The sequence below is a fragment of the Tenebrionibacter intestinalis genome, assembly GCF_016632365.1.
Lineage (GTDB): Bacteria > Pseudomonadota > Gammaproteobacteria > Enterobacterales > Enterobacteriaceae > Tenebrionibacter > Tenebrionibacter intestinalis.
The window spans coordinates 56545-97260 of sequence record NZ_JAEPBH010000009.1; the positions used below are offsets into that span (position 1 = coordinate 56545).

General features: G+C 53.7%; 32 protein-coding genes and 5 pseudogenes (1 of these 37 only partly in view). 15 read left to right on the forward strand and 22 right to left on the reverse strand.

Features of this window, described 5'->3' with window-relative positions; translation table 11 throughout:
- The 3 genes in view from JJB97_RS05025 to fes are tightly spaced (at most 48 nt apart) and all read right to left on the reverse strand, a layout consistent with a single transcriptional unit that may run on beyond the window.
- Positions 1 to 3537: the 5' portion of an enterobactin synthase subunit F gene (locus JJB97_RS05025; RefSeq protein WP_317980894.1), read on the reverse strand. 396 nt of this gene lie to the left of the window's left edge; 3537 of the gene's 3933 nt are visible here — the first part of the coding sequence; its start codon is at positions 3535 to 3537; its stop codon lies beyond the left edge, outside the window.
- A gap of 8 nt (positions 3538 to 3545) precedes the next feature.
- The gene (locus JJB97_RS05030; RefSeq protein WP_238712921.1) at positions 3546 to 3761 is read right to left on the reverse strand and encodes an MbtH family protein; all 216 of its coding nucleotides are present in this window, start codon (positions 3759 to 3761) and stop codon (positions 3546 to 3548) included.
- 48 nt (positions 3762 to 3809) lie between these two features.
- Positions 3810 to 5030, reverse strand: coding sequence for an enterochelin esterase (fes, locus tag JJB97_RS05035; protein ID WP_263457870.1), 1221 nt, complete (start codon positions 5028 to 5030; stop codon positions 3810 to 3812).
- 276 nt (positions 5031 to 5306) lie between these two features.
- On the opposite strand from fes, the gene JJB97_RS05040 reads away from it, so the two are divergent.
- Both JJB97_RS05040 and JJB97_RS05045 read left to right on the forward strand, forming a co-directional pair.
- A complete protein-coding gene (locus tag JJB97_RS05040; RefSeq protein WP_238712922.1) occupies positions 5307 to 7568 on the forward strand; it encodes a TonB-dependent siderophore receptor in 2262 nt (753 codons plus the stop codon).
- Between the two features lie 585 nt (positions 7569 to 8153).
- Positions 8154 to 9287: a YbdK family carboxylate-amine ligase gene (locus tag JJB97_RS05045; RefSeq protein ID WP_238712924.1), complete on the forward strand. Its 1134-nt coding sequence runs from the start codon at positions 8154 to 8156 to the stop codon at positions 9285 to 9287.
- Between the two features lie 41 nt (positions 9288 to 9328).
- On the opposite strand, the gene JJB97_RS05050 is transcribed toward JJB97_RS05045, so the two are convergent.
- Positions 9329 to 9853 (reverse strand): helix-turn-helix transcriptional regulator, encoded by a 525-nt coding sequence (locus JJB97_RS05050; RefSeq protein WP_238712927.1) that lies wholly within the window; start codon positions 9851 to 9853, stop codon positions 9329 to 9331.
- A 1062-nt stretch (positions 9854 to 10915) separates the two neighbouring features.
- Here JJB97_RS05050 and fdnG point away from each other — a divergent pair.
- From fdnG to fdnI, 3 genes are read left to right on the forward strand one after another with little or no spacing between them, the layout of a single operon-like run.
- Positions 10916 to 13963, forward strand: coding sequence for a formate dehydrogenase-N subunit alpha (fdnG, locus tag JJB97_RS05055; RefSeq protein WP_238712929.1), 3048 nt, complete (start codon positions 10916 to 10918; stop codon positions 13961 to 13963).
- 12 nt (positions 13964 to 13975) lie between these two features.
- Complete coding sequence (fdxH, locus tag JJB97_RS05060) at positions 13976 to 14863, forward strand: formate dehydrogenase subunit beta (protein ID WP_238712931.1); 888 nt, start codon at positions 13976 to 13978, stop codon at positions 14861 to 14863.
- Positions 14856 to 15521: a formate dehydrogenase-N subunit gamma gene (gene fdnI / locus JJB97_RS05065; protein WP_238712933.1), complete on the forward strand. Its 666-nt coding sequence runs from the start codon at positions 14856 to 14858 to the stop codon at positions 15519 to 15521. The genes fdxH and fdnI overlap by 8 nt, the downstream gene beginning before the upstream one ends.
- Before the next feature lie 223 nt (positions 15522 to 15744).
- Here fdnI and JJB97_RS05070 read toward each other — a convergent pair whose 3' ends face one another.
- The 6 genes from JJB97_RS05070 to JJB97_RS05095 all read right to left on the reverse strand — a co-directional run bounded on the left by JJB97_RS05070 (position 15745) and on the right by JJB97_RS05095 (position 24457).
- Positions 15745 to 16101, reverse strand: coding sequence for a DUF1971 domain-containing protein (locus JJB97_RS05070; RefSeq protein WP_238712935.1), 357 nt, complete (start codon positions 16099 to 16101; stop codon positions 15745 to 15747).
- A 321-nt stretch (positions 16102 to 16422) separates the two neighbouring features.
- Entirely contained in the window at positions 16423 to 18624 is a 2202-nt protein-coding gene (locus JJB97_RS05075; protein WP_238712937.1) for a fimbria/pilus outer membrane usher protein, read from the reverse strand.
- Positions 18625 to 18715: 91 nt separating this feature from the next.
- Positions 18716 to 19144: a DUF1090 family protein gene (locus tag JJB97_RS05080; protein WP_238712939.1), complete on the reverse strand. Its 429-nt coding sequence runs from the start codon at positions 19142 to 19144 to the stop codon at positions 18716 to 18718.
- A gap of 499 nt (positions 19145 to 19643) precedes the next feature.
- On the reverse strand, positions 19644 to 20078 hold the full coding sequence (locus JJB97_RS05085; RefSeq protein WP_238712941.1) for a DUF1090 domain-containing protein: 435 nt from the start codon (positions 20076 to 20078) through the stop codon (positions 19644 to 19646).
- A 207-nt stretch (positions 20079 to 20285) separates the two neighbouring features.
- Entirely contained in the window at positions 20286 to 23834 is a 3549-nt protein-coding gene (locus tag JJB97_RS05090; protein WP_238712943.1) for an ATP-binding protein, read from the reverse strand.
- Entirely contained in the window at positions 23831 to 24457 is a 627-nt protein-coding gene (locus JJB97_RS05095) for a response regulator transcription factor (protein ID WP_238712945.1), read from the reverse strand. Before JJB97_RS05095 ends, JJB97_RS05090 begins: the two co-directional genes overlap by 4 nt.
- 941 nt (positions 24458 to 25398) lie before the next feature.
- Between JJB97_RS05095 and JJB97_RS05100 the strand changes: the two genes are divergently transcribed.
- On the forward strand, positions 25399 to 25548 hold the full coding sequence (locus JJB97_RS05100; protein ID WP_238712947.1) for a hypothetical protein: 150 nt from the start codon (positions 25399 to 25401) through the stop codon (positions 25546 to 25548).
- Positions 25549 to 26003: 455 nt separating this feature from the next.
- Here JJB97_RS05100 and lpxP read toward each other — a convergent pair whose 3' ends face one another.
- Positions 26004 to 26927 carry a kdo(2)-lipid IV(A) palmitoleoyltransferase gene (gene lpxP / locus JJB97_RS05105; RefSeq protein ID WP_238712949.1) on the reverse strand — a complete coding sequence of 308 codons (924 nt, stop codon included), beginning with the start codon at positions 26925 to 26927 and terminating at the stop codon, positions 26004 to 26006.
- Positions 26928 to 28245: 1318 nt separating this feature from the next.
- Here lpxP and JJB97_RS05110 point away from each other — a divergent pair.
- Entirely contained in the window at positions 28246 to 29130 is an 885-nt protein-coding gene (locus JJB97_RS05110) for an SDR family oxidoreductase (protein ID WP_238712951.1), read from the forward strand.
- A gap of 575 nt (positions 29131 to 29705) precedes the next feature.
- A complete protein-coding gene (locus tag JJB97_RS05115; RefSeq protein ID WP_238712953.1) occupies positions 29706 to 29933 on the forward strand; it encodes a biofilm-dependent modulation protein in 228 nt (75 codons plus the stop codon).
- Positions 29934 to 30535: 602 nt separating this feature from the next.
- Here JJB97_RS05115 and JJB97_RS05120 read toward each other — a convergent pair.
- Positions 30536 to 30967, reverse strand: coding sequence for an OsmC family protein (locus tag JJB97_RS05120; protein ID WP_238712955.1), 432 nt, complete (start codon positions 30965 to 30967; stop codon positions 30536 to 30538).
- Between the two features lie 740 nt (positions 30968 to 31707).
- Here JJB97_RS05120 and JJB97_RS18720 point away from each other — a divergent pair.
- The 4 genes and pseudogenes from JJB97_RS18720 to JJB97_RS05130 form a co-directional block, all read left to right on the forward strand.
- Positions 31708 to 31899 (forward strand): annotated as a pseudogene (locus JJB97_RS18720) (S-type pyocin domain-containing protein); the annotation flags it as partial.
- Positions 31900 to 31974: 75 nt separating this feature from the next.
- Positions 31975 to 32376, forward strand: a complete 402-nt coding sequence (locus JJB97_RS18725; protein WP_399198111.1) for a hypothetical protein — start codon at positions 31975 to 31977, stop codon at positions 32374 to 32376.
- Positions 32377 to 32498: 122 nt separating this feature from the next.
- Positions 32499 to 33317 (forward strand): S-type pyocin domain-containing protein, encoded by an 819-nt coding sequence (locus JJB97_RS18730; RefSeq protein WP_399198101.1) that lies wholly within the window; start codon positions 32499 to 32501, stop codon positions 33315 to 33317.
- On the forward strand, positions 33314 to 33625 hold the full coding sequence (locus JJB97_RS05130; protein WP_238712957.1) for a hypothetical protein: 312 nt from the start codon (positions 33314 to 33316) through the stop codon (positions 33623 to 33625). Before JJB97_RS18730 ends, JJB97_RS05130 begins: the two co-directional genes overlap by 4 nt.
- A 113-nt stretch (positions 33626 to 33738) precedes the next feature.
- Here the strand turns inward: JJB97_RS05130 and JJB97_RS05135 are convergent.
- Positions 33739 to 33864, reverse strand: a pseudogene (locus JJB97_RS05135) (IS3 family transposase); the annotation flags it as partial.
- On the opposite strand from JJB97_RS05135, the pseudogene JJB97_RS05140 reads away from it, so the two are divergent.
- A pseudogene (locus JJB97_RS05140) lies at positions 33861 to 34223 on the forward strand (IS3 family transposase); the annotation flags it as partial. The pseudogenes JJB97_RS05135 and JJB97_RS05140 overlap by 4 nt on opposite strands.
- Before the next feature lie 33 nt (positions 34224 to 34256).
- Positions 34257 to 34697: pseudogene (locus JJB97_RS05145) on the forward strand (site-specific integrase); the annotation flags it as partial.
- 133 nt (positions 34698 to 34830) lie between these two features.
- Here JJB97_RS05145 and JJB97_RS05150 read toward each other — a convergent pair.
- The 9 genes and pseudogenes from JJB97_RS05150 to JJB97_RS05190 form a co-directional block, all read right to left on the reverse strand.
- Positions 34831 to 35682, reverse strand: coding sequence for a DUF4942 domain-containing protein (locus JJB97_RS05150; protein WP_238712959.1), 852 nt, complete (start codon positions 35680 to 35682; stop codon positions 34831 to 34833).
- A gap of 132 nt (positions 35683 to 35814) precedes the next feature.
- Positions 35815 to 36174, reverse strand: a complete 360-nt coding sequence (locus JJB97_RS05155; protein ID WP_238712974.1) for a DUF5983 family protein — start codon at positions 36172 to 36174, stop codon at positions 35815 to 35817.
- A 2-nt stretch (positions 36175 to 36176) separates the two neighbouring features.
- On the reverse strand, positions 36177 to 36530 hold the full coding sequence (locus JJB97_RS05160; RefSeq protein ID WP_238712961.1) for a TA system toxin CbtA family protein: 354 nt from the start codon (positions 36528 to 36530) through the stop codon (positions 36177 to 36179).
- 63 nt (positions 36531 to 36593) lie between these two features.
- Positions 36594 to 36960: pseudogene (locus tag JJB97_RS05165) on the reverse strand (type IV toxin-antitoxin system YeeU family antitoxin).
- Between the two features lie 47 nt (positions 36961 to 37007).
- Positions 37008 to 37229: a DUF987 domain-containing protein gene (locus JJB97_RS05170; RefSeq protein WP_238712963.1), complete on the reverse strand. Its 222-nt coding sequence runs from the start codon at positions 37227 to 37229 to the stop codon at positions 37008 to 37010.
- Positions 37213 to 37722 carry a RadC family protein gene (gene radC / locus JJB97_RS05175; RefSeq protein WP_238712965.1) on the reverse strand — a complete coding sequence of 170 codons (510 nt, stop codon included), beginning with the start codon at positions 37720 to 37722 and terminating at the stop codon, positions 37213 to 37215. Before radC ends, JJB97_RS05170 begins: the two co-directional genes overlap by 17 nt.
- An 11-nt stretch (positions 37723 to 37733) precedes the next feature.
- On the reverse strand, positions 37734 to 38198 hold the full coding sequence (locus JJB97_RS05180; RefSeq protein ID WP_238712966.1) for an antirestriction protein: 465 nt from the start codon (positions 38196 to 38198) through the stop codon (positions 37734 to 37736).
- A 101-nt stretch (positions 38199 to 38299) separates the two neighbouring features.
- Complete coding sequence (locus tag JJB97_RS05185; protein ID WP_238712967.1) at positions 38300 to 38527, reverse strand: DUF905 family protein; 228 nt, start codon at positions 38525 to 38527, stop codon at positions 38300 to 38302.
- Between the two features lie 110 nt (positions 38528 to 38637).
- Complete coding sequence (locus tag JJB97_RS05190; RefSeq protein WP_238712968.1) at positions 38638 to 39396, reverse strand: hypothetical protein; 759 nt, start codon at positions 39394 to 39396, stop codon at positions 38638 to 38640.
- An 828-nt stretch (positions 39397 to 40224) separates the two neighbouring features.
- Between JJB97_RS05190 and JJB97_RS05195 the strand changes: the two genes are divergently transcribed.
- Positions 40225 to 40716: YagK/YfjJ domain-containing protein (locus JJB97_RS05195; RefSeq protein ID WP_238712969.1), on the forward strand; the 492-nt coding region annotated here is incomplete at its 3' end.

The window sequence follows — 40716 nt, forward strand, 5'->3', positions numbered from 1 at the left end:
CAATCCAAGAAAAGCGACCTCCTCCCCTGCTTCGCACAGACGGGCGGCCACGGCCTGCGCAAGCGTACCGCCCAGCGAATACCCCATCAGATAATAAGGCCCGTGCGGCTGTCGTTCGCGCAACGTCGCCAGATGGCTGTCCGCCACCTGCGCCAGGTTTTTTGCCTGCTGCATTGGCCCTTCCGGTCGCGGCGACTGCAGACCCATCACCGACCAGCGCGGATCGAGCCAGCGCGTCAGCACGCTAAACTGCCAGGCGAATCCCGATGCCGGATGAAAACACCACAGCGTCGGCCCTTCACTCCGGCGCAGCGGCAGCACAGCTTCAAACCCGGCGCGGTTCACGCTCGTCTCATCCTGCTGCTCCAGCGCGGCCGCCAGGCCGGCAACCGTAGACGCCACCATGACTTGCCCAACAGTGACGGGACGCCGGAGCCGGTTACGCAGCTCTGCCGCCAGGCGCATCGCCAACAGCGAATGGCCGCCGAGCGCAAAGAAATCATCCTGCGCGGAGCGAATCTCACAGCCAAGCAGGCCCGTAAAGGCGTTCGCAATAACCGTTTCCAGTCCCGGCAACGGCGCGCGGCCTGCCGGGCGCGCCGCCGGCTGCGGGCGCGGCAACCGCTTGCGATCCAGCTTGCCGTTGGCGCTCAGCGGGAAGCTATCCATCTGCACCAGCGCCACCGGCACCATATGCGCCGGTAGCTGCGCCAGCAGCCTTTCACGCAGCGCTGTCGCATCCAACTCCGCCCCGGAGGCCGACACCAGATAGCCGACCAGTTGACGCGCATCGCCGCCGCCCGCCGCGCCGTCATTAAGCACGCAGGCCGCCGCCACCGACTGCGCAACGTCCGGTAATCCCTGCATTGCGCGCTCAATCTCGCCCAGCTCAATACGCTGGCCGCGAATCTTTAACTGATCGTCGCTGCGCCCAAGGTATTCCACCGCGCCATTGTCCAGCCAGCGCGCCACATCGCCTGTGCGGTACATGCGCGCGCCAGGGACAACCGGATCGGCAATAAAGCGGCTGGCGGTCAAATCGGGCCGCGACAGATACCCCTGCGCCAACTGCACGCCGGTAAGATAAAGATCCCCCGCCACCCCTGGCGGCACCGGCTGCATAGCGCCGTCAAGGATACGCAACCCTGTGTTCCATACCGGCCAGCCGACAGGCACGCTACTGCCCTCAACGGCAGCCAGGTGTTGACCAAAAGCCGGATACCAACTCACGTCCACCGCCGCTTCCGTAGGACCGTAGAGGTTATGCAACGGCGTACCGACAATCCGCTTCCACTGACGGCATAAATCGGCAGGCAACGCCTCGCCGCTACAAAATACGCGCCGCAGGCTCACACAACCGGCGGCGCTTCGCCCATCGGCAAGCGCCGCCACAAACGCGGCCAGCATCGACGGCACAAAATGCGTGGTGGTCACTTTCCAGCGACTGAAAAGCTGCAAAAGCGCCTGTGGGTCGCGGTGCGCCTGCGGCGGCGCCATAACCAGCCGTGCGCCCGCCATCAGCGGCCAGAAAAATTCCCATACCGAGACGTCAAAACTGCACGGCGTTTTCTGCAATACCACATCGTCTGCGCTCAGCGGGTAATGATTTTGCATCCACAGCAGGCGGTTGACGATAGCCTCCTGCCCTACCATGACGCCTTTTGGTCTGCCGGTGGAGCCGGAGGTAAAAATCACATAGGCCGTGTGCGCCGGGCGCGACAGGTCTTCAGCCTCGTGCGACACGCGGCCCGCCAGCGGGGCCGTCAGGCACAGCGCCGCCATATTCGTCACGCCGGTAAAACGGGCAAGCTGTTCATCAGTTGTGATAATCAGCCTCGGCGCGGCATCTTCAAGCATCATACGCAGCCTGTCATCCGGGTAACCGGTATCAAGCGGCAGCCAGGCCGCGCCCGTCTCTACTATCGCCTGTAGCGCCAGCGACAGGAATACCGAGCGCGGCAGCGCGACGGCCACAATGTCGCCCGGCTTCACGCCGCGCGATTTTAGCTGCTGCGCCAGCAGCAGTACCTGTTGACGCATATCACGATAGCTGAACTGCCAGCTATCATCCGCCAGCGCGGGCGCATCCGGCGTCAGTTTCGCCTGTTGAGCGATAATGCCGCTCAGCGTCTGCGCGGCCAGCGGCTTGCGCGTTGCATTCACCCGGTTAATGAGCGCAACTTCATCATCATGAAGTAAATCCGCCTGCTGGCACGTCAGCGTCGGATCGTCGGCAAACTGTTTTAACAGGCGCGGCAGGCGGCTGATATGTTTCGCCAGCGCGTCAGCCTCATAGCGTTCACTGTTGGCAAGCACGTCCATCGCCAGCTCGCCTTGTTCGCCGGGATAGAGCGCAATCTCCAGATCGCGCACCGGGCCAGAAGCAAGCTGATGCGTAATGCCATTAACGCCGTTGAAGTCGAGGCGGTAGTCGAACATTTTGATATTGATAACCGGACCGAACAGCGGCTCGCCATCGGCCACATGGCCAAGATCGCGCTGTACCTGCTCGGCATCATAGCGCTGGTGGCGGCGCAGCGTTTTCATCTGTCGCGCCTGTTGCGCCGCCAGTTCAACGAGCGTCGCCTGCGCCGGTATACGCACCGCCCAGGGCAATACGTTGAGTACCGGGCCTGCGGCGCACAGCGCCGTTGAGCCGAGGCGGCGCATAAAAATAAAGCCTGCTGCGTATTGCGTGCGGTTAGCAAGGCGGCCCAGCCACAGCGAAGTCAGCGCCAGCGCCATATCTGCCGCGCTCAGGCGCTGCGGTTGCCCATGCGCCGTCAGCCGCTGAAAATCACCGCTATCGAAGGTCAACGACTGGCGAATTAACCGCGTGGTCGCGCCCTGCCCGCTCAGCGGCTTATCGGACACAGACGCTGGCGGCGGCAGCTCACGCGCCTGCTGATGCCAGAATTCGGCGTCACGCAGCCAGACAGGCGTCGCCTGATAATGGGTGTACTCCTTTACCACGTCGCTAAAGGGCGTAAAAGGCGATGCTGGCGGCTGTTCACCGCGGCACAACGCAGTGTAGAGACTGGCGATATGGCGCGTAATCGCGGTAAAGCTGAAACCGTCCACAGCAATATGATGATAACGCTGGTACCAGTACCAGCGGCGCTCGCCAATGCGCAGCAACGCATGGTGATACAGCGGCTTACCGCTACTTATTCGTAAATCCTGCTCAAGATCCTGGCGCATATGCGCCAGCGCGGCGCTAACAGGACTGGCGGCGTCGCGCAGGTCAAGCATATCCGGCGAACTGAACGTTAATGACGCATCCACCCACTGCACCGGTACGCCATCATCGCGTTCGGTAAAGCGCATGCGTAACGTATCAACGTCGTTCATTCCGGCCACAATCGCCTGACTCAACCGGGCAATATCCACCTCGCCGTTGAGTTCAACGTAGTGCGCCACGCTCCACGCATTGGCCTGCGCCGACAGCCGATCCGCCATCCATATGCCCGGCTGCGCCGCGACCAGCGGCAACGCTGTTCCGGGAGCTACGGGGATAACCACTTCTGATTCACTCACAACGCACCTCACTGCAAACGATCGGAAACAAAATGAGCGGGCTGAATGGTCTGCCAGTGCGCCTCAAGCCACCGGCGGCATGCTTCCTGATCCTGCGGGCCGGTTACCGTCCGCCAGCCAGGCGGCAGCGCACAGTGCGCGGGCCAAAGGCTGTACTGCATTACATCGTTAACCAGTATAAAAAACCGCCCCTGCGGATCGTCGAAGGGATTGCTGTAATCCATGCTTTACTCCTGTCGAATAACGCGTCGCCAGAGACGGCGCCCAAAAGTTTATGGCGCGGGAACATCAGCCCAGAGCGCTATCAGCCCATCAAGCAGTCCACCGCGCCAGCACAGCGCGTCATGTCCGCCTTCTACCTGACGCCACAAAAGCCTGTGCCGCCCGTGCCGGAGTAGAGGCACCAGCCGCTGGTGCGCGCGGAAAATAAGCGGTTCACGAATGCCCGCCTCCATAAATATGTTCACGGGCTGCTTTCCGACAAGACCCGCCAGCATAAGCTCCTCAAGCCGCCCCGGCGCGTTGCCGTCAGCGCGATTCGGCCACCAACAGGAAGCCGACTGGCTTAGCGCGCAGCCAAAGCGCTCAGGCCAGGTCAGCGCGGCATACAGCGCCGCCAAACCGCCAAAACTCTGCCCGGCCACGACAGTCGTTGATGGGTGCTCGCGCCAGACGACATGCTCGCGTAACAGGGGCAGCAGCTCATCATGTACCGCAAGCCAGAATTCATCGTTGCAAGGCAGCTCCACGGCACGATGTTCGCGGTCAATCGCATCAATCAGTACGTAAACCGCAGGCGGCAGCGCGCCTGCGTTGGTCTGCGCCTGTAAGGCAGGCCATACCGGCATACTTTCAGCCCAGAACTGGCCATCGAGAAGGAGCGCCAGCGGTCGCTGTTGCGGGTCTTGTTCGCCGGTGGAAAATATCCATATTCGGCGGCGGTTTTGCAGACGCTGACTCTGCCAGGTGATGCACAGCGGCGCGGCCGCCGCGGGGTGTCTGGCTTCCCAACCCGGCTGAACCGGGGCATCCGGCAGGTGTAACGCGCAGCCCGGATGGTCGCGCCCGCCGCGCCAACTGTGCGGGTTGAACGGATCGGCCACCGCATGCGGCAGCAAACGGCTCCAGCTCTCGCGCAACGCCTGCATATCCGGCGCGGCGCAACTTGCCTGCGGCGCAAAATCGTTTTCACTGGATGAGGGGATAAAACAGTAACTGCCGCGCCAGGTTGAAGGCAATTGCGTACTCCACTGCCAGACATCGGTACCGGGCACGCGCTCCAGGCTCACCGGCTGCGAACACAGGTGATGATCGGTAACCCCGGTAATATATATCCAGACGCGACGCACGCTGGAAGTGCGGGCGCAACCGCCCGGATCGCGCCAGTAAAACGTCACAGCACAACGGTCTGGCGAAAGGCGTGTCACTGCCGGCACGCCCTGCTGCTGTACAACTTGCCACCAGCCTTGCATCCCTGGCTGCAATTCACTCAATTTCACCGAGTTAACCCCATGTAAAGTAAGTAAAATTAGTTACACATCAAAATTTAAAGATAATATTATTGATAATTATTTTCATTTGCAATAGCGTATTTACCGCTGGCTCGCAGCCATTTCGCGACGGACTGAATAATAAAAACGCTGACGCCATCCAGGGCGCATCGGCAGAAGTTCGCGTTTCTAAATATTTTTGACATCATGCCGCTCCTTTCGGTGGGATTTCATGAAGAAAGGCGCGGCGAAGAAAAACCAGGCAGGACACCATCCAAAATGAACAAAAAGATTCCGTATTCGCTCGCCATGCTTATTAACATCGGGATATATGGCGGTTCGCTGCCGGCTATGGCGGCTGAACAGCCCGCAAATGCGGGCGAACAGAGCAACGCAGGAGACGAAGCGGCTACCCCCCACCATGAAGACACAATGGTCGTGTCCGCCGCCGTGCAAAATCTTCAGGCGCCGGGCGTTTCCACCATCACCGCCGATGAGATCCGCAAACGCCCGCCCGCTCGCGACGTCTCTGAAATAATCCGCACCATGCCTGGCGTCAACCTTACCGGCAACGCCACCAGCGGCCAGCGCGGCAATAACCGCCAGATTGATATTCGCGGTATGGGACCGGAAAATACCCTGATTCTGATTGACGGCAAGCCCGTAACCAGCCGCAACGCCATTCGCCTGGGCTGGCGCGGCGAGCGCGATACGCGCGGCGACACCAGTTGGGTGCCGCCGGAAATGATAGAGCGTATCGACGTCATTCGCGGCCCGGCGGCGGCACGCTACGGCAACGGCGCGGCGGGCGGCGTGGTGAACATCATCACTAAACGCAGCGACAAAACCTGGCACGGCAGTTGGGATGCTTATTTCAACGCGCCGGAACACAAGGCCGAAGGCGCAACAAAGCGCACCAATTTTAGCCTTACCGGGCCGCTGGGCGGCGACGTCAGTTTCCGCCTGTGGGGCAACCTGGATAAAACCCAGGCCGATTCGCAATATATCAATGCGAATCACCGCTCCGAACGCACCGGCATTTATGCCGATACCCTTCCCGCCGGTCGCGAAGGCGTGGTGAATAAGAGCATCAACGGCCAGGCGCGCTGGGACTTCGCCCCCATGCAAAGCCTGGAGTTTGAAACCGGCTATAATCGCCAGGGCAACCTCTACGCCGGGGATACCCAGAACACCAACACCAGCGATCTGGTGAAGAAGAAGTATGGAGCTGAAACGAACCGGACGTACCGTCAGACCTATGCCCTGACCTGGAACGGCGGCTGGGATAACGGCGTGACCAGCAACACCTGGGCGCAATACGTACACACCCGCAACTCACGTATCGGCGAAGGGCTGGCGGGCGGTACCGAAGGGCTATTCTCCAGCGACAAATTTGTGGATATCGATCTGAGCGATGTCATGCTCCACAGCGAGGTGAACGTTCCATTCGATCTGCTGGTCAACCAGACTCTGACGCTGGGCGCCGAGTGGAACCAGCAAAAGATGAAGGACAACGCCTCCAATACGCAGGCGCTGACGGGCGGTCCGGTAAACGGCGCCGCCAGCACGGGCCGCAGCCCTTACTCACAGGCGGAGATCTTCTCTTTGTTCGCCGAAGACAATATGGCGCTGACTGACAGCACCATGCTGACGCCGGCGCTACGCTTCGATCGCCATAGCATTGTGGGCAACAACTGGAGCCCGTCTTTAAACCTGACCCAGGGGCTGAACGACGATCTGACGCTGAAAATGGGGATAGCCCGCGCCTATAAAGCGCCAAATCTCTATCAGACCAACCCAAATTATATTCTCTACAGCAAAGGCCAGGGCTGCTATGCCAGCGGCGGGGCCTGTTATCTACAGGGGAATGATAACCTCAACGCTGAAACCAGCATTAACAAAGAAATAGGGCTTGAGTTTAAGCGTGACGACTGGCTGGCGGGCGTGACCTGGTTTCGTAATGACTACCGCGACAAAATTGAAGCGGGATACTCGCCGCTCTCGTCTAACAACGCCGGTACCGACATCTACAAATGGGAAAACGTCCCAAAAGCCGTGGTGGAAGGGCTGGAAGGCACGCTAAACGTGCCGGTTAGCGATACCGTAACCTGGAGCAACAACCTGACCTGGATGCTGCAGAGTAAAAATAAAGAGACCGGCGATCGCCTGTCGATTATTCCGAAGTACACGCTAAACTCCACGTTAAGCTGGCAGGTACGCGGCGATCTATCCGTGCAGAGCACCCTGACCTGGTATGGCAAACAGCAGCCGAAACGCTACAACTATAAGGGCCAGCCGGTATCCGGCAGCGAGCTAAACGAGGTCAGCCCGTACAGTATTGTGGGCCTGAGCGCGACCTGGGAGGCGACGAATAACGTCAGCCTGACGGCAGGCGTGGACAATGTATTCGATAAGCGCCACTGGCGTGAAGGCAACGCCCAGACAACCGGCGGCGATAAGGGCTATATGTACGGCGCAGGGGCCGCCACCTATAACGAGGCTGGCCGCACCTGGTATATGAGCCTCAATACCCACTTCTGATAATCGCGCAAGTAAAGCCTACACGATACCGGCCCGCGCTCTGCGGGTCGGTATAATGGTATCTGACAGCAAATAGTCGCCGGTTTGCAAGCTAAGCCCCCGGCTGTCGGCGTAACGCCAGGCAGCTAAGCCTGCTGTGATTAACGTTTCCTGTTAATGCAAATAAACCATACCTGGAAACTGCTGACAAACCCCATCCTGTCGCAGACAGAATGGATGAAATACAATAAAAAATAAGGAAAATCGACATATTGATTTTCATCCAATCGCCACATAGAGGACAAAACCACGCTTTTGTCCTCTTTGTCATTAATCTGACCTGTTTTCTTTTTTCCATGCCGCAATCCGCCTGGCGCGCGCCATGATCCCGCCCGAGCGCTCAGGCTATCGATCGTGCGCAACCAATTGAAACAAATAATTAACACACCGTGAATTTAACATGATACGTTCCCGGTAATTTTTGCTGTTCTGCGGCGCGCAAAGCAAAGCGCTGCGCGATGGATTGGGTCAGTGAAAGCAATACCGTGAATAACGGTATAGAAAAGGGCGTTTATACTTACCGGTAAACCGCAGGAGGATACCGCCATGCCACTCCCCGCTTTTACCGCCTCCGCGCCCTTTACGCTGGGTATTGAGCTGGAGCTTCAGGTTGTCAGCCCCCCCGCCTGCGATCTCAGTCAGGACTCTTCGCGCCTTATCGCCGCCTGTCAGGGCTACGCTGCGCGCGGCGAGATAAAACATGATATTACCGAGAGCATGCTGGAGATTGCCTGCGGCGTTTGTCATCACCTGGAAGAGGCCCGCCAGCAGCTACAGCGCTTATCAGATATCGCCTGCGCCTGCGCCAGGGAGCACCGGCTTGCCATTTGCGGCGGCGGCACCCACCCCTTTCAGAAATGGCAGCGACAGCAGGTATGCGACAGCCCGCGCTACGCGCGCCACCGCGAGCTTTTTGCTTATCTGGTGCAGCAGGCCACGGTCTTCGGCCAGCATGTACACATCGGCTGCGCAAACGGCGACGATGCCATATGGCTGGTGCACGCGCTGGGCCGCTATGTACCGCATTTCATCGCGCTTTCCGCCTCGTCTCCGTGGCTACAGGGGGTGGATACCGGCTTTGCTTCATCACGCCTGAATCTGTTTTGCGCCTTTCCGGATAACGGTCATGCGCCGTTTAGCCGAAGCTGGCGCGCGTTTTGCGCCATCTATCAGCGTCTGGAGAACACCGGGATGGTGGACGGGATAAAGGATCTACACTGGGATATTCGGCCCAGCCCACACTTCGGCACCGTGGAAGTAAGGTTGATGGATACGCCGCTGAGGCTGTCGCAGGCGCTGAACCTTGCCGGCTACATTCAGGCGCTGGCCTGCTGGCTGCTGACAGAGCGCCCATTCACCCCCGGCTCGCAGGACTATTTGCTGTACGCATGGAATCGCTTTCAGGCCTGTCGTTATGGGTTGGGAGGGGTATTTACCGATGTGCGCAGCGGCGAACAGCGCCCAATCGGAAAGGATATTCTGGAAACGCTGGCGCATTTACAGCGCTATGCGAAGCCGTTCGGCAGCGCCAGGTCGCTTGAGGCCGTGCGCCGGCAGGTTACGCGCGGCGACAGCGACGCCCTGCGCATTCGCAAATTTATGGGCCAAAGCGCCACGCTCTCAGAACTCATCCGGGAGCATTGCCGCCTGTGGGAACTACCCACGCAGGAATATGGCTGACAGGGCAGGCAACGGCGCACAGCCCATCGGCGCGCCAGCCATCAGGCCACGGGCGAGCTGTGCAGTAGCTCAATAAGCTGGATATGAGATTTACAGCCCGTTTTCTCCATGATTAACCGCTTGTAATGGCTGACCGTTTTTTCAGAACGCTGAATCTGACGGGCAATATCGCTGGGCGCCATGCCTTTTTGCAGATAGCGCAAAATTTCCTCTTCACGGCGGCTGAACAGGCTGGCAGGTTTCTCCATATAAACCTCATGGTCACGCAACGCCGCCTGCTGTCGTGTGTTCTGGCGTAGAAAATCAATAAGTTCTTCAGGACGACAGCGCGCCGGTACTTCCGTAATATTCAACTGCGGATAATGGAATTTTACAAACCTTCGGATATCCGCATCGGCCATCAGATAAATCAGATCGTAGCGGCCGTTAGCCGTGCTGATTTGATGAAAATCCTGCGGCGCCAGCGTTTCAAGCGCCAGGCCCTGGAAATGCACATCAGAAAAGGTTTTTTTCAGCCCACAGGCCAGGTAACTATCACGTGTAACAAGATAGAGCGCCTTGCGCATCTTCTTTGCTCCCTTCGGTAACTACAAATCCTGCAATATCGCGAATTCCGTTCATTTCCATTCGCAAAACGTAGTCTGCGCGTTACGCCACGCGAGCCTGGTTTTTTCACCGCTGCGACAGCGCATTGCACAACCCTTAAAAGGATAAGTAAGAAAACAGTTTCAGCCATGTGGATCGCACATAAAGATCAATTTGAACACGATTCAGTCGGGCATTACCTTAACCCATTTGTTTAAAAACGCTAAACATTCAGCGGTTTAGATTTGCTGAGAAAGTGAGAGGATGCGTTGTATTTTTTTCGAATGCGGCAGGACGTGAAACGGATATTTTTTCTTGTGCGGCCGTTTTGGATGAAACACGCCGCAGCGGGCGCATGCGTTAGCGCAGGAAAGCAACCATTACTGCACAGCCGTTTTTTGCTCGCGCCGCGCCCCGAAGAATGGCGCTGCAATGAGCAAAAGCGGCGTTATTTGTCATTTCGCAGGCAGGTACATACAAAAGCAGCGTTGTGTAAATTAATTTCCGCAGCGCGCCTGTTGAAAAAACATACACAGAATTAATTTAATACAATAACGCGTTAATAGCATACCTGGTTAAATAACACTCAAATTAGTCAACAAACTGAAATATTATTTACAAACAGAAATGCATTAACCCCACTGATATAATTTTCACTCCCATCCAGTTAAGCTAACTGAAATAAAAGCAATTACACCAAAACAGACGCAGCAAAACTACAAAGCTAAGATTTTAATCTTAAATAAAACTAATATTTTAGGAGAAATAAAACCCTTAATTCCAGGAAAAGTAAAAAGATGTAACGATAACCTGTTAAATAACAACATATTTTGTGCGGATGTTTTTTAAGCAAACCTATGATTTATTTTGCAATTATTATGAACAACGCGACCAGTTGCTGATAATTATAAATTATTTTGTCGCTACTCAATTAGGGGTAAATATACAGCTAACTCCCGGAGTTTTGATTTCGCGCAACATACTTTCGGTGACGATTGCTATTTTCGCCGCCATGTCATGCCATAAATATAAAAGAGGATGCAATGAACGTCAGTCGCAGACAGTTTTTTAAAATCTGCGCCGGCGGAATGGCAGGAACAACAGTAGCGGTTCTCGGATTTTCACCTAAAATGGCGCTTGCAGAAGCTCGTAATTATAAATTACTGCGCGCCAAAGAGACTCGTAATACTTGTACCTACTGTTCCGTAGGATGCGGTCTGTTAATGTATAGCATGGGCGATGGCTCAAAAAACGCGAAATCATCTATTTTCCATATTGAAGGCGATCCGGATCACCCGGTCAGCCGCGGCGCGCTTTGCCCTAAAGGGGCGGGCCTGCTTGATTATGTACACAGCGATAACCGCCTGCGTTATCCGGAGTATCGCGCGCCAGGCTCTGATAAATGGCAGCGCATTTCCTGGGATGAGGCCTTCAGGCGCATCGCGCGTCTGATGAAAGACGATCGCGACGCCAATTTTATTGAAACCAACGACCAGGGCGTGACGGTCAACCGCTGGCTCACTACCGGGATGCTCTGCGCCTCGGCCGCCAGCAATGAAACCGGCATGCTGACCCAGAAATTTGCCCGCTCGCTCGGTATGCTGGCAGTGGACAACCAGGCGCGCGTCTGACACGGACCTACGGTAGCAAGTCTTGCTCCAACATTTGGTCGCGGCGCCATGACCAACCACTGGGTTGACATCAAAAACGCCAACGTTGTCGTTGTTATGGGCGGTAACGCGGCAGAAGCGCACCCTGTGGGCTTCCGCTGGGCGATGGAAGCCAAAAATAACAACGATGCCACGCTTATCGTGGTAGACCCGCGTTTTACCCGCACCGCATCGGTGGCGGATATTTACGCGCCAATACGCTCCGGTACCGACATCACTTTCCTGTCGGGCGTGCTGCTGTATCTGATTAACAACAATAAGATCAACGCCGAATACGTTAAGCACTACACCAATGCTTCACTGCTGGTGCGCGATGACTTTAGCTTTGAAGATGGCCTGTTCAGCGGTTACGACGCCGACAAGCGTCAGTACGATAAAACCAGTTGGAACTACCAGCTTGATGAGAACGGGCACGCGCTGCGCGACATGACCCTGACCCACCCGCGCTGCGTCTGGAACCTGCTGAAGCACCACGTCAGCCGCTATACGCCGGATGTGGTGGAAAATATCTGCGGTACGCCGAAGGCGGATTTCCTGAAAGTGTGCGAAGTGCTGGCTTCCACCAGCGCCGCCGACCGCACTACAACGTTCCTGTATGCGCTGGGCTGGACGCAGCACACCGTGGGCGCGCAAAACATCCGCACGATGGCCATGATTCAGCTACTGCTCGGCAACATGGGCATGGCGGGCGGCGGCGTAAACGCGCTGCGCGGCCACTCCAATATTCAGGGGCTAACCGATCTGGGCCTGCTGTCAACCAGCCTGCCCGGCTACCTGACGCTGCCGCAGGACCACCATCACAGCCTGGAAAGCTATATGGCGGCCAATACGCCGAAGGCGCTGCTGCCAGGCCAGGTGAACTACTGGAGCAACTATCCAAAGTTCTTCGTCAGCCTGATGAAAACTTTCTACGGCAACGCCGCTACGCAGGAAAACAACTGGGGTTACGACTGGCTGCCTAAGTGGGATCAGGCCTACGACGTACTGAAGTATTTCGACATGATGGATCGTGGGCAAGTAAACGGCTATTTCTGCCAGGGCTTTAACCCGGTCGCCTCGTTCCCGGATAAAAACAAAGTTGTCGCCTCGCTCAGCAAGCTGAAATATATGGTGGTCGTTGACCCGCTGGTCACGGAAACATCCAACTTCTGGCAAAACCACGGCGAGATGAACGATGTCGATCCGTCAACGATCCAAACGGAAGTTTTCCGCCTGCCGTCCACCTGCTTTGCCGAAGAAGACGGCTCTATCGCCAACTCCGGACGCTGGCTACAGTGGCACTGGAAAGGGGCAGACGCCCCAGGCGAAGCCATCAACGACGGCCAGATCCTCGCCGGGCTGTATGATGAACTACGCAGGCTCTACCGCGAAGAAGGCGGTAAAGGCGCTCAACCGCTGATGAAGATGCGCTGGGACTATAAACAGCCCCACGAACCGGAATCAGAGGAAGTGGCCAAAGAAAACAACGGCTATGCGCTCGCCGATCTGTATGACGCCCACGGTACGCTGCTGGTGAAGAAAGGCGAACTGCTTAGCTCCTTTGCTCAACTACGCGACGACGGGAGCACATCGGCAGGTTGCTGGATCTATACCGGCTGTTGGACAAGCAAGGGTAACCAAATGGCGAATCGCGACAACGCCGATCCATCCGGGCTGGGTAATACGCTGGGCTGGAGCTGGGCATGGCCGCTCAACCGCCGCGTGCTTTATAACCGCGCTTCCGCCGACCCGCAGGGTAAACCGTGGGATAAGCGCCGCGTGCTGATCGAATGGAACGGCACACAGTGGGTCGGCAACGATGTGCCGGACTACAACACCGCCGCGCCGGAGCAGAACGCAGGGCCGTTCATTATGCAACAGGAGGGCCTTGGCCGTCTGTTCGCCCTGAATAAACTGGCGGAAGGCCCGTTCCCGGAACACTACGAACCGATAGAAACGCCCATTGGCACTAACCCGCTGCACCCGAACGTGGTGTCCAGCCCGGTAGCGCGCATGTTCAAGGCAGACGCGGCGCGTATTGGCAACAGCAAGGAATTCCCGTACGTCGGCACCACCTATCGTTTAACCGAGCATTTCCACACCTGGACCAAGCACGCGCGGCTTAACGCTATCGCTCAGCCGGAGCAGTTTGTGGAGATCAGCGAAACGCTGGCGAAGTCAAAAGGCATCAGCAACGGCGACAGCGTGAAGGTTAGCAGCAAGCGCGGCTTCATTCGCGCCAAAGCCGTTGTCAGCCGACGCATCAAAACGCTGAACGTAAACGGTCAGCAGGTTGAAACCGTGGGCATTCCGCTGCACTGGGGCTTTGAAGGCAAGACGCAAAAGGGCTATCTGGCCAATACGCTGACGCCGTCCGTGGGCGATGCGAACTCGCAAACCCCGGAATACAAAGCGTTTCTTGTCAACATCGAGAAGGCGTAAGGGAGCGAACCTGTGTCAATGCAATCACAAGACATTATTAAACGTTCGGCGACCAACGGCCTGACGCCGCCTCCGCAGGCGCGCGATTATAAGGATGAGGTCGCCAAGCTCATTGACGTCTCTACCTGTATCGGCTGCAAGGCCTGCCAGGTAGCGTGTTCTGAGTGGAACGATATTCGCGACGATGTGGGCCACTGTGTGGGGGTGTACGACAACCCCACCGATCTCAGCGCCAAATCCTGGACGGTCATGCGCTTTAGCGAAACCGAGCAGAACGGCAAGCTGGAGTGGCTCATCCGCAAGGATGGCTGTATGCACTGCGAGGATCCGGGCTGCCTGAAGGCGTGCCCGTCCGCCGGCGCGATTATCCAGTATGCCAACGGTATCGTGGATTTTCAGTCCGAACACTGCATCGGCTGCGGCTACTGTATCGCGGGCTGTCCGTTCAACGTGCCGCGTCTGAATCCGCAGGATAACCGCGTGTATAAATGCACGCTGTGCGTGGATCGCGTCAGCGTCGGTCAGGAGCCAGCATGTGTGAAAACCTGCCCGACGGGCGCCATCCATTTCGGCACTAAAAAAGAGATGCTGGAGCTGGGCGAGCAGCGCGTGGAGAAGCTCAGGCAGCGCGGCTACGTCAACGCCGGCGTGTACAACCCGCAGGGCGTGGGCGGCACGCACGTAATGTACGTGCTGCATCACGCCGATCAGGCCAACCTGTACCACAACCTGCCGCAGGATCCGAAAATCGACATACCGGTCAATTTGTGGAAAGGCATTCTCAAACCGCTGTCCGCCGCAGGCTTTATCGCCACCTTTGCCGGCCTGATCTTCCACTACGTGGGGGTTGGGCCAAATAAGGAAGTGGATGACGAGGGAGAGGAGGAACACCATGACTAAGAAACAAAGTAAGACAATTGTCCGAACTAAATTTCTGGATCGGGCCTGCCACTGGACGGTGGTTATCTGTTTCTTTCTGGTGTCGCTGTCCGGTATTGCGCTGTTTTTCCCAACCCTGAAGTGGCTGACTGAAACCTTTGGTACGCCGCAGATGGGCCGCATCCTGCATCCGTTTTTCGGCGTGCTGATCTTCGTGGCGCTGATGTTTATGTTTGCGCGCTTTGTGAAGCACAACATTCCGGATCGCAAGGACTGGCCGTGGGTAAAAAACATTGTTGAAGTGCTCAAAGGCAACGAGCACAAAGTGGCCGACGTGGGCAAATATAACGCCGGTCAGAAAATGATGTTCTGGACAATCATGAGCATGATTTTCGTGCTGCTGGTAACCGGCGTCATTATCTGGCGCCCGTACTTCGCCCACCTTTTCCCGATAACGCTGGTGCGCTGGAGCCTGTTGATTCACGCCACAACGGCCATCATCCTGATTCACGCCATCCTGATTCATATGTATATGGCGTTCTGGGTGAAAGGATCGATTAAGGGTATGATCGAAGGCAAAGTAAGCCGCCGCTGGGCGAAGAAACACCATCCGCGCTGGTATCGCAAGGTGGAAGCCAACGAGGCTAAAGCCGAAGCGCGGGGTGAAAAAAACGTCTGAGTAAGCCACTAAAAAGCCGCTAATAATTCACCGGCTGAAACCGTTGCCAGGCGCCGGGCCGGGCAACGTCGGCCCGCAAACTCAGAAAATAAACAAACTCAATCAATAAATTGATTTTGGTTTGGTAGCGCCGGGGAGGACAAAAATACGTTTTTGTCCTCCCTGTTATCAGTTTGCGCCGGTAATTTCATGGCCAACCGTGCTGTACAGGGCGCTGCGGCGTTTATTGATGCGGGGTATGCACAACCTGACGAAACCCTTCCCCCTCCAGCGTTTCATCCGGGTCGGCAAAGAAATCAATATTAAATACTGTGTCGTCGGTTAGCAGTTCAATACGGTGCCAGTACTGCGGCGGACTGATGCCAAACTGTCCGGCGTTAATAACCACGCTCATTTCAGGCTCACTCGCCTGCTCATCTTTAAAGCCATAATATTTGACCGCCCCCTCCATGACCGACAGGCGGCCATACACCCCTTTTTTGGTGTTGTGATGCGTTAATAACGCCTGAGGCACGGTTTCTTTATTCCAGAATGGCGTAGAGCGGGTGTGGCGGAAATGAGCCGGAATTTTAGCAGCCATAATCAGTACCTCATTATTTATAAAAGAATCAGTATAGTTATAGCAAAAGCAATGCCACCTTTCTTACACTTTGTTTTTAAATGATTTTTTAAGCCCAACGCAGTAAAGAAAGTCATTTTGACACCATCATAAAGCGTCATAATGACCTGCGCATTGTCATTATGACTTTCAGAAGGCATTAAAGTGACACGCCGGGAAAGACAAGCCGCTGCAGCTCGCCCTGCCCGGCTTGTAACGCAGATAACCAGAACATGCCAGGCCAGTATCGCGCTTTACGCAGAGCAATAAAACGGGAAGGCCGCTGCCACAGCGCCTGCGCCGCTACTCCTCGTTATCGTCATTATCATCATTATCGTCGTTATCGCCATTGTCATCCTTATCGGTTTTCTTATCTTTATCCTTACCTTTGTCCTTCTCTTTCTGCGGCGGATCAAACCTCAACCGCACGATAGCGCCATCGGTCGGCACCGCTTCCAGCTCGTCGTTATCAAAATGCATCTCTTCGGGCAGCGCATAGGTGTCCATCGTAACGCGGTTAACGCGCCAGGGCGTCATGTAGCTGACAAGCAGCTCGCCTTCACGGTTAGTTGTAGAGCCAAACTGGTTGTAGAAACCCACGCCGGGCGTATTGGGCACCTCCACCAGCGCGGACGTGCTGCCAAGCGTTTGTCCCAGCGTTACGCCGCCGCCGTGCACCAGAACGCTACCGCTGGTATCGGCATGCCAGTCACGCCTGCCGCCGCCGCGCGTGGTGCTGACGTTAAGCTGACCGGCGTTGTACTGCCAGCCAAGGCTCGCATTCAGTTCATCCGTGCTGTGTACAACATGTTTTGCCGTCACGTCATAGCGCAGGTTATTATCTTCGCCTGCCGAGCCGTAGATATTCATGCCGTGGCTGCTTTCGCCGCGGCTGGCCAGTTCCGAGAGGTAACCTACGTTGGTTACCCGGCTGCCGAACGCAAATGGAATACTGACGTTGATGCCGAGCGTTGTTTGCGTAGGGTAGTTTCTGGCGCGCTCATAACCGCCATACAGGCTGATATCCACATCGCGCCAGTTGGTGTTGACGCTGAGCGTCAGCGAATCGCTGTTGCCGGTATACCGACGGCCCCTGGTGCGCTCCCAGATCAGACTTACGCTTGAGTCTTCGCCAAAGTTCTGGTTAATTTCCACCTGGCCCTTTAGCGCCCTGAGCGTGGTGTCATCGTCCCAGTCGCTTTTCAGCGCCGCCTCGCGGCTGATTTTCTCCTCCAGCGAACGGTATTTACTGCCGTCTGGATACCACTGTAGCTGCGCGGTCAGGTTGGTTTCCGTGCTCAGAAACGCCTTTGCATAGCGAAGCCGCCATACGGCGCCGTCCAGGTTTTGCGCATTCTGGCGATAGCGCGCCGTGCTGACATCCATTGAAAGCGCGCCAAAGGCGCCAAGGTTTCCCCCCATGCCCACGACCTGCCCCAGATAGCGCACCCCCTGCTGGAACCCGGCAAACAGCGTTAGCCCCGGCCATGCCCCCCACGACAGCGTGGTTTGCCAGAAGCGCTCTTTATCCATCTCGATACCGTGCCAGGGTTTAAAACGCCCGACCACGACCTCGTAGTCCACTTTGTTGTGCTGCATCAGATTGGGCATGATGCTGTAAGGCAACGTTCGGGTACGTTCGGTACCGTCGCTCTCCTGAATCGTCAATTCCAGGTTTCCCTGATCGTCCGGCGGATAGAAATCCCGGATAATGAACGGCCCCGGCGGCACGTGGATACGGTACACGCGCTCGCCGTTCTGGCTAATGGACACTTCCGCCTCGCTACGCGCATAGCCGTTAATCCACGGATTATACGGACGCCAGCGGTCGGGAAACATGGCCTGGTCGCTGGCTAACCGAACGCCGCGATAGGCCATTGAATCAAACATATTCGATGAGGTGTAGTCATCACCCAGCGTTAAACGCGAGCGCAACGCGCGCACGCTACGCCACAGCGAGTAACCGTTACTATAAGAGCCGTGTTCGCCGCTTTTTTCACGCCACAGGGTGTTCTGATAGCGCAGACGCCAGGCGCCCACGTTAAGCCCGCTTTCCAGCGCCAGGTTGGCGTCGGTGCCGGTTGTATCCCAACTGTAATGCGCATTGGTACGGTTTACGTCAAGCCGGTAATTCATAAAAAACGCGTTAATGCCGTCATCCCAGCGGCTGGTGCTCACGCCATTTTGCTGGGCGTTAAGCGCCGCATCCGGAAACAGCAGCGTCAGTAACTGCGCCTGCGGGCGGTACCAGTATTGCAGGTGAAAATGCTGCATTGTTTCCTGCGTAAGACAGCCTTTAACATCCCATTCCAGCCGCTCAAGCAGCGGCGTGATAACGCCCCATTCCTCCATTAACGGGCGTGTCAGGCAGGGAAAATCGTTGTCAATATCAAGGGTAATAGCGCCTTTCCAGGCGTTATTAAGAATAACCTGAGTTTTAGCCAAAGCATTAACAGGTATAGCTGCCAGCAAAGCCAGCATAAGGGGGGAGTATCGAAGCGTCATTGTGGTTTGGCGCGCAATAAATAGAAAGCGGCGGGGAAAGGTTTCCCTTACCCCGCTCGTTCAGGCAATTAACTATATTGCCCCTTAAGGCTTACTTTTTCAGTGCAGCCAGTTCAGCGCGCGCCTGGTTCAGGTCCTGCTGAATTTCACGCAGGTCAGCCTGCTTCTCGGCCAGCTTTTTCTTATATTTAGCAATTTTCTTGGCATCGCCTTTTCTCTGCGCTTCACGCAGATCCGCCTGAACGTCAGCGATGTCTTCACGCTTCTCAGCCAGTTTCTTCTCCAGCTTGGTCACATCTTTCTGCGCGTCAGCCAGTACGCTGCTGTTGGTGCAGTGCGCTTTCACTTCCGCCAGCGCTTTTTTCAGGCCAGCAACTTTATAGGTATTGCCATACTGCTGCGCGATGCGGATTTCTTTTTCCAGCGCAGAAGCTTTAGAAGCGCAGCTTTCAGCAGCCTGTGCTGAAGCCATTGCGCCGATTGAAGCGATGACAGCCAGAGCGGTGATTAATTTTTTCATAGTCTTTCTCCATTTTATTATTCTGAGCCGTGAAGCGGCCAATGCGCCTCCCGTCTCTCCTCGGATAAAGAATAACGCGCCTGAGCGGGTAATTGCGATACCCTTTCTTCCCCATTGCGCTGTAGGACGTTCTGCGGTATCTGTAGTCCAGGCATTTATTCTTCTGACAACGCCCATTTCGGACATCTGCGCAAACACGCCCGTGCTTTCCCCCATGGGCAAGCCAGACAAAAACCCGGCAGGCTTAGCTATTTCTGATGACGCGTTCCTGCTAAGCCGCCCCAAAAGCTGGCGACGACGTCAGCAGTGAACATCAGCAAAACCGGCGTACGGTGGAAATGCCGGGGCAACGCCATAAACGGCTATACTGGAAACAAAAACGGCGGAGAAGGTTTCCCTCCTCCGCGCGTTCAGCCAATCAGACAACGCTATCGCTTTTAAAGCTTACTTTTGCAGTGCGGCCAGTTCAGCGCGCGCACGGTTCAGGTCCTGCTGAATTTCACGCAGGTCGGCCTGCTTTTCCGCCAGCTTTCTTTTGTACTTCGCGATTTTCTTGATGTTGCCTTTTCTCTGCGCTNTTTTCCGCCAGCTTGCTTTTGTACTTCGCGATTTTCTTGATGTTGCCTTTTCTCTGCGCTTCACGCAGATCGGCCTGCACTTCAGCGATGTCTTCACGCTTCTCAGCCAGTTTTCTTTCCAGCTTGTTCACATCTTTCTGCGCGTCAGCCAGTACGCTGCTGTTGGTGCAGTGCGCTTTTACTTCCGCCAGCGCTTTTTTCAGGCCGGCAACTTTATAAGCGTTGCCAAAATGCTGCGCGATGCGAATTTCTTTTTCCAGCGCAGAAGCTTTGGCAGCGCAGCTTTCAGCCGCCTGTACAGAAGTCATTGCGCCGATTGAAGCGATAACAGCCAGAGCGGTAATTAATTTTTTCATCTTTTCTCTCCTTTTATTTTTTTGAGCCGTGAAGCGACCGATGCGCCTCCCGTCTCTCCTCGAACAAAAGAATNAATTGAAGCGACGACAGCCAGAGCGGTAATTAATTTTTTCATTTTTCTCTCCTTTTATTTTTCTGAGCCGTGAAGCGACCGATGCGCCTCCCGTCTCTCCTCGAACAAAAGAATAACTCGCCTGTGTCTGTCATTACGATACCGTCTCATCCTCATCACACCGTAGGACGTTCTGCGGTGGCTGTAGTCCTGTCTCGCCCCATTGCTGCAATGCCGAGCGCAATCTGCGCAGCGCCTGTTCAAGCCATACAACGCCTGCGCTGTCTTCCCGGATTTCCAGTTCACGGCAGCGCGCCTCAAGCGTCGTAGCGCCAATCAGTTGAATACCGCCACGCAGCCGGTGTAACGCCTCGCGCAGCGGCGTTTGCGCATTAGCATGCCACTGTGCGATGACCGCCAGCGTATCGTCTATAACCGCTATTTGCAGCATAAGAAAAGTTTTCAGGTTATCGCCTTCGAGCAACGCAGCCGGCAGCGTCTCAACGCTGGCCTTTGCGTCAGGCGGCAGCGCTGCGTTCGGCGTCTCCATATCTGACGCCGGCTCTGCGCCGCATCGCATTGCCTGCACGCCGGAAATCGCCGCGTCGCTTTCATCGCGGGCCGATGGCGCTTCGTCGCTCTGCGCTACCGGCAGGCGAACCAGCAGCGCCTCCAGCGCGGCAAGGGATACGGGTTTAAGCAGGCAGTCGGTCATACCTGCGGCCCGCGCCTCATCATGCACCGACTCGCGGGCGTCGGCGGTAACGCCATACAGCGGCAACGCGGGCCAGCGACGGCGTATCTCCTGCGCCAGGGTATAACCGCTCATGCCAGGCATATTGCAGTCGCTGATTACCATGTCAACATGGGTATGCGCCAGATGCGCCAGCGCTTCTTCGCCGCCGGAACAGCTCAGTGGACGATGCCCCAACCAGCTCAGTTGCTGGCTCAGCAGCAGCCGCCCCGCCGGGTTATCATCAACGACCAGAATATCCAGCGCGCGTCGCCCGCCCTCCGCTACCGGCATATGCGCTCGCTCAGTCGGCAACAGCGGCTCCATAACCGGCAACGCAAGCGTGACCGTAAGCAACGTGCCTTCGCCAGGGGCGCTTTGCAGCGCTATCCCCCCGCCCATCATCTGCGCCAGCGTGCGGGAGATATACAGCCCCAGCCCGCTGCCCTGCGACATACGGTTGTTTTCACCCTGTTCAAACGGCCGAAACAGCCGTGCCTGAAGCGCCTCGTCAATACCTTCGCCGGTATCTTCCACCTCCAGGCAAAGCATCATGCGATCGCCTTCGTGCCATTGCGGACGGGCGCGTAGCGTAACACTGCCGCTGTCGGTAAATTTAATCGCATTGCCCAGCAGGTTGATGATAATTTGCCGCAGGCGCATGGCGTCCACCAGCACGTCTACATTTAATTCCGCGTCAATTTCCAACGCAAACTGCAACCCTTTCTTCACGGCCAGCGCGTCAAACATCATGGCGGCAGATTCAATAAGCTCGCGCAGCGCAGCACGCTCCGGGCGCAGCACCAACCGACCGGATTCAATACGCGCGACGTCAAGAATGTTGCCAATCAGCAGCAACAGCGATTGCGCCGCCTCGCGTGCAATACGAATGGACTGACGATTCTCCTCGGTGTCACCGCCGCGCTGCATAACCAGCTCCAGCATCCCCACCACCGCACTAATGGGCGTACGTATTTCATGGCTCATGGTCGCAAGGAACGTGCTTTTCTCCCGGCTCGCGCCGTCCGACCGGCGTTTGGCCTGGCGCAGGGCAGTAATAATGGCGCGCTGGCGCGTAATATCCAGCCAGCCGCCAAGTTGCCAGCCGCGCCCTGCAACCGGCGCGCGCCACAGACGCAGGCGCTTGCCGTTATGCGTAATGGTTTGCGCCCCTGGCCGGGCATCGCTCAGCCATGTTTCCAGCATCGTGCCGCACAGTTGCGACGCATCCACCCCCAGCGCCTGGCGCAGCGCGGCATTACCCACCAACAGCCTGCCGTTTCGGTCACAGGCATATACGGGCGCGGGAACAGCATCCATTATGCGCATCAATCTGCGCCAGCGCTGGCGCCATAGCCAGAAGCCAACAGCGCCGCATATCACCAGCGCCGCCATAATAAAGTACAGGTTATAATTATCCTCCCTGGAGGCAGACGCGAAACTGTTGTTGGAAAAGCCGCTGCGTGTCAGGGCGTGCAGATCTTCAGGCGGAATGTTTATAAGCGCTTTATTAAGAATGGTGATAAGCGGCCACGCCTGGCGCGATGCGCCGAATGCGAAGCGCATAGGATCGGCATCAAGGCTTGCAAGGATTTTCAATGATGAAAACGCCTTTTGCGTCAACTGCGCGTTTGCGACTATTAGCGGGACTATCATCATATCGCTCTCGCCGCGCGCCACACGAGACAGCCCCTCATGCCAGGTATCTGCATGCTCGATCTGCCCAATGCCCTGGCGTTTAAGCCAGGCTTCCGGCGCTTCGCCGCGCAGGCTGACAACCCGCTGGGTGAGTACGCCGCGCCGATGATTATGGCGACCGACCATCACCCAGGAGTTGTAAAGCCAGGTGCGCGTGGTCAACAGATTAGCCTGCCAGATGCCCTCTTGCGTACCGCCCGCCACCAGTTCGCTTTTGCCGTTCTGCACCGCGGCAAAGGCCGCCGCCTGCGAAGGGTAGCGCTGGATAACAAAATGAAATCCCGTACGCAGGCGCAGCGCGGTCAGAATATCGGCAATGGTGCCGTGCAACTGCCCCTGCTCATCGAAAAACGCCACCGGCGCATTATCTTCCGCCACCGCCACGCGTATACGCGGGTTCTCTTCTATCCACTTTCTCTCAAGCGTCGTGAACATAGGCTGCTGTTCACTTAACGACAGCGGAATACCGCCGCTCCAGCGGCGGTGAATTTCCACGCTGATGCTCTCCGGCAGTTCGCCAAGTACGACATCGAGTATCTCAATCCACGCGCGCATTCTTTCCGGCGCGGCAAACGAAAAGCCGCTGCTTTTAAAAGCAGGCGAAATGGGCCGAATGCTGAGGTTACTGAGGTTTGACTGGCTAACCAGATAGCGCGCGGTAATGGCGTCACAAAAAAACAGATCTATTTTTCGAAACGCCAGCGACTCCATAGCGTGGCGCGCGCTGGAAAAAACCAGTTCGGCGGCATGTGGATAACGCGCCAGTACGCGGTCACGATCGTAGACCGGATACAACGCCAGACGTTTTACCGCATCGCCGCTGACCGCGGCGTCGTTATTGACAACTTCCACCGCCGTATTTTTACTGTAAGGCTTACTGAGCAGCAGCCCGTAGCGCTTTTCGTTATCGCTGGCCTGAGCAATAAAATCTGCGCTTCCGTCACGCAGCGCTGCCAGCGCGCCATCGTAGCTCCAGTAGCGCGACACCTCGATTTCCACGCCGAGGTTTTCAGACAACAGCCCGACAAAATCAGCGTTAATACCGCCGTAATCATTCAGGCCTGTGGTGATATCATAAGGCGGCAGCATAGGCTGCCAGACGGCAAAGCGCAGTTTGCGGTGTTCACGTAGCCAGCGCCACTGCTCGGCGCTCAGACCCGGGTCTTTCAGCTCTTCGGTGCTACGGGATAACAGTTGAAGTTTGACAGGCTCTTGTGCCGCATAAACATGAAGGGTGAAAAGACACAGTATCGCCAGCCAGAATGCCCTCATTTTTCCTCCTCGCCGTCGAGTAGCGCGAAAAGTTGCTGCAAATCTTCCGCCCCGCTTTTTTGCAACATACGCGCTTTATAAGTACTGATGGTCTTATTACTGAGCGCCAACCGTTCGGCAATTTCTTTATTGCTTTTGCCCTGACGCAGATAGTTCAGTACTGCAATTTCGCGATCGGAGAAGCGCTCCAGCACTTCATCGCCGTGGGGAGTATCGCCGGTCGCCCGCAGCGCTTCGTTCAGTATACCGCCAGGAAAACAGCTATAACCGTCCAGAATCAGGTGACAAAGCGGCTCAACGGATGAGAGCGACAGGCTTTTATTGAGAAAACCGTCAGCGCCGGCCTGAAGCGTGCGCAGCGCATAAACGTGAGCAGGCTGGTTAGTGAAGATCAATACCTTCAACGCGGGGAAATGTTGCTTAATACGCGGCAGCAGCGCAAGGCCATCGGCGTTGCGAAGATCGAGATCGAGAATAAGCAATTTGGGAGCATCGTGATGAATTCTGGCGATGATATTTTCACCAGAGGAACTTGTTACGGTAAATTCGCCGCTTTTTTCTAACAAGACCTTTAGGGCAAAACAAATAGCTGGATGATCGTCAACAAGTAATACCGGAATCATCTTATGCGGCTCCACTTCCCTGTACATTTATTTTTTTAACGTTTTCCCGACGTGCCGCTACAGCAGACAGGGTGAAACGTAGTTTCTTCCCTACCGGGGCTGATAGCAGATGGTCGCATCCAAACACCGCCGGGCTGGTAATTATAACGGACTGGTGAACCTATGCCGATAGGTCTGCTCTGATTAATCTCACTATTCGCACAACGATCGCGCTTTTCAGGCGTTAAAAATTCAGATTGCTGAATATTTATCACATAATTTTAAAGAATAAATCCACACGTGCTTAAGAAAAACCTTACCACAATTCTGACGTCAGGGTATTGATTCACCGTGAGCAGAGGAATTCCCGTAACAAAGCGATAAATATGCAAAATATTATTAGCGAGCGCCAACACGTAAAAGTGGAAACAGAAGAAGGCAATAATGTTAAGCATCACCGCCAAATGCAGTGCGAAGCTGCGTAATGCCTGAATAGAGTCACAGGAAAAGCGCGGTCAGAAAAACGATAAACATACGGGGAGAACCGGGGGGTTGATACGTATGACATCTCTTAATCAGGGTACAACACGGCAACAATCGGTGCAGAAACAATCAATGCGGCGCGATTTTCTGACCGCTGTCGGCCACGCGCGCATTAATGCGCGCTACGCATAAAAAACAATTATAATACAGAGCGTTTGAAGCCAGTCTGTTTGATATAAAAATGTATGCCTTCTCATGGCATTGATAACAACCGGAGAATAATATGCCCCAACCCGCGACAGCGTCAGTCATGAAAAAGCGGGCGTCATTTCAGGCATAACGGCTGGTAATTTTCCGGAGCAGTCCGACGTCTTCCTGTTTGGCGTTTACGCCACGTCTATTCCTGACGCTTTGTTTCCCGTCAGCAGCCTCTCGCCTCGCTGACGTTGGCCTTTGCCGACTTCGGCGCTGGATTTCTGATGCGCCCGCCCGACGGTTATATTGACGAAGTAGAACATCGCAAGGGGCTTACCATTATGCTCTCTATCATGGTCACCGGCGCTGGCCTGTGGGCGTCAAACCGGACGGCGTATCGCCCGGCCTGGCGAAAACCGCCAGGCTGGCCGTAAGGGATTGTATACAGGCTGGCACGCCACCAGCAGATAGCAATTGTTACCGCCGCCGCGCGGCGAGCAGGTTGATGCGGTCATTATGGTAGACCACGCGTTGGATGCGCTTATTAAACAAAGGCGCATCGTTCCCTGTTCACATATGGCGCTTACGGATTCGCATATCGGCGCAACGGCTTTATCCCCGGCGCGTTATCACGTTTATCCATGCGCCAGCGCAATGCCGACTGAGAAAACAGTACCGCCTCTGCCCCCAGGAAGGCTGCCGGCTCATGCCGTGCGCGGAAAGCCTGCAAACCGTTTAAATCAAAATTGTTAGCCAGGCATCATGCAAACTTGCTTAAAATCTGGCAAATATGTCGACTCAAATAATTAACAAAAATGGCGGCATAACTAGCGGTAAATAAAAAAAACCGCTGTACGGAACCAGACTTTTACGCAACAAAAAGCGTCCGTTACACGTAAAGTGAGCCCTGGCCCGTGGGCCGGGTTTTAAACCGACGGTGTACCCACAGATATTGTTCCGGCGCTCGCAGAATTTCACGTTCAATAACCTGATTCATCCAGGCCGCCGCCGCTTGCTCATCGCTACGCGGGTAATCGGTCATCTCCGGGCCTATTATCAGCTTATAGCCGCTGCCATCGGTCTTGCGAATCATGGTGATGGTGAGCATAGCCGCCTGCGACAGGCGCGACAGCACGAAAGTGCCGTTCGTGGTAGCCGCATCTTTTACCGCAAAAAACGGTGCAAAGGTGCTGCCGCACGGGCCGTAATCCTGATCCGGCGCAAACCACACCGCTTCGCCATGCTTAAGCACGCGCACCATTTCACGCAAATTGCGGCGATCGATCATCGCTTTATTAGAGCGCATACGCCCGCGGGTCTGCACCCATTCCAGCAGCGGGTTATTATGCGGACGATAAGTCGCCATCATTGGCTGACACAGCCCCATAACACGGCCGCCCAGCTCCAGCGACATAAAATGTACGCCCACCACCATAACGCCGCGCCTGTCGTGCTGCGCGGTAGTAAGGTGGTGCAATCCCTGCACATCGAACCAGCGACGCACTCTTTTATCAGGCCAGAACCACGCCATGCCGGTTTCCAGCAGCGCCATACCAAGGGAGACAAAATTGTTCACGACAAGCTTATCAATTTCCGCCTCACTCAGGCCGGGGAAGCAAAGCGCGATATTACGTCGGGCGATACGCTCACGGCGCTTAAGGAAAGGCCGCGCGCCGCGCCCCAGCGACGCCCCCAGGCGAGCTAACAAAGGGTAAGGCAGTTGCACCAGCAACCAGAGCGCGCTTAAGCCAAACCACACCAACCAGTACCGGGGATGCAGCAGAGCCGCTGAAAACAAGGGCGTTTTTTTCATACATAAAGCCTTCATACGGTGAATGGAAGTACCGCATGAAGGGAAAATAAACCCACAGCGCTACGCATAAAAACTGAGACCTGCCTCCCGCTAAATAATTCACGAAAAATTGTGAAGAACTGTGGAGAGAACGTGATTAAATATTAATGAGGGGGCATCCTGCGGAATATCAAAACACTAAAAGCCTCTAAAAACAATGAGTTGCAGTTGTAAGCGATTAAGCAACGAGGTGAATATAACATAAATAGTACGGATATACTTTTGTTTTACAGTTTTTTTACTGTCCAAACTTCAAAAAAGAATACATACGATGGATCCATTTATAAAAATAATGATTCCCGCATATGTTAAATAAATGAGTTAATTGTTCTCTCCTCCTGAAAAAACAAATCAGAAAAAGTCTGTTTACATTGTAAAGAAGCGAAATATGGCTAAATATATCGCAAAAGCGGAGAAGAGCGACAACCCTGTCCGCGTCTGGCGCTGACGCGCAGGGGTAGAGAATTAGTCATTACTTTTCCGACACGCGCTAGCGCGCCATTTTGGCTTTGCTGCTGACATGCCCGCCCGTTGCCTGTCCGCCTGTGATATTATCCGCGCGTTTTACCTTCCCCCTCCTGTAGCCGCCTTTTCGATGCCCCGTCAACGCAGGCAACTTTTTATAACGCGGTAAATAACGATAGCGGCAAAGCGCGGATTACCCGGTAACGTTTCCCCGATAAAGGCCTGCATATCAGCAGGCTTTCGCGATCGCCCACAAAAAACAACCTGTTACGTATTTCCGTTCAGCGTTTATTCGACGCTGGTGTAACACCAGGGAAAATGTGAATAACAGCGCCGTTAAATTAAGAACGCTCCGAAACCTGTCTCCGGGCAAGTAAAATCCTTCCTCACCTGGCGACGCTTATACGACTAATCGTGGGCAAACTGCCATCCGGGAATTTATTCTTTTACCTTTATACAGCGTTTTTTCTCGCGGAATTAAGTAAGCGTTAACAATTTTTCGCGCTCTGTTTCTCTGCTTTTTTTCATAAATACGCGTAGCGCCCTCAATACATCTGTTATCGGAAATTTATTTTTCTCGCGCATCGCAGTCACAGCTTTATGCTTCACGCGTGATAACAACAGCGAGATTTTCACATTTAACTTATAAGAAAGACGACAGAAAAAAACGCAACGACGTATCGGGAATTAAACACAACGGAGATCTTTCTTATTGTTTCCCCGTCTCCCGGCCAAAACTCGCAAATATGCCCATCCACAACTATCTTTACTGTTCGCTTATTTACTTCTAACCACTTGCAAACGGGACAAACCTATGAAATCAGATGATAAGCAGTCTTCTCATTTTCCGGCACCACCTTTTGCAGAGCAGCCGCAAAAAGCGCCTGGCCTTGCCTCCAGAATGGAGCCTACGCCGGATCACGGCGAAACGCGCTATCAGGGCCACGGGAGACTAAGCGGAAAAAGAGCGCTTATCACTGGCGGTGATTCGGGCATAGGGCGTGCGGTCGCCATTGCATTCGCTCGCGAAGGGGCCGATGTAGCAATCAACTACCTGCCGCAGGAGGAGGAAGACGCAAAGGAAGTTGTGGCATTAATTGAAGCCGAGGGCCGCAAAGCCGTAGCCCTGCCGGGCGATCTGCGCGACGAGACATTTTGTCAACAGCTTGTTGATAACGCCCAAAGCCAGCTTGGCGGGCTGGATATCGTGGTTAATAACGCCGGTCGCCAGCAGCACTGCGAGTCTATTGAGCAATTGAGCACAGAAGATTTTGACGCGACGTTCAAAACCAACGTTTACGCGCCATTCTGGGTTACCAAAGCGGCGTTAAAGTATCTTCAGTCCGGCGCGGTTATTATTAATACCGCCTCTGTGCAGGCTTATGAACCGAGCGATATTTTGCTCGATTATGCTCAGACAAAAGCGTGTAACGTCGCTTTCACCAAAGCGCTGGCAAAACAGTTGGGTAAACGAAATATTCGCGTTAACGCCGTGGCGCCAGGCCCCTACTGGACGCCGCTACAGCCAAGCGGCGGGCAACCGCAGGAAAAAGTAAAATCTTTTGGTAAATCAGCACCGCTTGGGCGCCCCGGCCAACCGGTTGAAATTGCCCCCCTGTATGTCCTGCTGGCAAGCGATGAATGCTCCTATGCATCAGGCCAGGTCTGGTGTTCTGACGGCGGAACCGGCACGCTGTAACCGGCCTTTGCGCTGTATAAGACGGTGTCGCAAAGCGACGCCGTCAGGTTGTTGACAAAGAAGGAAAAACGGAGTTTTCCCTTCTTTGTGGCAAGCAGGTTAAAATCAATACATTGATTTTCATTATTTTTTTGCTTCATCCATCCTGGATGCGACAGGATGGGACTTGTCAGCAGCCTCACGGCATCGCAAAGCGACGCCGTGTATTTACGTCTGCCTTAACGCCGCGTTGTCCAGTTTGTCCTTCTCTTAAGGTTTCACATATGGTCTGCGGTCCCCTTCCCGCATTTACCAGGCTGGCGGACACAGCGGCGCTGTTTGCCAAACGCAGTAAACGGTACGCCTGTAGCCTGTTTTTTCCTCATGATAAAAAAAGCTCTCAAAACGCCCGTACCGTGTCTCTCCGCCACTGGACATTTAATTAAAAAAGCCGTATCGCTTTTATTCTGCCTCTGAGTGGGCCTGATTAGGATGATCGGAAATTTACATAACTCAGATATATCTCTATAGTCATACGCAAAATCCGGATATTTAATTCACTTTTCAGCGGTAGTGACACGGAAAAGGAGGCGCATATGCACACATATTTCCCGGCAGAATCGAATACACATTCGGTTCACCCCGTACTTATTGAAGCCATTAAACAGGGCCTGCGTGCAAAAAATGGCAGCGTCACGCAGGGTGACGTGCTAATGGAGCTAATTAAATGGGTGGAAGCCAGCGATAACGCTATTCTTTCAGATATTTACCAACAAACCATCTATTATATCGTTGAGGGGCGCGACGAACCACAGGCGCGCTAACGGCAATAAAAAATAGATATTTATATAATATGAGTAGTTATTCAAAAACGGCAGGAAAAATAATTCCGGGGGAATAATTTTATTCTCCCCGGTACGCTCACCCGCCTTTTCCCGACGCAGATATTTATTTCCTCCTGAGGTAAACACATTACATATCCACACTGGCGCAGATAATGTGACATTCGCCTCGATAAAAAGCCGCAATGGAATAAAACCCGTAGAAAATATATTTATAACGCTTCAGTCGGCGGCAAGATACCCGCTCACCTTAGCTTTAATGCTCCTCTGCCAGACCGCTGCGCGTCCAAAAGCGTTACAGTACAACGCTACGCATGTAGCCAGCACGGCAAAGACGAGGTTGTGCTGACATTAAGCGCACGCGGCTACGGCAAAGGTGCTGGAAAATCCAGCGCCGCAGCCTGCTGACAAGCCCTATCCTGTCGCGGAAAAGTTGGATGAAATACAATGAAAAAATAAGGAAAATCAAAGCATTGGTTTTCTCCTGCTTACCACAAAGAAGGAAAAACTCCGTTTTTCCTTCTTTGTCAACAATCTGAGGTGCTGGAAAATCCAGCGCCGCAGCCTAAACCAGCGTATCGCCATCAGGCAATCAGTTCGTAATCAAGCGTAATTTCGGCATTCAGCAGTTTTGATATCGGACAGCCCGCTTTAGCTTTCTGGATAATATTATCAAACGCCGCCTTATCAACGCCTGGTACCGCTACTTTACTGTGCAGCGCCACTTTCGTTATCGTAAATCCGCCATCCGCCTTATCCAGCGACACCACAGCTTTAGTATCAATTGACTGCGGCGTATAACCAGCCTCACCCAGCATCAGCGAAAGCGCCATCGAAAAACAGGCCGCATGGGCCGCGCCGATGAGTTCTTCAGGATTGGTGCCCGCCGCCCCTTCAAAACGGGTGTTAAAGCCGTAAGGCTGTTGCTTTAACGCGCCGCTTTCGGTGGAAACGGTGCCTTTTCCTTGTTTAATATCGCCTTCCCAGTGTGCCTGCCCACTTTTATTGATGGTCATGATTCACTCTCGTTTAACACAAACAAACAGTGAGTATAGAAGATGACAACGCTTCTGGCGCCGCACCGATGAGCCCCGGCCTTTACGGTTACTCCGCCGCCGCACTTTCATCTCCTCCCTTAAAGCACGCCTTTTTGCGCCATCTCCTCAAGCGCCAGCGCCGGTCGCACGTCACTGTCCTGCTGCGACATCTTTTTGCGTCTACAGGATTGAACAATAACAATCAACCTATTGTTTTATATTACTATTTTTAGTTTAAAAAACTCGGCATATCCCCAAAGATTACCCCCCTTTATATTTGTGACAATGGTTTTAGTACTTTTTGTGCGCAATGTGACGTAGCGGAATCGCGTCTAACAACAAGGTTGAGACTGCTGACAAACCCCATCCTGTCACAGACAGGGTGGATGAATTACAAGAAAAGACAATGAAAATCAATGCATTGATTTTCTCCTGCTTACTACAAAGAAGGAAAAACCCCGTTTTTTCCTTCTTTGTCAACAATCTGAAGGTTGTACTTTTTTGACGGATGTATACAGAGGAATAGCTCTTCCAGGCCAGGCACAGTTCCGGTTAACATTTCACCAGAGCATCAATGGACAAAGAAGCTTAACGTATGGATACGCAACACACCGACAAAATGCTTACTGCTGTTCTGGTTTGACCAAATCAACCTCTGTTTATTCTTAAAGACAAATCCGCTGGCCTGTTACATGTACAACCTGTGGTAGGGGCGTAATATGGGCTACCGTTCTAACGTTCATGGACGCGGCCAGGCTTTGACCGGTGATCTAACAACTACAGGCGCTAAATGTATTGGCTCTCTACCCAATTGCACAGAACATGATAGAGGGGTTGTCAGACAGGGAGACAAAACAACGCGTTGTCCGAAATGCGGGCAATCTGGCGTCATTACTGAAGGAGATTCGCGCAGAACATGGATGGGGTTTCCAACCGCTGTGGATGGTGCCCATGTTCTGTGTGCCTGCCCTCCTGGCAGTAATCGTGTGATAGCCCCCCTGGGCCAGTGGCTCGGCCAGGGAAAATCTCCCTCCGAACTGGCGCAGGAAGCCCAGGCAGCACACAGAGCCGTAGCTCTGGCGGCAAGCCTGGCTGCTAAAAAGCGGGAGGAAGAGGAACGAGAGCGCAACCGGGTTTTCGCAAAATCCTGCCTGCGGGACAAAGGCTGTACCGACGCAGGCGACGCGCCGGAGCCGCACACCAACTTTGCCGCAATGGCCTTTTTCCAGGCCATACCTGCTGACGACCCCGCAACCGATGCCGAAACCCCGCAGCATGCGCAGAGCACAAAGAAAAAACAGCCAGCCGAGAAATCCCTAAACCAAAGGAACGCAGCATACTCTACAAATGGCTGTTTGGCAGTGAAAAGGAACGGGATTATCAGATAGCTTCAGCCGCAGCGGCAAGTGCTGCACGGGTACAGACCGCTACTCAGGGGGCCAGTATTCTCCGGCCTGTCGCCGGGAGGCTGACAGGCGTTGGCGGTACATGGGCGGCACGGGCTGCAGGTGTGGCTGCGGGCGGTGCTGGCGCACCATTAGCGGCCTTAGTCGTGGGCATGATGCCCGGCAGGCTTAACGACGGGGAACAGGATTTTATTGACCGCATACGTGCGGAACAGATGAAAGAAGCACCCACTCGCGTTCGTTACACCTGGGAAACAGATGAGTATGGTGACCTGACGCCTTACGGCTGGCACACACCGCCGGGTAATGACATGGTGCGGGTGCGCAAAATGGAATGGGACGGCTCCCGCCAGGCTTACACCTTCACCACGGAAGAAGACGAACCTGTTACCCTTATCTGGACTCCAGACAGTTCCGGCGTAAACGTTCCGTCCAATACCGGGAATCAGACACCGCTACATATCCCGTCAACAATCATTGTTAACCCCTTGCCGGACAATACCCAAATTGACGCGATCACCAGCCCGACACCGGAAGAAAAGACATTTGCAGACTACATCCTGATTCTGCCGCTGCCGAATATTCCACCGATTTATGTGTACCTGAATGAAAACAAGACTTCATTTGTTCATGGTCATAAACACCACGCGCCTAAGCACAAATCCTGGAAAGAAATAATAGAAAGTACTAAGTCAGGCCCAGCCAAATTCAGGCCACAAACAGATATTTCAGCTATCGATCACGATGTTTGGAAGGATGGTATTAATTCAACAAAAAAACAAAACTGGAAGCTTAAGGAATTTGACGAAATTGTTGGTGCTCACGGAGGGAAAGAAACGAGATGGGTTGTAACTAAAGAATCCCAGGGAACTATACACTCCCATCCAATCTCTGAAACAGATGCGAGGAAATTACTAAAATGAAAAAAAATTATAAGATCTTAGGTTTTACGTTCCTAATCGAGGAGCAAAAAATACATAATACACTGAATGAATTGGATTTTTTATCCACACCTCAGAGTCAGGAATTTAATCTTGATGAAGACCTACTACAATTTAAGTTAGATAATGAAACAACTATTGATATTGGCTGGTATCCATCTTTTGATGCGAATGGAAGGTTCGTTGTTCAACGAATAAAAAACTCCGACTGGGAGAACCCAGAGAAATATATCGAGGTCAAATGGGATAAATCCTTGCTTTTGGAGGCGCTAAAATCTGTTATGAACTAGTTAGGCACCAGGAAAGAAAGTAAATTAGCAACCTTAGACAAGGTTAACAATAGGCCCTGATTCAAAAGAGCCTCAAAAAAACAGGCATCAAACTGGAACTATCAATGTAGTGGTCAACAAAAACTGGCCACCGCGTTAGAATTTTTCCAGTATCTATTTTCTGATTCGTTTGGTGGCAACCCACCGTTATATTCGTGCGGTCTGAGTATGCTGTAATATACAACGATATAGTCCGTTATTACGTGAACTGGCGCTGGATGCCCTGATGATGGCCGTCTGGCGACATAAACCCACAGACCAAGTCATTGTGCACTCATACCAGGGCAGCCAGTACGGCAGTGACGACTGGCAGCGATTCTGCCGGGCCAATAACCTTGCCCCGGGTATGAACCGGCGTGGCAACTGCTGGGATAACGCGGTAGCCGAATCGTTCTTCAGTTCGCTGCAAAAAGAACGGATCAGAAAACACATCGATAAAACCCGGGATCTGGCCCGGGCGGATATCTTCGGTTACATTGAAGTGTCCTACAATCGGACCCGGCGCCACAGCCACCTCGGCGGCGTCAGTCCGGAGGCCTTTGAACAGGCCTCGTCGTGAGGACAGAATTTGTCTACGGTTGGGGGCAGTCCAAAGTCTAACCGTGCTATAGGCATAGCGCGGAATGACACAGCCTGCAAGGTTTTGCGTGACCAGACAGGAAAGCATAATAAATGGGCGCTTGTTCACACTAAAGCATGGCGTCGCCCTGACGGATCATTAACTCCAGCGATCAGAAAGATGCGTGTTGATGACAATAACGCGTGGTACGCAGCCCTGGAAAACGCAGGTATTGAAAATTTCCGGTTCCATGACCTACGCCATACCTGGGCAAGCTGGCTGGTTCAGTCTGGTGTTCCGCTATCGGTGCTCCAGGAAATGGGCGGCTGGGAGTCAATAGAGATGGGGCTCAAATATGCTCACCTCGCACCAAACCACCTGACCGAGCACGCCCGTAAAATTGACGCTATTTTTGGTGGCAATGACACAAATACGACACAAGGAGAAAATCAGGCAGGCTTGAGGATTACTTAACTTACTGATTTTTAATCCCTACAGGATTCAAACACACGCATTATCTTCATGTTTTATATGGATAAAATTGTATTCGATAAAATTTATACCAACATTTATACCAACAGATAAATTTGTTAGAAAATACAGCCCATTATCGTTGGGCCAGCATACCCGGATAATGTAGGGCAATGATATCATTCATTCGCTCAATCAGATCTGGCCGTTTAAACGTCAGGTGAGCGGTGCCCTTCTGAAAGTACCGTATCTCCATATACTCATCCTCAAACACCTCTGACGAACGCCGGGCGTCATCGATGTGCTTCGCGAACCGGCACGGGAGGTCGCTGCGGCTCTCCGGGACGGGCTTTCCGTCGAGCAGACTGAGCATCCGATCCAGATCGGCAAGCTGATCGCGTCGGTGTCCCCAGTTCATATGAAATCCCCACTGGTCGTGTCTGACCAAACCAGTCACGATAATTTTCTTTCCGAACCGGCAGGGACTGTTACTTTTGTAGTCCCAGCTCAGGCTCTTAAACACATTGATAATCCCCCGCTCAAAGACCGCCGATTTACTCTGGTGCAGTTGCTCAAAGGTGCTGAGAATATTCTCTTCGCTGATAGCCGGGATTTCATCCTGCTCCAGGCTTTTGTACCACTGGTCGCGGGCTTCAGCATCCATCAGCGCAATCATCCCGGATTTCAGCATCAGGTCTCGCCATATACTGCGATCAATATTGCGGGTGATGGCCTTCATTGCGGTTTCCACTTTCTCCGTGAACCAGCAGTCATAGCGGTGTCCCTCGCGCATACCCCATTCCTGTGCCGTACCACCACCAATGGTGCTGGTCAGCGCAGAGATGTCATCCAGCTGGTGAATCAGGTCGTTAATTTGCGCCAGCGCGGCGTTACGTCCGGTGACGGTGCGCTCAATACTGGTGGAGCTGATAAGTTCGGTATGGCCGGTCAGAATTTCGGCATTGATGTTCGTTTGTAAGTCGGTCATCGGGTTTCCTTATAAAAAGCAAAACGCCAGCCGGATAAGGGCTGGCGTCAGATTGCTGACAAACCCCATGTTTCTGCATGGGGTTCTTCTTTTGTCGCGACCGCAGGTCGCGATCGCGATATTTTTCCGTTATCACCCCATCAGGGCCTTTTGCCAGCCCGGCGGCGTGTCGTTCCGTACTGATAACCCTTTCAGGCACCCGTACAGACAGTAAAAAAGCGCCAGCAGCGCCATCTTCTTCATATACAGCAGGCGATTGTCGTCAGTCGTGATATGTGCCGTGCTGCAGCAAATCCCCGGCAGTGAGGCTCCGGGTGGTAGCGGAGTCCCGGTGACGATATGTCCTGGTTTGTCTGCAATCCGTAACGTGCCACCACTCTGATTAATGGCATCCACAAGGTCAGCCAGCGTCACGCCCTCCATATCCACGGCGAGTTGTCCGTTACTGAGAGGCAGTACGCTGGCGGCCCTGGCCTCCACACAGACGGTCATGTTCACCGGGCCTCCCGGGAGAGCAGACCCGCTGTCGGTGAGGCCATCAGCCCGGTGGCCTGTCTGGCCCGCAGGGTATCCAGCGCCGTCAGAAACGGTGACTGAGCCTGCTGGTCGAAGCCATGGCGGTCGGTACGGACCAGCTCATACTTTTCCACCATAAAGTTCACGGCATCCGCCAGTGTGATACCGCCGTCGATATGCGCCCGGATAACGGCGTCATCGCTGAATGGGGTGTCGCCAAGCGCCAGCCCGTAATGGCGGGTCAGCAGATATTCCAGCAGGGTCTGCCAGACGGTGACCGGTGTCGGGCACGGCAGGGCCGCCTGCCCGGTGTTTGCAGGTTGCATGTGCATGGGAATGTTCTTTATTTCAGTGAATGGATAAAAGCCGGAGAGAGTCCGGTGGAAGTGAGGGGCTTAACCGCCAACAGCGGCTGCCGGGTACAGGGTGATATACAGATAACCGCAACTGCCCCGGGTATCGGCGTCACAAATCAGACCATTCAGGCGCAGCGTGACCTGCCCCTGACGGCGGGGGATTCAGCTCACCCGACTGCAGTTTCTGCTCCAGCTGTTTCATCAGCAATGGAAAGGCCTGCTCCAGACGCAGGGCATCGTCATCGCTGAAGGTGCCGGTGAACCCGGCCCGGTCGGACAGGAAATGCAGCCGGTGGCCCTCCCGGACCAGACGGGCGCCAAAGCGCGGCGTGATATCACTGCGCAGCCCCCATTCCGGGCAGGAGTTATTCTCCGGTGAGGTACCGGATATGGATTGAGTGTTCACGGGAAATTCCTGTTATGTATGGTGCCGGAGTGGCACGGTGGATGTAATCAGTTAAGGGTGACGCTACGGAGAACGACATACGGGCCATTGCGGTCCTGCCAGCGTTCAGCGAAGACGGCCAGCACACCGGGAATATCCTGCACCTCCCGTCCGTACCAGTGGCAGACGCTGCCGGACCAGCTATACCTGCCTCTGCAGAAGCGAAACAGCCGGGATGCAGGATGCTGGCGGTATATCACCATGGCCTGGCGTTTACTGATGATTTTCACCGGCACCTCCTGACAGCCAGCCCCGTTCAGCGAACGAGACGATGTCCATCCCGCCCACCACCAGATGGTCCAGCAGACGGATATCAACCAGCGTCAGCGCCTCCTTCAGCCGCAGCGTTATCAGCCTGTCGGTCCTGCTGGGCTCAGCGCTTCCTGAGGGATGGTTATGTGCCAGGATGGCGGCAGCGGCATTGTGCCGGAGGCCGGACTTCACCACTTCGCGGGCATGCACTTCGGTGCTGTTGATGGTGCCCTTAAACAGGGTTTCTCGGGTAATCAGGCGGTGCTGGTTATCGAGCCACAGCAGCGTAAATTCCTCGCGCTTCAGCAGGCTCATCTGCAGACGCAGCCAGTCGCGTACTGCGCTGGTGGAGGTGAAGGCAACACCGGGCTCGCGCAGCTGCTGCTCCAGCAGGGTCAGCGCCCGTCGGATGGTGCGCTGTGCCGCAGGTGTCATTCCGGCGCTGAGCGGTGAAACGGTTGCCGTATTCATGGTGAGGCTCCTCAGTCGATGATGTGCATAATGGCGCGGCATTCCGCATGGCTGAGCGCATAGTCCCGCAGACGGTAGTAGTGCTCCGTCATCGCGTCTGACTCAGTGCGGCAGGCATGGTGGCTGTAGGCCAGCAGGCAGGCGGCAATCCCGGCTGCTTCGGCACTCATTTCGGCACCGTTGCCATTCATGGGATTAAACAGCCTCCAGGGCTCATTGCTGCCTTCCTCACTTTCCGGCACCATAAAGGCACCACCATTGCTGAGGGTGTAGAAATTCCATATACCGCCGTGATAATCGGCACACAGACGGTCCATCCAGGCGAAGATACGGGGCTCAAGGGTTATCCACTGTGGAATGGTGCCGAAGTGCTGCGGCCAGAAACGCAGACGCTGTTCATCTGCAACGGGCGTAGCGGTTAGGATGGTCGTGTCATGTGCGGCAGCGGCGGTCATATTCACTGTTTCGGTATGCATTAATCATTATCCTTCTGATGGCAGAAATAAAAAGGCCACGCTTCCCGAAGGAACGCAGCCTGTCTGTTATGGGTGTATTGGATTAACTGCTGGGGTTTACGTTACTTTGGTATGCCGTCGCTTTCGATAAATTTATTCAGCCACAAACCTGCATCAGATTCGAAATTCCAGGCTCGCCATACCATCAAGCCATTCCGGCGAATAACCAGACGAAAGTGTGTGCCCTGGTCATCCTCGATCGCGACATTGAGACAAGCCGCAGCGACAGTTTCTGCCTGAACTCGGGTAAAAGGCCCTGATGGTAATAATCCTGAGTGAAGTGGTTTCATAGTTATATTCCATATCAGTAATGAGTATATTCACCCAAGTGATATAGAAATAAATAATTTTCCATATTAATAACAGACCTCAGGGAAAATAAGAACTGAGCCAATACACCTTACTTTGGGATCATCTTAACACGCGTGCTTGTATTCATACTTACACCTGCCTCAGTTTTCCCAATCTGAGTAAATTTTACTCTGCTCACATTGCTGGATATATCCACCCCCGCGAGGTGAAGATACACACCAGTTTTTTTATCATCTAAGAGGGGATCACTCACAGCAATAAATTCGAATTTTTTCTCATCCAGAGTCTTAGGGTAATTTAAGCCAAAACGATTAACCGGGATGAAAAATCCTCCAGCATGATCGGAAGAAAGTGTTTTTTCTAAAACTAAAGCCTGTAGTTTTTCTTTCTTTCCCCGCTTAAAAAAGTCTAAATACTTACGGTATCTGATTTTGGTTAGATCATAGCACCCACCATATTTAAGCCATAACTCTTCAGTTAACTCAAAATATATTCCTGTGCAGGAATAATGTCCCTCTATGTTAAGCCCCCCCGCATCATTGTTCGAAAGGCTATAACTAATATCCAGGCCAAGTTTTACGATTACGAATCGCTTATTATCATGTGAGATCACCCGTTCACGTAGCAATTGAGAAAATGAGTTTTTAATTTTTGAATCTATTTCAGCAAAGATGCTTTTTTTAATCAGATTTTTGTCGCGAATGTCCGGGCAAAAAGAAAAGCCTGAACTAATAGGTGAGGGCAGTGGGTTATGGCTTACAAATGGGGCAAATGAGGCACCTGTCTGTATCAGGCTGCCGGATTGCTGTTGATCAGAATTTTGTAAGTCCTCCTCTACCAACTCCATGATTTTCCTTGAATGGGTACGACTTTGAGATTTTGCTCGTTCGTTAAAGCGATCAAACAACTTTTCGTTCGTGAAGTAGGTAGAAACAGTACGCTTAAACGCCATCTTCTTTTACCCTTATAATTAGAATTCGTATAATACCTATACGGTATTAATCCCCTAAAGTAAAGTACTTTAAAATAAAGTAATTAATATAAGTAAAGTCCTTAATTTAGTAAAGTACTTTTTATTTTCAAATAAAATCAACCTAATGTCATAGTCTCTTTTCAGCAGAAAAGTTGATGTTGTCGTTTGCTATAGCACGCGCAAGACGGGGCTGGTTCTGTTGTTCACTCGTTGAGCGAACTTCATAAGGAAATCCTGGTGGGCTCAACACAATGATAAACAGCAAAGAATAACCACTTCCCAACACCACACTGGATGGCTCTTCCCTTTCATCTCACTAAATGGCAGAGGAGGAAGGTGGTGAGGCTGATAACTTATGAGCTGCTTTGCTTGCTACACTTGCAATAGTCTTCTGATCGCAGATATGGCAAGGGACGAAAGGCGGTTATGTCGATGGCAACAGTGATCTTTCACTGCCGGGGTTAATATTATTGGTATGCAACACTTTTACCTGTTTAAAGAAGATCTGAACCCTCTGTAAGTAACAGTAATCCCCCTTCTAAAGGTACAGCCTGTAACACAGTGGATGGTTAGCTATGCCAACTACCACTATAAGCAGAGCAACCTGAGTAACGGGTAACCCTGAGAGTGAGCTATTGAAAAATCACTACAGGGGAATAGCTATTGAAGCTTGATCAATAAACCCGTTACTGAGGAGCCCATATGACAGGATCTACGACAAATACCACGATTACCCACAACACAGAGAACGATGGGGTGTTGAACCCTGACCACCTGAAGCGTCTGGAAGAGCTGCTGGGGTATGCCACAAAGGAATATGCGCGGGTTTTAGCCTTTATGGTGGGGTTGAACCTGCCGACTACCGGAATCCACTGTGGCGATGATCCAGCGGTGATAACGCGCTTTGTACTTTCAGTTAATGCGCAATTTAAAGCCTATATGAAACGCCGGAAAAAGGCGGGTAAGCGAATTTACCCCTGTAAGCTGTTTTATGCCTGGGTGAGAGAATTTGGCGACTGGAACGGCAATAAGCACTACCACGTCATGATGTTGGTTAACCGGGAAGTATTTCGAAAAACGATGCTGGATTTTCGTAGTGAAGGGGAAAAGCGGGGGTTGCTGGCGCGGATTATTTACCGGGCATGGTTTAGGGCGTTGGATTTGACCCTATATATCCAGACACCTTTTCTCTCT

What these genes read in the sequence shown, in the direction of transcription:
- JJB97_RS05030 (WP_238712921.1), bottom strand. Translation starts at nt 3,761, where the DNA reads ATGGATTACAGCAATCCCTTCGACGATCCGCAGGGGCGGTTTTTTATA.
- JJB97_RS05040 (WP_238712922.1), top strand. Translation starts at nt 5,307, where the DNA reads ATGAACAAAAAGATTCCGTATTCGCTCGCCATGCTTATTAACATCGGG.
- JJB97_RS05045 (WP_238712924.1), top strand. Translation starts at nt 8,154, where the DNA reads ATGCCACTCCCCGCTTTTACCGCCTCCGCGCCCTTTACGCTGGGTATT.
- JJB97_RS05050 (WP_238712927.1), bottom strand. Translation starts at nt 9,853, where the DNA reads ATGCGCAAGGCGCTCTATCTTGTTACACGTGATAGTTACCTGGCCTGT.
- fdnI (WP_238712933.1), top strand. Translation starts at nt 14,856, where the DNA reads ATGACTAAGAAACAAAGTAAGACAATTGTCCGAACTAAATTTCTGGAT.
- JJB97_RS05070 (WP_238712935.1), bottom strand. Translation starts at nt 16,101, where the DNA reads ATGGCTGCTAAAATTCCGGCTCATTTCCGCCACACCCGCTCTACGCCA.
- JJB97_RS05075 (WP_238712937.1), bottom strand. Translation starts at nt 18,624, where the DNA reads ATGACGCTTCGATACTCCCCCCTTATGCTGGCTTTGCTGGCAGCTATA.
- JJB97_RS05080 (WP_238712939.1), bottom strand. Translation starts at nt 19,144, where the DNA reads ATGAAAAAATTAATCACCGCTCTGGCTGTCATCGCTTCAATCGGCGCA.
- JJB97_RS05090 (WP_238712943.1), bottom strand. Translation starts at nt 23,834, where the DNA reads ATGAGGGCATTCTGGCTGGCGATACTGTGTCTTTTCACCCTTCATGTT.
- JJB97_RS05095 (WP_238712945.1), bottom strand. Translation starts at nt 24,457, where the DNA reads ATGATTCCGGTATTACTTGTTGACGATCATCCAGCTATTTGTTTTGCC.
- JJB97_RS05100 (WP_238712947.1), top strand. Translation starts at nt 25,399, where the DNA reads ATGCGCCCGCCCGACGGTTATATTGACGAAGTAGAACATCGCAAGGGG.
- lpxP (WP_238712949.1), bottom strand. Translation starts at nt 26,927, where the DNA reads ATGAAAAAAACGCCCTTGTTTTCAGCGGCTCTGCTGCATCCCCGGTAC.
- JJB97_RS05110 (WP_238712951.1), top strand. Translation starts at nt 28,246, where the DNA reads ATGAAATCAGATGATAAGCAGTCTTCTCATTTTCCGGCACCACCTTTT.
- JJB97_RS05115 (WP_238712953.1), top strand. Translation starts at nt 29,706, where the DNA reads ATGCACACATATTTCCCGGCAGAATCGAATACACATTCGGTTCACCCC.
- JJB97_RS05120 (WP_238712955.1), bottom strand. Translation starts at nt 30,967, where the DNA reads ATGACCATCAATAAAAGTGGGCAGGCACACTGGGAAGGCGATATTAAA.
- JJB97_RS05130 (WP_238712957.1), top strand. Translation starts at nt 33,314, where the DNA reads ATGAAAAAAAATTATAAGATCTTAGGTTTTACGTTCCTAATCGAGGAG.
- JJB97_RS05150 (WP_238712959.1), bottom strand. Translation starts at nt 35,682, where the DNA reads ATGACCGACTTACAAACGAACATCAATGCCGAAATTCTGACCGGCCAT.
- JJB97_RS05155 (WP_238712974.1), bottom strand. Translation starts at nt 36,174, where the DNA reads ATGACCGTCTGTGTGGAGGCCAGGGCCGCCAGCGTACTGCCTCTCAGT.
- JJB97_RS05160 (WP_238712961.1), bottom strand. Translation starts at nt 36,530, where the DNA reads ATGCACATGCAACCTGCAAACACCGGGCAGGCGGCCCTGCCGTGCCCG.
- radC (WP_238712965.1), bottom strand. Translation starts at nt 37,722, where the DNA reads ATGAATACGGCAACCGTTTCACCGCTCAGCGCCGGAATGACACCTGCG.
- JJB97_RS05180 (WP_238712966.1), bottom strand. Translation starts at nt 38,198, where the DNA reads ATGCATACCGAAACAGTGAATATGACCGCCGCTGCCGCACATGACACG.
- JJB97_RS05185 (WP_238712967.1), bottom strand. Translation starts at nt 38,527, where the DNA reads ATGAAACCACTTCACTCAGGATTATTACCATCAGGGCCTTTTACCCGA.
- JJB97_RS05190 (WP_238712968.1), bottom strand. Translation starts at nt 39,396, where the DNA reads ATGGAGTTGGTAGAGGAGGACTTACAAAATTCTGATCAACAGCAATCC.